Source organism: Acinetobacter calcoaceticus (assembly GCF_051947995.1).
GTDB lineage: Bacteria > Pseudomonadota > Gammaproteobacteria > Pseudomonadales > Moraxellaceae > Acinetobacter.
Genome location: NZ_JBLVVH010000004.1, coordinates 1 through 57,671, shown reverse-complemented (window position 1 = coordinate 57,671; position 57,671 = coordinate 1). Strand labels below are relative to the sequence as shown.

Below are 57,671 nucleotides of genomic sequence, written 5' to 3'. Positions count from 1 at the left end.
ATGTGTCCGATGGCCTAGCTCAGGATCTGGGTCATATTCTTAAGGCATCCAATGTCGGTGCAAAATTACAGCTCGACCAACTTCCGTTAGATCCATCACTAAAACAACTCGATCTGCAACAGGCTTGGCATTATGCCCTTGCTGGCGGTGATGATTACGAATTATGCTTTACAATATCACCGCAAAACTTTAAAGAACTGTCGCGACAACAATTAGATGTTCCGATTACAATAATCGGCGAAATTACCCAACAAACTGGATTGTTATTTGAGTATCAGGGCGAACCTTGCCCGTTACATGTTCATGGATACCAACACTTTGCATAAACCTCCCATTCACTTTAACCAGATGTCTTGGTTTGACCGTTTCATCGTGTTTTGCGGTGTCGGTTTCGGTTCTGGTTTAGCACCTAAAGCGCCGGGGACCTTTGGTTCGGCCTTTGCCCTGTTATTTACCCCGCTCTGGGTTTATCTCGGTCTGCCTGCCAGCATCATTGCCGTCATTTTCATGTCTTTGATCGGTATTTATATTTGTGGACATACCGCAAAAGTGATCAACGTTCACGACGATGGACGTATTGTATGGGATGAGTTTGCAGGACAATCCATTACTCTGCTGCCTTTACTTTATTTACAACAAGTGAACTGGGTATGGGTCATTGCCGGTTTCATTTTATTCCGTATATTTGATGTCTGGAAACCTTTCCCGATCAGCTGGGCAGACCAGAAAGTCTCTGGCGGATTCGGGATCATGCTGGATGACCTGATTGCAGGACTCTGGGCAGCACTGTGTATTTTTATTATCCATTTTTACATTTTGACTTAAGCCATTGAATTAGAGTTAGTTATGTCAACAACTGTTATTATTCTTGCAGCAGGAAAAGGAACGCGAATGCGTTCACAATTACCAAAAGTATTACAACCGCTTGCAGGACGTCCATTGCTTGGACACGTGATCCAGACAGCAAAAAAGTTACATGCCGATAATATTATTACGATTTATGGACATGGCGGCGAGCTGGTTAAACAACGCTTTGCAACTGAACAGGTTGAATGGGTTGAGCAAGCAGAACAATTAGGTACCGGCCATGCGGTCCAAATGACCTTACCGGTACTACCACAAGACGGCATTTCGCTGATTTTATCCGGTGATGTTCCGTGTATTCATGCCAATACCCTACAAAAATTATTAGATGCCGCTACACAGACTGGCATTGGCTTGGTAACACTGACCGTAGAAGATGCCACAGGCTATGGCCGCATTGTCCGTCAAGACGGTAAAATTCAGGCCATTGTTGAGCATAAAGATGCCAGCGAGGCACAACGCCAGATTAAAGAATTTAATACCGGTATTTATGCGGTGAGTAATGCAAAACTGCATCAGTGGTTGCCTCAACTTTCCAATGAAAATGCCCAAGGCGAATATTATCTGACCGATATTGTGGCAATGGCCATTGCGGACGGAATGGAAGTTGCCTCAGTTGAACCAGAACTGGCCTTTGAGGTGGATGGTGTCAATAACCGTCTCCAGTTGGCGACTTTGGAACGTCAATTCCAGCAACAGCAAGCCAAAGAACTGATGGAACAGGGCGTGCATTTGATTGACCCGAATCGTTTTGATTTACGTGGGAATCTCAAGTGCGGTCAGGATGTGCAGATTGATATCAATGTCATTATTGAAGGTGACTGTGAACTGGGTGATAACGTCCAGCTCGGTGCAGGCTGTATCTTAAAAAACACCCGTATCGCTGCCGGAACCAAAGTACAGGCCTATAGTATTTTTGAAAATGCGGTTGTTGGCGAAAATACCCAGATTGGGCCTTTCGCACGCTTACGTCCAGGCGCTAATCTTGCCAATGACGTTCATATCGGCAACTTTGTTGAAGTCAAGAATTCAAATATCGGTCTGGGTTCTAAAGCCAATCATTTCACTTATCTGGGTGATGCTGACATTGGTGCAGGCTGTAATATTGGGGCAGGCACCATTACCTGCAACTATGACGGAGCCAACAAACACCGTACCATTATTGAAGATCATGTCTTTATTGGCACCAATAACTCACTGGTCGCACCGATCAGAATCGGTCAGGGTGCGACTACAGGTGCGGGATCTACCTTAACCCGAGATGTGGCTGAGCGTAGTTTGGCAGTGGAACGATCAAAGCAGTTTGAAAAAGCGGATTATCAACGTCCCCAAAAACTGAAAAAATAAGAGGATAAAATTATGTGTGGTATTGTTGGTGGCGTTGCTGAACGTTGTGTAACCGAGATTCTGATCGAAGGTCTCAAGCGTCTGGAATATCGTGGCTATGACTCTGCAGGTTTAGCCTTATTGAATAAACAGCAAATCTTGCGTGAACGTCGCGTGGGTAAAGTGGCTAATCTGGCTGAAGCTGTAGCAGAACAACATTTAACCGGCAATGTAGGGATTGCACACACCCGCTGGGCAACCCACGGCAAGCCGACTGAAAACAATGCGCATCCTCACGTTTCTGGCAATGTTGCAGTAGTCCATAACGGTATTATCGAAAACTATCAAGAACTTAAAGATGAATTACAAGCTTTGGGTTATGTCTTTACCTCACAAACCGATACCGAAGTTGTGGCGCATCTGGTGAATGATGCACTCAAGCAAACCGATAGTCTGCTAGAAGCAGTACAAAAGATTACCCCTCGCCTGAAAGGTGCTTATGCACTGGGTATTGTGCATACCGCACACCCAGACGAGTTGATCACCGTACGTGAAGGTTCACCACTGGTGATTGGGGTCGGGATCGGCGAGAACTTTATCAGTTCTGACCAGTTGGCCTTATTGCCTGTGACCAATCGCTTCGTTTATTTAGAAGAAGGCGATATTGCACGCTTAACCCGTAACAGTATTGAAGTTTTTGTTAACGGCGAGCTTGTACAGCGTCCAGTCAAGGAATTAGATGCGACCGTTAGCAATGCGTCTAAGGGTGAATATAAGCACTTCATGCTCAAAGAAATTTATGAGCAACCTGAAGCTATCCAGCAAACTATTTCTCAGGCATTGAATGGCAATAGCTTACGCGAAGACTTCCTCAATCATGCCGATGCAGATTTCAGTAAAATCCAGCAAATTCAAATTATTGCCTGTGGTACCAGCTATCATGCCGGCATGATTGCCAAATACTGGTTCGAACAATTAATTGGCGTACCGTGCCAGGTTGAAATCGCAAGCGAATTCCGTTACCGCACCCCTGTGATTGTGGCAAATACCTTGTATATCTGTATTTCTCAATCTGGTGAAACGGCAGATACCTTGGCTGCATTACGTGAAACCCAAAAACGTGCCAAAGCCAATAACATTGACATCAGCACCATGACCATCTGTAACGTTGCGACCTCCTCTATGGTTCGTGAAACAGATCATCATTTACTGACACTGGCGGGCCCTGAAATCGGGGTGGCTTCAACCAAAGCCTTTACCACCCAACTTGCAGCATTGATGTTATTGATCCTGAAAATCGGTCAGGTGAAACAACGCCTGTCTGATACACAGCTCAATGAAATCACCACTGCATTATGGCATTGCCCGAAAGTGATTTTGGATACCTTACAGGGTGATACTGAAATTCTGCGTTTGTCAGCGCTTTTTGTTGAAAAAAATCACTGCCTGTTCTTGGGTCGCGGTACGCATTTCCCAATCGCACTTGAAGGCGCATTGAAGCTAAAAGAAATTTCATATATTCATGCTGAAGGCTATGCTGCAGGTGAATTGAAGCATGGCCCACTGGCTTTGGTGGATAATGAAATGCCGGTGGTCATTTTAGCTCCGCAGGATGACATGCTCGACAAACTCAAATCGAACATGGAAGAAGTACAGGCCCGTGGCGGTGAACTGTTTGTTTTCGCAGATGAAAATAGCGGTATCCATGGCAAAGACCGTCAGCATGTTGTGCATGTTCCAGCTGTCAATGAATGGTTAGCACCAATCATTTACAGCGTCCCTGTACAACTGTTGTCTTACCATGTGGCCGTATTACGTGGAACCGATGTCGATCAACCGCGTAACCTTGCCAAGAGTGTAACGGTAGAATAAAGAGAGAAAGAGAAGAAGGGTTCGCCCTTCTTCCCTGCTTTTACAGTTTATTAATTTATATAAAAACAATAATTTAAAATAATTTTATGCAATATAGCGTGTGGTTTTATGATTCAGTAAAATAATCGAATTAAGAATAACCACGCCCATGATTGAAACCAGAATCAACTTCCAGTCGACGAACAGCAGCGACGTGAGCAAAATTGCCAGATCAATTCCCAACTGTACCTTACCCGCTGGAATATTGAAGCGTTCCTGTAAATATAAAGCCAGTAAATTGATACCGCCTAAACTGGAACGATGTCTAAATAAAATCAGGAAACTCACCCCCATCAAGACATTGGCAAAAATCGCCGCATAAATCGGATGAACATCAGAGAGATGAAAAAATTGCGGAATGAGGGCAGTAAACCCGGCCAGCAAGGCAACAGCGATAAAGGTTTTTACCACCAATGCCATCCCCATTTTCTTATAGGCAAAATAATAGAACGGGATATTGATAAAGAAAAATAAAATACCAAATTTGATGTCGGTAATATAATGCAGTAGCAAAGACAGACCTGCTGTACCGCCCGTCATAATGCCGGCTTGCTGTAATAAGGTCATGGCAAAAGAAAGGATAAATGTTCCCGTCAATAGTGCCAACGCATCTTCAATTTTGGAATGTTGGTCAATAATAGGCACGACTGGACTGACCAGAGATACATTTTGCTCGGTATTCATAAAGATCCAACTCAATCACGGAACAGCAGAAGGGAGAGACGCCTTTCAAAGAAAGGGCGGCATATTTGATCATTTTTATTCTAAATACGCAATTTATTCTTATATTTTTGCCATACATGCAATTTATATTCAAAATAAGCCATTCCGTATAAACAGCCTATTTTCAATCAGCGCGTGTTTCCCGTTTATGGGAAATCCGTTTTTATTTAATCGCGATCCCGTTTTCCTTGAGCTTTTCCAAAACAATCGAGGTATTCAGATTGCTGACGCCAAAGGTTTGCGAAGAGAGAATACCGATCAACTTGACCATTTCATCCAGATTTTTCACTGCAACTTTCAGGGCAAAGTCATAACTTCCGGTCAGTTTATGAATATCTTTCACTGCCGGTTCATTCAGAAGAAACTCCACAAAGCGATCGTGGGTCGCATCATGATAATTCTGTAATTTCACTTCAATAATGCCCATGATTGGCGCAGGATCAGCGCTCAATGCAATTTGCGCATAATAGCCAGTAATGATTTTTTTCTGTTCCAGCTGAACACGACGGCGTGAACATTGCGAGGTCGACAACCCCACCAGTTCAGCCAGTTCCTGATTGGCCAAACGCCCATTCATTTGTAAATGATGAATAATTTTCTGATCAAAATCATCGAGTTCGACTGTCATAAAATGCTCAATTCTGCCTTAAGTGATGATTTAGCGGATGCTGATCCATCATTTTCCAGAAGTTTAACGCCTTTCGCTCAGGCAGCTCAAGCTGATGCCAAAATAGTACCCGACTGAATACGCTGCACGCCTTGCGCCAACATGCTCTGCCATGCACTCTGCAATGAACCATTCAAATCTATGGCTTTACAGGCATCCTCAATCACATAGGTTGTAAAACCCATCTGTACGGCATCCAATGCGGTCCATGCCACACAAAAATCAGTGGCAATTCCCACAATATAGACTGTATCGATTTGGTGTTCTTTTAAATAGCCGTTGAGACCAGTCGGTGTTTTACGATCTGCCTCCATAAAAGCAGAATAACTGTCAATCTCGGGGTGAAAACCTTTACGGATAATCAACTGCGCCGTTGGAATATCCAGCGCCGGATGAAATTCGGCATCCGCTGTGCCCTGCACACAATGCTTGGGCCACAATACTTGTGTGCCATAAGGCAATTCAATGGTTTCAAAAGGCGCTTTATTTTCGTGATTGTCAGCAAAAGAAATATGTTGTTCTGGATGCCAGTCTTGTGTCAGCACCACCATTTCAAACTGTCGCGCCAGCTGATTAATGACAGGAATAATCTGATCGGCATCCGTGACTGCCAAGTTTCCACCTGGGGTAAACCCGTTTTGTACATCAACAACAATGAGTGCGCTCTGTTTCACATGTGTATGCATATTGTGATTCATTCTGGATTGCTGGCTCCTTTCTAACATACGCTGCTCCTTATCGTCTGGCTACTTTCAACTGAATTTTTCTTAACATGAAAATTATTCAGGTAAAAGTTGAATTAAAGTTTTCGGCTGTTTGACTAAAGCATATTGTTCTTATGCCGCTGATCAGTCATAATTTGCATAATTGTCATTCAATCGAATTCATTATTGGACGACGAATCAAAATACTGCAACCATCCACTATTTCGTTTCAACTAATTCAATCTCGGATGGGAAAATAGGATAGTTTTTTAAAATGACTCAGCTAGCACAGAATATTCAAGGCTCAATTGTCGCACTCGTCACCCCTATGTTTGAAGATGGTCGCGTAGATTGGAAGAGCCTTGAGAAGCTCGTTGAGTGGCACATCCAACAAGGTACACATAGTATTGTTGCTGTTGGCACAACGGGCGAAGCCTCAACATTAAGCATGGAAGAACACACACAAGTCATCAAAGAAGTGATTCGTGTAGCCAATAAACGCATCCCGATTATTGCGGGTACCGGTGCAAACTCCACACGCGAAGCGATTGAGCTGACCAAAGCAGCGAAAGAACTCGGTGCAGATGCCGCCTTGCTGGTAACGCCATATTATAATAAACCCACCCAAGAAGGCTTATATCAACACTATAAAGCAATTGCTGAAGCAGTTGATATTCCACAAATTCTTTATAATGTTCCAGGTCGTACTGGCGTAGATATGCAAAACGAGACTGTGATTCGTCTTGCTGATATTAAAAACATTGTTGGGATTAAAGATGCAACCGGCGATGTACCTCGCGGTCAAGCCCTCATCGAAGGTTTAAAGGGTAAAATCGCAGTCTACTCAGGTGATGATGAAACGGCTTGGGAACTGATCTTGCGTGGTGCGAAAGGTAATATTTCGGTGACGGCCAATGTTGCACCAAAACAAATGAGCGAGGTTTGTGAAGCTGCATTAGCGGGCGATCAAGCCAAAGCACAAAGTCTGAATCAGCAAATTGCAAATCTACACAATATTTTGTTTTGCGAATCAAACCCAATTCCTGTGAAATGGGCGTTGCATGAGATGGGATATATCAGTACGGGTTTACGCCTGCCACTTACCGCTCTAGCAGAACAATATCGTGAACCTCTCCGCACAGATTTGAAAACTGCGGGAATTATTTAATACGAGCAATTTATGATGCAATTACGTCTTGGTGTTGTCCTAGTCATTTCAGCTTTAAGTTTGGCTGGTTGTGGTCGTTTTGCCCTCAATAATCATTCTTTAGATTATAAAAAAGCGCAAGCGCTTGAACCACTCAAGTTCCCTGAGAATGCAACGGTAAGACCATTTACGCCATTGTATCCGGCACCAACGGTTGACCCGCTTGCGATTGAACATGCACCGACATTTGAAAACAAGACCGGCAACCGTTATGCACTTCCTCGCCCAGAGTCAGTGCAAACTGCACCTAGCAATACAACTGAAGCAACAGCAACCAGCCTGGGTCGCCCACAACTGGTGATGGATGGGAATAAAAATCCATTGCTGAAAGTGGATGGACCGACTGCAACGGCTTGGCAATATACCTTTGCAACGGTGAGCAGCCTCAACTACAAAGTCATCTCTCAGGCAGATCATGGCTATGAAGCCACCATTAAAGTCGGTGAGCAAAACTATCTACTCAAGCTTACGGCTGTTGGCTCAAGCAATACCATTGCATTGTTCAAACTTGATACAACCTTTGCAGACCCTGCGGTTGCAACGGAAGTATTAGCCCAGATTTACCAAAACTGGCCAGCCTAGTCGTTTACTAGGCATTTTTTTCAAAAGGTTCCCTCATGTTAAAACAAACCTTGCTCTATACTGGTAAAGCTAAATCTGTATATGAAACAGATAACGCTGATCACCTGATTTTAGTCTTCCGTGATGATGCCTCGGCATTCAATGGCGAAAAAATCGAGCAACTCGATCGTAAGGGCAAGGTCAACAACCGTTTTAACGCCTTCATCATGGATAAACTGGCTGAAGCAGGTATTGAAACGCATTTTGAAAAATTGCTTTCTCCAACTGAAGTATTGGTTAAAAAACTTCAGATGATCCCTGTTGAATGCGTTATTCGTAACTATGCTGCTGGTTCACTTTGCCGTCGTTTAGGCGTTGAAGAAGGTAAGGAATTAACACCACCAACATTTGAGTTATTCTTCAAGGATGACGCGCTTGGCGATCCAATGGTGAATGAATCTCAAGCGATTGCTTTAGGTTGGGCGACTGCTGAACAGCTGGAAAAAATGAAAGAACTCACTTACCAGGTCAATGATGTACTTAAAGCATTATTCGATGCAGGTAATATGATTCTGGTCGATTTCAAACTTGAATTCGGCGTGTTCCACGACCGCATCGTATTGGGTGATGAATTCTCTCCAGACGGTTGCCGTTTATGGGATAAAGATACCAAGAAAAAACTGGATAAAGACCGTTTCCGCCAAGGTTTAGGTGGTGTGGTTGAAGCATATGAAGAAGTTGCGGCACGTTTAGGCATTAAGCTAGATGACATCTAAGCCTGGCTAAGCAATTCCTTCTAAAAAAACCAGTCCATTCGGGCTGGTTTTTTTATTGCCTATTCAAAAATGAGTAACTTCATTTTAAAAATCAATACTATATAAATCATTAACTTAAAATTCATAGCCATTGCTTTGCGAGTTTTTTTCTAACCTTATGTTTTTATATTGTTTTTGAATTTTTTTTGATCCTCCTACCATGTTCACAAATGTTTACAGAACTTGGGGCAGAACACAAAAATGAATTCTCCTATTTTAAGAAATTTTCCTTTAAGTCTGAGTGCGAGCCTGATTTTGCTTGCACTATATAGCACGGTGCACGCAGCCGAGAACCCTCCGAATGATCCAGAACAGGTCAAAACCCTCGCCACCGTTGTCGTCACAGGAACCCGTGCTAACAATCGCTCGCAAACGCAATCCTTACAGCCGATTGATGTAATTAGTGCCAAAGAACTGACTGAACGTACTGGTTCCAATGAACTGGGCACGGCACTGTCTCGAATTATTCCCTCCATTAATTTTCCACGTCCAACCGTGGTGGATGGAACAGAACTGGTCCGTCCTGCCCAGCTAAAAGGACTGGCACCTGATCAGGTGCTGGTTTTGGTGAATGGTAAACGGCGCCATACAGGCGCTTTTATTAACCTTGGCGGTACCATTGGCCGTGGTTCAGCCCCAACCGATTTAAATGCGATTCCGATCTCCGCGATTAGCCGTGTCGAAGTCTTACGTGAAGGTGCATCAGCTCGCTATGGTTCCGATGCGATTGCTGGGGTGATTAATATTATTTTGAAATCCAATCCCAAACATGGCGAAGCGGGGATTAAATACGGCATTTATAACAAAGGCGATGGTGAACAAAAGCAATCCTTTGTTTCTGGTGGCACCAAACTGAATAATTATGGTTATGCAATCTTTTCAGGGGAATGGCAAGACAATCAGGCCACCAATCGTGCTGGCCCTGACCTGCGTGATCCCAAATCAACCACCTATGGGCAGCGTACTTTCCGTTTTGGGGATCCTGATTCTGACGAGGTCAAGGCAGCCGTCAATCTGGGTTATGATCTCAGCGATCATACTGAACTGTATTCCTTTGCAACCTATAGCCACCGTAATGCAGAGACCGCTGGATTCTATCGCTTAAGCAATGCTTCCAATAATATTCCTGCCCTTTATCCAAACGGCTATCTACCGATTATTCAGGGCCAACTCGATGACTTTGCTGCGGTTGCAGGGATCAAAGGCGATTGGTCAGATTGGCATTATGATGCCTCGGTGAATTATGGTTCGAACCGTTATGATGTGGATACCAAAACCATCAATGTCGATCTTTATAAAGACACTGCTGCCACGCCTTTTGGCTTCCAAAATGGTACGCTGAAAAATGCTCAGACGGTCGTGAATGTTGATCTCTCCCGTGAGTTTAATCTGGCCGCACTCGCCAGCCCGCTGAATGTTGCCTTTGGTACGCAATATCTAAATCAGAAATATCAGATCCAAGCCGGTGATCCAGCTTCCTATTATAAAAGCGGTTCTTCTGGACTAGCAGGCTTTCGTGCTGCCGATGCAGGTGAATGGTCTCGCGACAGTTATGCAGCTTATCTGGACCTGGAGGCCAACTTAACCGAGAAACTGTCCGCCTCTACAGCCTATCGCCATGAATATTACAATGATTTTGGTCATACCGATAATGCGTCATTGTCTTTGCGTTATGCCATTCATCCTGCGCTTGCACTACGCGGTAGCGCCTCTACAGGTTTCCGCGCGCCAAGTCTGGCTCAACAATATTTTGCTCAGACCTCCTCACAACTGGTCAATGGTCAACTGGTCGAAGCAGGGACCTTCCCTACAAGCGCAAATGTTGCTCAACTACTTGGTGCGGAACAACTTAAGCCAGAGAAATCTAAAAACTATAGCGTGGGTTTAGTCTTGACGCCTACAGATCAACTATATGTGACCCTGGATGCTTATCAAATCGACATTGATAATCGGATTAGCCTGTCCTCCAATATCAATGCCAGCAGTGCGACCGTTCGCCAATACCTGAATTCTAAAGGGATCACCGACACCAACTTCAACACAATTCGTTATTTCAACAATGCCAGCGATACCCGCACGCGTGGTGTTGACTTAGTTGCGACCTATAAATGGACTGATTTGCCTTATGGTGAACTGAATACCTCACTGGCCTACAACTATAATAAAAATAAAGTGACCCATGTGGATGGCAATCCAGCCATCTTAGATGCGTTGGGCATTAACCTTACGCGTCTGGATCGTCGAGAGCAATACGGTTTATTGGCTGGCAGTACTCCTGAACATAAATTCAGTTTGGCCAATGACTATACGCTTGGCAACTTCACGGTGAATACCAATCTCACCCGCTATGGCAGTTTTAAAACCTTTAGTAATTCTGGCGAAGCCAAAGATCAAAAGTTCTCGGCAAAATGGCTACTGGATTTAGCGTTGTCTTACCGATATCAAAACTGGAACTTCACTGTCGGTGGCGACAATATTACCGATGTTTATCCTGATCGAGATGTCTACGATATCAATCAACCTACAGGGGGCAGCTTGCCTTATAGCCAGTTCTCGCCTTTTGGCTTTAATGGCGCGTTCTATTACGGCAAGATCAATTATCGTTGGTAATGAGCAAAAACCGGGCCTTCTGCCCGGTTCTTTATAACCCTAATTGGTTGAATCCTGATAAATCAGTTTGCCCTCTTTATAGGTTGCCAACACTTTAATGTTTTTAATCTCACGGCTTGGGATCGTCAGCGGATTCTGGTCCAGAATCACCAGATCTGCCAGTTTACCCTGGGCTAATGTTCCTTTCTGCTGCTCTTCAAAATATTGGTAGGCAGCCCAGTCTGTCATGGACTTTAATGCCAGATAAGGGCTAATGCGCTCATCTGCACCCAAGACATAATTACTCCGTGTGACTCGGTTTACCGTGGCATCGAGCATCATCATACTGCTCGGGGGTACCACAGGTGCATCATGATGTTCGGTAAAGATCAGATGCTTTTTTAAAGCCGTTGCGGTTGGCGAAATATGGGCAGCTCGAGTTTCGCCTAGCGTTTGCAGACGATGCCAGTCTCCCCAGTAAAAAGTATGTAGCGAGAAGAAGGAAGGAATAATATCTAAGGCCTTAAGCTGATCCAGTTGATCATCACGGATGGTTTGTGAATGAATCAATACGCTACGACGATCTGCTGGTCCTTGTTTTGCTGTGGCATCTTTCACTGCCCCAATAAACTGATCAATCGCAGCATCACCATTGGCATGTGCAAGCACCTGCCAACCTTGCTTAAAGGCTAAATTGATATAGTCCTTGACCTGCTGATCATTACTTATGGCAGGATAGCCCTTATATGTCTTATCTTTGCCTTCCGGTGGCACAACATAGGGTTGTGTCAGCCAAGCCGTTTTGCCTTGGGGTGAGCCATCTAGACTGATTTTCACCCCGCCAACACGGAAATGCTGATCATAGTGATGGCTGCTGCCCTGTTTGAGCATGTAGTCTTTACTGGTGGTGATATCTGGATAAGACACCACATCTATTGGCAGCCGATTCTGCTTGGCTAGAGCGTGCCACATTTCCGTGGTGCCCTGATCTGCCCGCCCTTCCTGCACGGTGGTAAAACCATTTTTCACATAGGCATCTATGCCTTTTTCTGCAATCTGGAACATTACCGCGGGAGGTACATCTTTAAAAATTGAGCCAATGGCGCTAAATAAAGCGGATTCTTCTAACACGCCATTTGGAACATTTGAATGGGCTTCACGGCGAATCACGCCACCCGCAGGATTCGGCGTATTCTGATCAATCTTCAGCAATTCAAGTGCTTTATGATTTACAGAGGCCAAATGTCCGGATTGATGCAAAATCATCACCGGTTGCTCGGTTGAGACGCGATCGAGATCGGCTGCGGTAGGATGCCTTTTTTCATTGAGTTGCGCATCATCATAGCCATTACCCAAAATCCAGCCGCCCATGGTTTTGATCACAGCTGGATTCCGGACTTTCCAGCTATTCAGCACATTCACCAGTGAATTGATATCCGAGACCTGTCCATCAGGTTGCGGATATAGATTGGCAACCATCTGGTGGAAACCGACCATATTCACATGGCTATGCGCATCAATAAAGCTGGGCAATAAAGTTTTATTTTTGAGATCAATGGTTTGAACTGTTTTATCCGCCAAGCGTTCAGCCTGCTGTTTTGGTCCAATAAAACGGATTTTTCCATCTTTTACGAACAACGCTTCTGCATATTCAGGCGTATTGCCCGACATGGTCAGAATCGGCCCACCATAAAACAGTTTTTCGCTGGAACTGACGGGGATGGATGACGTTGCACAGCCTGATAGAACAATTGAAAAAGAAGTGACCCATGCACATTGACGTAGATGGTTCCGGTTCATATTTTTAAACCCATATTTTTATTATGCCTTTTCTGATTAAAACTGATTCTGTGCCGAATAGAAAGTATTCACTGATTATTTTTGTAATGTTTATTCAATTTTTTAAGCGCTACAGCACAGAATCTGATCTCATCCCAAAGACTAAAATAATTTCGCCAGTTTGTTCGATAGCTTAATCGCGGCATCATCAATATAACGGCTATACAACTGCGCCAAAACGATACTGATCAACATCGTAAACAGGCTCGCCAGCAATCCTGCATTGAAATAAGAGAACGCCAGCTGCACATGCAAAAGATTAAAGAATGGAATCCCCAAGGCATACAGGATCGCCAAATGAATCAGATAAATTGAAAAAGACACTTTCCCCAGAAACACCAAAGCACGTCGATCAAAACACTGGGCCAGCCATTTGCCTTTTAATACGGCATACACAACCAGAAAGCCACCAAGAAAATTCAGATAATCGTAAGTTTGTTCGCCCAGAAATGACCTAAACAACTGATAGCTCAAGCTACTATTATGTGCCCCGCAAAAATACAGTCCTGACAAGAACAACAGTATAGATATAGCGGTGCTTAATTCTGCCGCATACAGAAATAGCCCCATTCCCAGGATAAAGCTGAGTATGCCAAGCAATACAGTTTGCGAAATCATGGAAGCGGCTGCAACACTGAGGAGCAAAAAGAGACCAGATACAATCGGCTGTTTGCCATATAGAAAACTGGCCAGATAAATCACCAGTGAGCCAAGCAATTCAATTTGCATGGTCCACAACACCCAGTTGTAGCTTGAATCTCCAAATAGAAATGCACCGATACTGCCCTCATAAAGTGCCGTGGTCAGCTGGGGATGTGGATTGGCTAAGGCAGCCCCCCATTCTGAAACATGCGACACATCCACAGGCACAAAACAGACCAGATAAGCCACAATACAAGAGACAAATGCCGGAATGGCCAAACGCGGATAACGCTTGATCAGTGACTGTTTCAGCTGAATGGCGGTATTCTGTTTTTTAAAACTGGACAAGGCCAAGACAAAGCCGCTTAAGACAAAGAAGACAAAGACCGCGCCGGTGCCTGAATAAAAGAAGGCCAAGGGAGAATGATGTAATTGTGCAAAAACAGGATATCCGGGAACCTTGCTCCAGCCAAAATTATGCATTTGGGGAAAGAAGGTTAAAGACAAATGTGACAACACAACGGCGAGACATGCCAAGCCCCGGATACTTTCCGCTGCATTAATTTTGTTTGTGGTCATGCTGAAGTTTGATCATCCTTGATAAGCGGGGATGATGCGACCTTTTATCCAGAGTGTCTAGGGGCCGCTTACAAAAATATCATGCTCGATACCAAGTGATGACATGAGTCTGACTTGCTGGTAGAGCCTACCATCTTTTGAGATTAGCGATTTAAATAATCTCTTAAATAATGCGCCGTATAAGATTCGGTATGTTCTAATAACTGGCTCACAGGACCTGCAAACATCAGCTCTCCGCCCTGTTCACCCGCCAATGGACCAATATCAATAATCCAGTCTGCCTGTGTCATGATTTCCAGATTATGCTCAATCACGATAACCGTGTTGCCCTGATCAACGATGCGATTTAGCAGCTGGATCAGTTTAATCGTATCAGACGGATGCAAACCTGTACTCGGCTCGTCCAGTACAAAAATATTATCGGTCTGATTAAGCTCACGGCTGAGTTTCAGGCGTTGCCGCTCGCCACCGGAAAAGCTATTCAGGCGTTGCCCGATAGCAATATAGTCCAGTCCTAAATCCATCAAGGTCCTGAATTGTTGCTTTAATTTGGCTTCTTCAAAAAATTCATACGCCTCTGCCACCGTCATTTTTAAAGCATCGGCAATGTTCTTGTCTTTATAAAGATAGTTGAGGACTTGCGCTGCATAGCCTGAGCCATGGCAGACCTCACAGACCATTTCGACATCATCCAGAAAGGCCAGCTCAATTTTCTCAATCCCTGTACCTTTACACTGCGGACAGGCCCCTTCACTGTTAAAACTAAACAGTTTCGCGCTGACCTTATTCTGTTTCGCATATAACTGGCGAATGCTGTCCAGCAGGTCCAGATAAGTCAGTAAATTTGACCGGATCGTTGCAGTTATGGCGGATTGATCAATGATTTTGACTTCTGGATATTGTTGCGGTAACACTTTGCTCATCAGTGTACTTTTACCTGAGCCCGCAACGCCCGTTACCACGGTCAGACAATGCTTGGGAATATCAACACGAATATTCTTCAGGTTAAAGAGCCGCGCATTTTTTATGGTCATTTTTTCCGGACTGCTGCGTGGGACCTGTTTATAGTGATTGGGTCGCTGGAAAAACTGTCCGGTTAAACCCGAGGAGCTTTCCAGATCGGCAAAACCGCCCTGATAAATCACTTTACCCCCGTTTTTTCCGGAAAAAGGTCCCATATCAATCACCTGATCCGCAATCCGGATCAGGTCTGGGTCATGTTCCACCAGCAGCACACTATTGCCCTTGTCCCTGATTTTTTGAATGATCTGGATGATATTTTCCAGGTCTTTGGGATGCAGGCCAATACTGGGTTCATCAAAAATATAGAGCAGATCGACCAGACTATTGCCTAGATGCTTGACCATTTTGATCCGTTGCGACTCGCCACCCGATAAAGTATTACTGACCCGATCCAGCGTTAGATAACTCAGTCCCACCAGACTTAGATAATGCAGTTTATTACGAATTTCATGTAATACCGTCTCCAGCTTTTCATTCTCGATCGAATCTATAAAATTCAGCAATTTAGCCACCGATAAGGCGGTACAATCGGAAATATTTTTACCCTGTATCTTACAGCTCAGCGAAGTTTGATTCAGACGTTGTCCCTGACAGAGACTGCATTTTTTGACAATAATGACCTTGTCCAGAATATGGCGATAACGGTTGCGCTCTTGGGCTTCGCCTTTTAGAAAATTGCGCTCAAACCGTGGGATCAGACCTTCATATAAGGCGGTTTTTCTCCAGTCTTGGCGAGGATGGCGTGGTTTATGCTGCGCTGCATGTAAGAAAAGCTCCCACTCTTCGGCATCATAATCTTTAAGCTTTTTATCCAGATCAAAATAGCCCGAGTCGGCATAACGGGTCCAGCGCCAGGCATGGGGCTGATAGGTCGGAAAGTCGATGGGGCCTTCATTCAGAGATTTGTCCAGATCCAGAATTTTATAGATATCAATGGTCTGTTCCAGACCAATCCCCTCACATTGCGGGCACATGCCATTGGGATGATTGAACGAAAAAACATGCGAATAGCCCACAAAAGGCTCCCCCATGCGTGAAAACAATAATCTTAAATTGGCATATATATCGGTAATGGTCGCAATGGTTGAGCGGATATTCCCAGTTAAGGGCTTCTGGTTGATGATCACGGGAACATTCAGGTTTTCAATTTTATCAACATCCGCCACCCCAAAATGCTGCAAGCGATTGCGCACAAAACTGTCCTGTGTTTCATTAATTTGACGTTGCGCTTCGGCGCCAATGGTTTCAAAAACCAGTGAAGATTTACCTGAACCTGAAACACCCGTGAACACAACGATTTTGTTTTTGGGAATTTTCAATGAAATATTTTTAAGATTATTTTGCCGCGCGCCGTAAATATTGATTGTTCTGCTACTCATCTGCCGTCTCGCTATGCTCTTTAAAACCACGATAAGCCAAAAAGAATGTGAGAGATGTAGCTGTTTTTATGAATAAATGAAATTGATGTAATGCGGCACTGGATCGCCAAAGCTGTGACCATCCAGCGCTATAAAACTAGAGATAATTTATTATTGCTGATCTTGCTGCTGCCAACGGCGCTGTTGTAAACGCTCGCCTTCAACTTCACGCTTATTCAGGGCACGCTCATACAGCTTGGTACCGCGTAGCTCAGGTGGCAAATATTCCTGTAATACAAAATGTTCAGGATAATTATGCGGGTAGAGATAATCGACGCCATAGCCCTGCTGTTTCATCAACTTGGTCGGTGCATTGCGCAGATGTAAAGGCACAGGCAAGTTCGCCGTTTTTTCTGCCAGCTCCAAGGCACGGTTAATCGCCAGATAAGTACTATTACTTTTCGGACTGGTCGCCAGATAAACAGCGCATTGGCCCAAAATAATCCGTGCTTCCGGCATGCCCACCGCCTGTACTGAACGGAAACATTCTCCCGCCAGCAACAAGGCATTTGGATTAGAGTTACCAATATCTTCCGATGCAGCAATCAACATACGACGTGCGATAAAGACCGGATCCTCACCGCCTTTCAGCATACGGGCCATCCAGTACAATGTTGCATCCGGATCACTCCCGCGAATAGATTTGATAAATGCCGACACCAGATCGTAATGCTGCTCACCGGATTTGTCATAGCGGGCAATATTTTGCTGCGCCACTTTGACCACAATCGCATTGGTGACCATATTTTCCACGTCAGGCTCAAAAGTACTGGCGATCAGGTCAATCAGATTCAGTGCCTTGCGCGCATCACCCGCTGCGAATTGAATCAATGCATCATATTCTTCGATATGAATAAAACGTTCTTTTAAAAACTTATCCGTTTGAATCGCTTTATTCAGCAAGGTTTGAATGGCATCTGCATCCAGACTGTTCAGGGTATAGACCTGACAGCGTGACAGCAACGCACTGTTCACTTCGAAGGAAGGATTTTCCGTGGTCGCGCCAATCAAGGTGATTTTGCCTTTCTCAACAGCATTGAGTAAGGCATCTTGCTGCGACTTGTTGAAGCGATGTATTTCGTCAATAAATACCACAGGCGTCAACAGATCTCCGCTTTCGGCAATCACTTCCCGAAGCTCTTTCACGCCCGTATTCAGCGCAGACAGACTCACAAAAGGACGGTCCACCGCTTGCGCCAGTAATAATGCGATCGTGGTTTTTCCTACCCCAGGCGGTCCCCAGAAGATAATCGAAGGCAAATGCCCCTGATCAATCATTTGACGTAAAGGTGCGTTGTCGCCCAGTAAATGATCCTGCCCGATAATTTCTGACAAATCACGAGGACGTAAACGTTCAGGTAAAGGAATATGCGTATCTGACATCATCAATGGCTTTATGCTGTTTTATCCTAGTCTATTGTGTCTGACACAAATCTACAATTTGAATCTGCACTCACTGCGTCATTCTATTGCGCACTGTTGTGCTGAAGCAGTTGCTGGATCACGTGGTAGCTGGCTTTAATCCGTTCTTCATTCGGGAAATTGGTATTGGCCAACATCACGATGCCGATCTTTTGTTGCGGGATAAAGGCGGCATAAGCACCAAAACCGTTAGTCGCGCCGGTTTTATTGAAGAAGGTCGCTGCTGGAGCAATTTTTGGCTGCGCGATGGGAGTCACTGCATGGCTTTCTAAGGCCATTTTGCTGGAATTACCCTGTAACAGGGTTTCCAATTTCGCCGGATACGCATATTGCTCCCAACCCAGACCCTGTGTCATCGCGCCGACTTTAAAGTAGCCGACATGGGTATTTTCAATGGCTTTCCGCAGTGGCTGCTGCAACTGTTGCGGATTGATCTGCGCATCCAGAAATTTCAGCATGTCCGCGCTGCTACTTTTCACGCCATAGGCTTCAGCATCAAACATTCCAGGCGATACCCGCATGGCCTGATCTACTTTATAGCCCCATGCATAGTTCGGCATCTGCTGCTCAGGCACCTGAATGAAACTTTGTTTCAGACCTAACTGAGGAAAAAGTGTTTTTTCTAACAATTCGGTATAAGGCTTTTTCATTGCCAATGCAGTGACATAGCCCATCAAGCCAATACTTGGGTTGGAATATTGACGCGCAGCGCCGATGGTTGTCTTCGGCTGCCATACCTGAAAATACTTGATCATCTCCTGTTGCTGAACCACTTCATCCGGGAATTGCAACGGAAAACCGCCCGCGGTGTAGGTGCCCAGATTCAATAGAGTGGCACGATTCACTGCACTATTTTTCAATTCAGGGAAATATTTGGCTGGATGATCAGACCAGGAAAGTTTGCCTTGTGCCTGTGCATAGCCTGCCAAGGTTGCATTAAAGGTCTTACTCACCGAGCCAAGTTCAAATAAGGTACTGTTGCGAATCGGCTGTTGGCTCTGTTTGGAAGCCACGCCATAATTCACAAAATAATGTTGTCCATTTAAAGTGATCCCCACCGCCATTCCCGGGATTTTGTACTGCTGTAAAAGCGGTTTGAATTGCTGATCAACGATCACCTGAACCTGCTGCTCGGATAACTGTTGTGCCCAAAGCGGCGCGCTGCCAGATAGAAGTCCTGCAAGCACAAGCAATTGTTTTACAGGAACAGAGAGACGTTTTGAATTTGGCATGGATCATTTCACTTTAAGTTAATAATTAAGAAGCGCTGAGTTTAAGTAACTTGGCTTGCGGACCATCTTCAATGACCCAGATCGAACCATCTTGAGCCTGATGCAAACCACGAATCCGCTGTTTCATCTCCAGTCGCTGAATCTCTTGCACTGGTTGAGCTTTCAGGTCCACCACCACAATCGCTTTGGAAGATAAGCCACCGATAAGTGCCTTATGTTGCCATAAGGGGAACTGCTGACCTGAATAAATGATCAGGCTGGACGGTGAAATCACGGGTGTCCAGTCAATTGCCGGTGCTTTAAACTCGGGACGGGTACTGTGGTCAGGAATTGGCAAACCAGAATAATGATCGCCATTGGAGACTTTTGGATATCCATAGTTGGCCCCTTTCAGGATCAGATTCAGCTCATCACCACCTTTAGGCCCCATTTCGACCACCCAGAGTTGTCCTTTCTCATCAAAGGCCATGCCGAGTGGATTCCGATGACCCAGTGACCAGATTTCTGCCGTGACGCCACCTTGCTGCTGAAATGGATTACCAGCCACAGGGGTACCATCATCATTCAGGCGTAGAACTTTACCGAGATTAGTTTTTAGATCCTGAGCAGGATCAAACTTTTGTCGCTCCCCTGAACTGACCCACAACTTTCCATCTGAACCAAACAGCATCCGATGCCCATAATGCCCCTGACCCGCAACCTTCGGCACTTGCTGCCAGATGGTTTCTACATCGGTCAGTTTAGGTTGCTGCGGATTGGATAAATCCAGTTTGGCACGTGAAATCACCGCGCCGTATCCACCTTGTCCCTTGCTGGCATAACTCAAATAGAGCCAGTGATTTTTCTTGAAATCGGGATGCAATACCACATCGCCAAGTCCGCCCTGCCCACCATAACTCACCGAAGGAACGCCTGAAACATCAAGACTGGTTTTGGTTTCAGGATTGAATAATTTTAACTGTCCTTTACGTTCTGTAATCAGCAAACGCTGATCAGGCAAACTGGTGATTGCCCAAGGCTCATTAAATGAAGCCACCGTCTCTGTGCGATATCTCTGCTGTGCGGTATCGGATGAGGTCTGCTGCTCAGTATTTTGATCAGGAGTTTTTGAATTGGTATTGTTGGGGCCACAGGCCAACAAAAATAAAAAGCTGCTACATATCAAAGGTGTTATCAGTAATTTATTCATTGCTTATCTCCCTCGTTATAAGACTCATCTTACGGAGATATACCCACCAAAATACTGTAAAAATGTTGTTTTATGCAAAGCAGATTTTGAACATCGGGTTCAATATGCTTTAGCGTACCCAACGGACGATATAGTCTTCGATCTGCTCTTCATCAATCTCGCTTTCTGAGATACAACGTCCCGCGGCAGATTTCTTGGCCCGTATCACGCTTTGTCGCGAACCGGTATTTAAATAATGCCATGAGGGCAAGTTCTTGCCTTCACTCAAGCGACGATAGGCACAGCTCGGCGGTAACCATGAAATCGTGGTGAGTTGCTCTGGTGTAAGCTGGATACAATCTGGTACTTGCTGCTGACGGTTAGGATAATCCGAACAACGTGCTGTTTTACAGTCCAGTAATTTGCATGACACTTTGGTATAGGCAACTTCGGCAGTCTCTTCATCTTCCAGTTTGACCAGACAGCATAAACCGCAGCCATCACACAATGCTTCCCACTCCGCTTCATTGAGCTGATCAAGCGGATATTGTTTCCAGAAGTTAGGACGCAGTTCGACGGACATACCTGTTGTTTCTATTTCAAACGAGTGTTTGATTATAGCATTGCTGTCCTGTGTCTTGCTTTTCAATCTTATTTCCAGCTTAACATTTCTTTAAGTATTAAACATTTGAACCACAGAAACACCACATTTTGTTCAAAAAACCCACGCTATATTAGATTCATAACGAAAAATTAGGAGGACACGACATGTTCCGTTGGGCCATTATTTTTGCTGTAATCGCACTCATTGCCAGTTTATTAGGTTTTGGTGGGGTTGCGGGTTTATCCAAAGATTTCGCTGTGATCTTACTGGTTGTCGCCGTGATCCTAGCTATCGTTGGTTTCATATCCAGAGGTAAAGTCTAAGGATTTAACCTGACTCAATAAAAAAAGAAGAATCTCCGTATTCTTCTTTTTTTATGCCTAGCTAAGACCCAGACGGCAGCATTTGTGATTTGACCATATCTTCAATTTTGTTTTTTTATGCTTTAATCAATGCATTCTAAAAATACAGATCAGGATTATAGAATGAGCTTTACGATCAACACACGTGAAATTGAATACACCGCTCCAGATGGCCAACGCTTGATTGGTTATTTCGCCACACCTGTCACTGATCAACCAGTTGCTGGGGTGATTGTTGCGCCTGAATGGTGGGGCCGTAATGAATATACCGAACAACGCGCGCGTGAGCTGGCAGCGCATGGTTTTGCTGCACTAGCGATTGATATGTATGGCGATAAAAAAGTTACCACGGCTGTACCGCAAGCGTCAGCATGGATGAACCAGACCTTTGAACAGCCAGAGACGATTGTGGAGCGTGCGCAAGCAGGACTACAGACGTTAGCCACCCAACCGGAAGTCAATGCTGAAAAACTAGCGGCCATCGGTTTCTGTTATGGCGGAAAAGTCGTGCTGGATCTGGCTCGCTCAGGTGCAGAAATCGAAGCAGTTGCAACCTTCCATGCAGTCTTAAGCCCGAAAGCACCGGCTGAAAAAGGCAAGGTCAAGGCTGAGATTCTGGTTCTACACGGTGAGCTAGATAGTATGGTCACTTTGGATGATGTAGCCAATTTCCGTCAGGAAATGCATGATGCTGAAGTCGATCACGAAGTGATTATTTTTGAAGATGCCAAGCATGGTTTCAGTAACCCGCTTGCGGATGAACGCGCCAAAGCCAACAATGTTGACTTGGGTTATAACGCAGAAGCAGAGCTCCAAGGGCTTGAAGCAATGTATGAGCTGTTGGATAAACATTTGAAGTAATCGGTCAATGATTTTTCAAAACGTCAATCCCAGTCAACATCATTCGGATATTTAAGCTCGTGCAAAGACGGCATGGGTGCTGACTATTGGACTGCATTACGGAGTCGTACCGAGTTCTCATTGAATTTCAGGACATGTCTTCGATGACTTACTTTTCATAGGTGAGGAGTATACTCCGCAAGGTAGACAAAAATCCTCTATTGAGCTGATGGTACCCCCTGATACCACAGCTCAACGGACTACATCCATCCTACCTATCCAAAAACAAATAACGACTGAGCTTTAATAAACGTTTGAAATACTTTGCGATCTATACCCTGTTTATGTTTCAACAGAATTTTAACATCTCAGAAAGACCTATTTCCGCTATACTACAGCCCTGCTTTTTACTGACCTGATTCATGCCTGATTTCTCATTTTCTGATGCCCTGCTTCACTGGTACGACCAACACGGCCGCCATGATCTACCTTGGCAAGTCGCCGATGATCCGTACAAGGTCTGGGTCTCAGAAATCATGCTGCAACAGACTCAGGTCAAAACCGTACTGCAATATTTCGATCGTTTTATTGAGCGCTTTCCAACGGTCAAAGATCTGGGTCAGGCCAGTTGGGATGATGTCGCCCCCTATTGGGCAGGACTCGGTTACTACGCCCGGGCACGCAATCTGCATAAAGCTGCAGGCATTGTCAGCCAGCAAGGTAAATTTCCAGAAACACTCGAACAATGGATAGAATTACCCGGCATTGGCCGTTCAACCGCTGGGGCACTGATGTCACTCGGTTTACGCCAGTACGGCGTGATTATGGATGGTAATGTTAAACGGGTTCTAGCGCGCTTCCTTGCCATTGAAGATGATCTATCCAAACCGCAACACGAACGGGCCCTCTGGCAGATTGCAGAAGAACTTTGTCCAAAAGAACGCAACCATGATTACACCCAAGCGATTATGGACTTGGGGGCAACGGTATGTACACCGAAAAAACCACTGTGTTTATATTGCCCGATGCAGCAACATTGCCAGGCCTATCAACAAGGCTTAGAACAGGAACTACCGTTTAAAAAAGCCAAGAAACCTGTTCCGGTCAGAACAGCGAATATATTAGTGATTCAGTCAGGTGATGAATGGCTGTGGCAACAACGAGAAGCCCATGGACTCTGGGGCGGATTGTACTGCCTGCCGATCATTGAGCAAGCAACCGAATTACAACAGATTGAACAGCACTTTAAACTGCAAGCTCAAGTATCATCTTTGCAAATTAGCCATAGCTTCACTCACTTTACCTGGCTACTGAATGAACAGCTGTTCCACGTGGAACACGATCAAAAAGAACAGCTCAGTATTGAACTCAATGGCATTTGGCTGAGTCCGGAAGCTGCCATTGCCAAAGGTATTCCTACGGCGATGAAAAAACTGATCACGGCAAAGCAACAAGCCTAGGCTTCCTCATTGCTGTATATCAAAATATAAGGAGTTTTTGTGCGCCATCCAATTTCTTATACGCTGCTTGGTGTGTTCATTATTTTACTTTCAGCTTGTGCCACAGCGCCGAAAAAACCAGCACCTTTACCCAATGCACAGGTCAATAAACTGAAAAGCATGCGCTTGGATAGCCGCTTGCCAGTTCCAGTGAAAGGCGTTAGCCGCAATGAATTACGAGATACTTGGGGCGCTGCACGCAGTCAAGGACGTAGCCATGAAGGCATTGATATCATGGCAGAGCGCGGTACGAAAGTGTATAGTGCGACCGAGGGCTTAGTTGCTGATTTACGTAATAATAATTTAGGTGGAAAGGTGATCTGGATCATTGGTCCAGCAGGTTCGTGGCATTATTATGCCCATCTTAACGGACATAAGCGTGGTCTCAATGTCGGGGATTATGTACGCAAAGGCGACCTGATCGGTTATGTGGGCAATACGGGCAATGCGCGTTATACCGCTCCACATTTACATTACGGAATTTATTTAAATGGCAAAGGGCGTGGGGCAGTCAATCCATACCCATATTTACGTTAGGAAACTACAATGTCTGAAGCATTGATTGAACGGCTGGTTGTATTTGCAGAGTCGGGTAACCAGCAAAAAATCATCCTGAATGGCACCAGCTATCAAGGCTGGATCATGGAAATTACTGAAGATGCCTTGCTCATCAGTACCGGTTTTGCCGATAAATCCGGCAAAGACTTTTGGCTTAAATTTGCTGATTTAAGCAGCGCAGAACTGTATTATTGGGATACACGCCCAAATGAATGGGTGGCATTCAAACTTTAATCATCCTGTGCACATAACAATAAGGAGCATCCAATATGTCAACTCAACGCTGTGGCTGGTGCTCCGATGATCCGCTGTATATGGCCTACCATGATCAGGAATGGGGTAAGCCACAACATGAAGAAGCACACCTGTTTGAAATGCTCTGCCTGGAAGGTCAGCAAGCTGGCCTATCCTGGATCACTGTGCTAAAAAAACGTGAACATTACCGCACTCATTTCTTCGACCATCCCCTTACAGAAATTGCAGCACTGACCGATGAGCAACTGCAGCTCAAGCTCAGTGATAGCGGTTTAATCCGTCATATCGGCAAGCTGAAAGCGATTCGCGACAATGCCATTGCCTGGCTTAAGCTTAAAGATCAAGTCAGCGATGTTCCGGCCTGGCTGTGGAGCTTTGTCGATCAGCAAACTGAACATAATGATGTCATCAATTATCGCGAAGCACCTGCACAAACTGAAACCAGCCAGAAACTCTCCAAAACCCTCAAAAAGCATGGTTTTAAATTTGTCGGCCCGACCACCTGCTATGCCTTTATGCAGGCCGTTGGTATGGTCAATGACCATGAAAATCATTGCCATTTTAAATAATCATAAAGCATAAATTTTCCTTCAACAGGAGTTCCCCAAATGAGCAATAACCAGATTCGTGCTTATGCCGCCATGCAGGCGGGCGAGCAGTTAGTTCCTTATCAATTTGATGCAGGCGAGTTACAGGCGCATCAGGTTGAAGTCAAAGTCGAATATTGTGGCCTGTGTCATTCCGATCTTTCCGTGATTGATAATGAATGGCACTCATCGGTCTATCCGGTTGTGGCTGGTCATGAAATTATTGGGACTATTGTTGCACTCGGTTCAGAAGCCAAGGGTTTACAGATCGGTCAACGTGTCGGGATTGGCTGGACAGCTGAAACCTGCCAGGCCTGTGATCCCTGTATTGGCGGCAATCAGGTGCTCTGTACCGGTGAAAAGATTTCAACCATCGTCGGACATGCCGGCGGCTTTGCCGATAAAGTCCGCGCTGGCTGGCAATGGGTGATTCCGCTACCAGAAGATTTAGATCCCGAAAGTGCCGGACCACTGCTCTGTGGCGGGATTACCGTATTTGATCCGTTATTGAAACATAAAATTCAAGCCACCCATCATGTCGGGGTGATTGGGATTGGTGGCTTAGGTCATATGGCGATTAAGTTACTCAAGGCCTGGGGCTGTGAAATTACGGCTTTTAGCTCGAGTCCGGACAAGACCGAAGAGCTCAAAGCCATGGGCGCAGATCATGTGGTGAATAGTCGTGATGCCCAGGCGATCAAGGCACAACGCGGCAAGTTCGATCTGTTGCTCAGTACCGTGAATGTAACGCTGAATTGGCAAGCCTACCTGAGTACGCTTGCAGCGAATGGCAGTCTCCATTTCTTAGGGGTCACTTTAGAACCGATCCCTGTGTCGGTTGGAACCTTGATGAATGGCGCTAAATCAGTCACTTCTTCGCCGACAGGTTCCCCTTTGGCACTGCGCCAGCTGTTACAGTTTGCCGCACGCAAGAATATTGCCCCACAGATTGAACTCTACCCGATGTCGCAGTTGAATGAGGCAATTGAGCGACTGCATTCAGGTCAGGCACGTTATCGTATCGTTCTAAAAGCAGACTTCAACTAGTTCAGACTTTTACGCGTCCAGTCCGCCAATTGCTGTATCGCTTGGCGGATTTCTCCGGTTAAGGCATGGCCTGCATTTAAACGCAGAAAATGCTGATAGCGTCGGTCTTCACCAAACACTTCTCCCGGCACGATATTAATGCCCTGCGCCTGCGCCAGATAATACAGTTGCAGACCGGTAATGCTCGCCGGAAGTTGCAGCCATAAGGCATAACCGCCCTGTGACTGGCTCAAGGCGATCGGAATTCCCTGAAACGCCTCTAGAATAAATGCCCGATACTGTTGCACCTGTTGCATGAGTTTAGGTCTCAGTTGATCGAGATGCTCTCGATAACCCCTGCTATAAATAAAATCAGCCAGCCCCAACTGTAAAGGAGTATTTACCCCGATATTATTGGCCAATAAACGTGGTCTTAAATATTGTAATTGTTGTCCTAAACAGAACCAGCCGACACGATAAGCCGCTGATAAAGATTTAGAAACTGAGCCACACCAGATCACATAGCCATCCTGATCCCAATAACGGATGGGTAAAGGTCGCTCCTTCTGGAAACTGCATTCCCCATAAATATCGTCTTCCAGAATAAAACACTCATACTGCTGAGCCAGCTTGGCGATGTGCTGCTTCTGCTGATTGCTCAGGCAATAGCCCAAGGGATTCTGAAAATTGGCGGTCATCAAACACAGTTTGGCACTGCCCTGTTGCATAAAATGCTCTAAACGTTCCAGATCAATACCACGATGATCGGCTGGAATTTCAATAATCTTGCGTTTCAAACTGGCCAGCATTTGCAACTGCCCATTAAAGGTGGGGGTTGGAATCAGAATGCTATCGCCTTGCTTGGTGATCTGCTGAATCAACAGCGACAACGCGGGCATACAACCATTGCTAATAAAAATATCGTCCGTAGCAACATAAATACCATCCTCACGCCAATGATCCGATAACGCCTGTCGCAGTTGCTGGTGTCCCTGTTTATTGCAATACAGAAAATCTTCTGGCTGACAGTGTTTCAGCGCACGTTGCAGGGAACGGCGCAAGCCATCCACTGGAATCAGATGTGGAGATAGCTGAATGGCTCCCAACGGGGTTAAATGGTTCTGAATCGAAGCAGTTTGAATCTGGTTTTGCAGATCTAAATTTGAAACCTGCCGACTCATCGACTCGAAAACGGGACTATCTGGCACGGGACTTTGATATTGTCTCGAACTGACAAAATAACCCGATTTTGCTTTGACGTAGATCAATCCTTTGGCTTCCAGCAACTCATAGCATTGTTGCGCCGTACTCAGGCTAATACTGTGCTGACGTGCAAATTCCCTTAAAGAACTCAGCTTCTGTTGTGGCTGTAATTCATGTTGATAGATCTTATGCGCCAGCTGTTCTGCCAGACGTTGATATTGGAAGGTCATCTCTGTACTGCTTTTTTATAAATTTCTGTATCTGTATTGGTTTATACAACACCGTTAAGCTATAAAAATCAACTGCCACAGGATAAACCAATGAAAAATAATATCTTATTTATATTCGGCATAATTTTACTAACCGGCTGTGAACTCAGTGACCAAGCCACCTACCCACAACAACAGGTGTGTAAATCACTCTCGGAAGGTTACCTACGCATGCAGAATCAACCGACTTATGAATTATGGAAAATGGAAAAAGGCGCAGCCACCGCACAGAGTCGCATCATCAAGATGACCTATAAAAAACCCAATGAAAATGGAGTTATGCTAGCCAGTAACTTATTGCCAACGCTTGAACTGGAATGCAAGCTACAACAGCAACATATTGTGGTGTCTGTCCTGCCTAAAACCGGTCCGTCCATTCCGGTCCTGAATGTGCAGCTTCAAAATGATGCTATTGGCAAACCGAGAAGCCCTGACTTAATTGCTCAGTCAAAAACTCAATAAATAAACGGATACGTTTTGGCAAGTGTTCTTGCTGATAATACACCGCATGGATGCGTTGATAAGAGTGTTCGATCTGGTCTTCAAACAAAGGCACTAATAAGCCCTTCTCTAGGTCTTGCCATACCATGAATTCAGACAAACAGGTAATCCCATGTCCCCGGATCGCCAGCTGACGTACCGTCTCCCCGTTCGATGCCTTGATTGTGGGTTGCGCAGTAAAATAATGATCCTTGGTTTTTAATGGCCAAGTGTTCAAATGCAAGGGTTTGGTAAAACCGATCAAATCATGCTGGGCTAATGTATTTAGGGTTGGCGGTTCTGATAGGGTGGCTAAATAATGGGGGCTAGCGACAATATAAAGACGACTTTTGCACACCAGTTTGGCGTGTAGGCTGGAGTCATGCAGTTCACCAAAGCGGAAAGCCACATCGGCTTTGTGCTGTAACAAGTCAATCACCTGATCATTATTGCTCAGCTCAATGTCGATATTGGGATAGCGCTGGCGAAACAAATGCATCAGAGGTGCAATTACATGCAAAATAAAAGGTGTGGCCGAATCAATCCGGATAAGCCCGGAAGTATCTTGATCGGATTTTTGCAACGCCTCTTCTGCTGCATTTAAGTCACTTAAGATTTTACGGGCATGATTCAGAAATTGTTGCCCTTCTTGTGTTAGTTTTAATTTGCGCGTGGTCCGTTCTAACAAGGTCACTTCAAGCTTTGATTCCAAACGGCTGAGCGAACGACTGAGACCCGATGCTGTCTGGCCGAGTTTTTCTGCGGCAGCAATAAAGGAACCGGTATCGACAATGGTCATAAAAGCGAGTAATTCTTCAATGGTTGATTTCATTGAACCCTTCAATTATTGATATTTAGTCAACTATATTTTGCAAATTCATCTATTTTTTAGCAACAATAATTATTGCAAAATTCTACCCATCAACAGAATACGCTCAATTGAGCATGACAAGATTAGGTGAATAATATGCGTATCCCTCAATTTGGTTTAGGTACTTTCCGTCTTAAAGACCAAGCAGTGATTGACTCGGTTAAAACGGCCCTTGATGTGGGTTACCGTGCCATTGATACCGCACAGATTTATGAGAATGAAGCGGCTGTAGGCCAAGCCATTGCTGAAAGTGGCGTTGCCCGTCAGGATTTGTTTTTAACCACAAAAATCTGGGTTGATAACTTTGCCGAAGACAAATTTATTCCCAGCTTAAAAGACAGCTTACAAAAACTTGGTACCGATGCCGTTGATCTGACCCTGATCCACTGGCCGGCTCCGGCACTGGGTGTGTCGATTCCGAGCGTGATGCAACTACTTCTGGAAGCGAAACAACAAGGTTTGACCAAACAGATCGGGATCTCAAACTTTAATATTGCCTTGACCCAGCAAGCGATTGACAGCATTGGTGTAGAACACATTGCTACCAACCAGATCGAGCTCAGCCCGTATTTACAGAACCGTAATCTGGTGAACTACTTACGTGAACAAGACATTGACGTGACCTCATACATGACCCTAGCTTATGGCAAAGTGCTGAATGATCCAACTTTGGCTGAAATTGCCGCACAGCATCAGGCAACCACGGCACAAGTCGCATTGGCGTGGGCATTACAAAATGGTTTTGCCGTGATTCCATCATCAACAAAACGTGAAAACCTGATCAGCAACTTAAAAGCGCAAGACTTAACCTTAAGTGCAGAGGAAATGCAGCTGATTGCTCAACTAGAACGTAATGGTCGAGAAGTGAGTCCTGAACCATTTGCGCCTGAATGGGACAAATAACATGAGCAGCCGCATCAACCTGCCGTTGCTGGCACTGGCCATTGGCGCATTTGCCATTGGGACAACCGAGTTCTCTCCCATGGGACTGTTGCCCAATATTGCCAATGATCTGGGCGTGTCAATTCCAAGTGCAGGTATGCTGATCACGGGTTATGCACTGGGCGTGATGCTCGGTGCGCCGATCATGACCTTATGGTTTGGTGGTTTTGCCCGTCGTAATGCATTGATTGTACTGATGGCAATTTTTACCCTTGGCAACCTGATCGCAGCCTTTGCGCCGAACTACATGAGTTTGATGGGGGCCCGTCTGCTGACCAGCCTCAACCATGGTGCCTTCTTCGGGATTGGATCGGTGGTGGCAGCCAGTGTGGTGCCAGCCAATAAACAGGCCAGTGCGGTAGCGACCATGTTTATGGGACTGACCATTGCCAATATTGGCGGTGTACCCCTCGCCACCTGGGTCGGACAAAATATTGGCTGGCGTATGTCGTTCCTGGCGATTTCTATACTCGGTATCATTACCATGCTATCGCTCTGGAAAGCCCTGCCTGCAGGCTCCGTCGGTCAAAAACCGAATGTGAAAATGGAGCTAAAAGTGCTGACCCGCCTGCCTGTGGTGCTGGCGCTGTTGACCACTGTGTTTGGTGCTTCGGCCATGTTTACCTTGTATACCTATATCGCGCCGAGTCTGGTTGAATTTAGCCATGCTTCACCGACCTTTATCACCATGATGCTGGTCTTGATCGGGATTGGTTTCTCTATCGGTAACCATTTCGGCGGTAAGTTTGCAGATATGTCGATCGACAAAACCCTGATTGGTTTTCTGGTCTTGCTGATCAGCTTGATGGTGATTTTCCCATTCCTGGCGCAATCACAACTGGGGGCAGCCATTGGTCTGGTGATCTGGGGTGCGGCAGCATTTGCGATTGTACCGCCTTTGCAAATGCGTGTGATGTCGGTTGCACGTGAAGCATCCGGTCTGGCGTCTTCAGTCAATATCGGCGCCTTTAATCTGGGCAATGCCATTGGTGCAGCGGCAGGCGGCGCAGTATTAAGTCTCGGCTTAAACTACACAGCGGTCTCCATGATCGGTGCGGTACTGGCAGGTATTGGTTTAATTCTGGTGTTTATCCAGATCAAGTTGGCCAATAAACCGACGGCTCATCTCAAACAATGCCCGCAAGCATAAGCCATATAAAAAAGCCTGATTGAATCAGGCTTTTTTATTACTTCAATAACTCTGGCAACTTCGGTTGCGCATAGATCGGATTGAGCACTTCTTTTTTCATTTTCATCAGCATTTGATAAGGTTGCTGCTGTACAAACATATTCACAAAGCTGAGTGGAATAGAACCCGCCGGATCGGCGTAGCCACTGGTGGTCACTTTGACTTTGTTGCTGGCCAGTTTCTGGAAAGTCCAGTCACCCGCATATTTGCTTAAACGCACCACATCGGGCTGTTCAGGATAATCATCCTGAATGGCATTGTTTTTAATGCTGATGCTACCATCACTGTTCTTGGTCATTTTACCTTTAATGACTACATCACGGTCTTTTAAGGGGAAAGGAAAATCCAGCACCATGTACAAGGTAAACTCGCCTTTTTTGTCATCCCGAGACAGCATTTTTGTTTTACCGACATAGGGTACCCATTGTGGTGTCCGCTCGATATCCAGCACTACGGCAACGGCACGCTCTAGCGGTACGTCAAAAGTCGTTTCTGCTTTATATTGAATAATCGGGTTATTTTCGGTCTGATAGGTCCAGACCTTGATATTATTGCGATGTAAGCTCAGCTTGGCCTTATCAGCTGCTGCATTGACGGTAAAGCTGCTGATACTGAGCAGTGTAGCAAGGACGATATGTTTTTTATTCATGTCATGCTCAATTGTTTTAATGATAGCGAGAGCTTGTTTCACCCCTGTCGGATAGAAAGCTCAACAAGCTCTTTTATAGTACCAAAAAGGAACGTTTTATACTTCAATCTCGTTAAAGCCCAAAACATCTTTCATATCGTATTTACGCGCCTCACGGCCGACCACCCAGGCTGCTGCACGAACCGCCCCTGAGGCAAAGTTCATACGGTTGGTGGCCTTGTGCGTGACTTCAACACGTTCACCTTCACCAATAAACATCACGGTATGTTCACCGACGATATCACCGCCACGAATGGTTTCAAAACCAATGGTCTGGCGGTCACGCGGGCCGGTATAGCCTTCACGTCCATATACCGCCACCTCTTTCAGGTTACGGCCTAAAGTATCGGCAATCGCCTCACCCATCATGAATGCAGTACCTGAGGGTGCATCCACTTTATGGCGATGATGCGCTTCAATGATTTCGATATCCACCGTATCACCAAATACTTTGGCTGCAAGTTCCAGTAATTTAATCGAAACATTGACCCCCACTGAATAATTGGCAGCGTACACGACTGGGGTATGGGTTGCAGTTTCTTCAAGAAATGTCTTTTGTTCATCTGACATCCCCGTAGTCCCGATTACCATGGCCACACCGGCTTCACGGCACAGCTTCAAATGCTGTTCAGTGGCACTCGGTGCAGTGAAATCAATCACGACATCACAGTCTTTCAATACTTCACTCAAACTTCCCACGATCTTGACGCCGATGTTGCCAATCCCTGCAAGTTCCCCTGCATCTGCACCCACCAGACTGCTTTCTGGACGTTCAACTGCGGCTGCAAGCTGGTAGCCTGCCTGTTGTACCGCTTGAATCAAAATGCGTCCCATGCGTCCGCCTGCACCCAAAATCCCAATGCGTGGAGAAGTTGACATAATTTTTCCCAGTCTTTTATTTAAACAATTCAGCTACTATAGCAAAACTCTGTGCTTGCGCTAAAAATTTCCCATAAAAAACCTGCCGCAGCAGGTTTTTTTTATGAATGCCAATTAGTCAAACAGGCGATCAAAGAATGATTTTTTCTTTGGCGATGACGCATGACCATCCCCATCAAAAGAGGCTTGTAGCTCTTTCAGCAATTCACGTTGGCGACTGTTCAGGTTCACCGGCGTTTCTACCACAATACGGCAGAGTAAATCACCGACCATGCTGCTACGTACCGGACGAACGCCCTTGCCACGTAAGCGGAACAGTTTACCCGTTTGCGTGCCTTCAGGAATTTTCAAGCTGACACGGCCTTCTAAGGTCGGGATTTCAATTTCTTTACCTAAAGCCGCATCTGCAATGCTGACTGGCACGTCCATATAAAGGTCAGCACCATCACGTTGGAAAATTTCGTGTTCACGTACCACGACTTCAACGTACAAATCACCGGCCTGACCATCACGGATCGCTTCACCTTTGCCGGTTAAGCGTACGCGGTCGCCATTGTCCACGCCTGCAGGGATGGTCACTTCAAGTGTTTGCTGACGGTCTGCAACGCCTGAACCATGACAGCTCTTACATGGATTCTTGATGATTTTACCTTGACCACGACAGGTACTACAGGTTTGCTGCACTGAGAAGAAACCTTGTTGCATACGCACTTGGCCTGCACCATGACAGGTACGACAGGTTTCGACATCATTCGGATTTTGAGAACCCTTGCCATCACAGGTTTCACATGGCGCTGGCGCAGTAAAGGTAATGGTCTTTTTCACGCCTTTGACCGCTTCTTCGAGCGTCAATTCCATCACATAGCGTAGGTCTGAACCACGGCGTTGGCGTTGTTGCTGACGACCACCGCCACCGAATGCACCACCGAAAATATCACCAAACTGGCTGAAAATGTCTTCTGCGCTAAAACCGCCGAAGCCGCCACCCGCTCCACCGAAGCCACCTTCAAAGGCACTGTGCCCAGCACGGTCATACATGCTGCGCTTTTCGCCGTCAGACAGCACTTCATAGGCTTCAGACGCTTCTTTGAACTTTTCTTCAGCTTCTGCGTTGTCAGGGTTACGGTCTGGATGATACTTCATCGCCAACTTACGATAGGCTTTCTTGATCTCATCATCACTTGCGGTTTTCGAAACGCCTAAAACCTCATAATAATCACGTTTAGCCATGGTTGGCGATGCTCCTCACGGAATTTATTCAAATCTAAAAAAACAAATAGGCTCTGCTAACTTTTTATTTCTAAAGTCAACAGAGCCTTAATAGGGGCTGTACGATAAATTTACAAGGTCTAATTCAATAAAAAAGCAGTAAAATTAAAAAACTGCTTTATTTTTAAAGTACTTGGCAATGCCTTTTAGCCATGCATTTAACAAAAACAACCAGGCAATTGAACTGAAGACCACACCCGCAACTGTCATTGCAGTCACCCAGAGTGCGCTGTCCCATGCAAAAAAGAATAATGGAATAAACCATAAGGCAGCGAAAAAGGCCATCAAGATAAATAACAGCACATTACGCATAATCCAGAGTGCATGCGCATGTATCCATACTTCAGCATTATCCACAATCGCAACTTTTCGTGCTAACAGGTAAGCAAACGCTGCAAACACGATTGTAAATAATGCAAGAAACATGAACACGTAAGAAATCACCACATAGCGGCGATGCTGCTCAATATTGTCTTGCCCCATGCTCTATATCACCTCATTCACAGCATTGTGCAAAATTTGTCATGCAATGAAATTCAATTATTTTTTGGTCTTAAAATATAGGTGCTACTATATTGAAATTTTCAATATTTCGCACCTTTATTCACAAAATAATTACGATAGTTATGTTGTTTTTTTGACCTTAAACCATGCTGCATACAGTGCAGGCAGGAAAAACAGGGTTAACAGGGTCGCAACAATCAATCCGCCCATAATCGCAACGGCCATCGGACCAAAGAAAATACTGCGAGATAACGGGATCATGGCCAGTACCGCGGCCAGTGCGGTCAGGACAATGGGGCGGAAACGGCGCATGGTGGCATCAATGACCGCATCCCATGGCACATGTCCCGCCTGTATATCCTGCTCGATCTGATCAATCAAAATAAGCGAGTTCCGCATAATCATGCCTGATAATGCGATCGTACCGAGCATCGCCACGAAACCGAAAGGTTTATTAAACAGCAGCAAGAATGCCACCACCCCGATCAACCCCAATGGTGCAGTCAGCAAGACAATGGCCGCGCGTGACATGCTGCGTAGCTGGATCATCAACAAGGTCATCACCACGGCCAGGAATAAAGGCATGCCGGCATTGACCGAATTTTGTCCCTTCGCCGACTCCTCAACCGTTCCCCCTACCTCAAGTAAATAACCGCTTGGCAGGTCTGCACGTAGGGTCTGCATCTTGTCTGCCAGCAGTTGTACCACCGTTGCAGGTTGCAAGTGCGTGCGAATATCCGCGCGAACGGTAATGGTTGGCAAACGGTTACGATGCCAGATTAAACCCTCTTCAAAGCGGGACTCGATTGTGGCAATTTGCGCCAGTGGCACAGTGCTGCCTTTACTGGTCGGTACCGCCAGGCTCGCTAAAGACGCCACTTCAACCCGTTCCGACTGATCGCCACGCAAACGGATTTCAATCAATTCACGTTTTTCACGATATTGATTCATCACCGAGCCCGTGACCGAGGCATTGAGGAAATTGGCCAGATCGACACTGGACACCCCCATTTGACGGGCACGATCCTGATCAATGTCGATCGCAATAATTTTGCTTGGCTCGCCCCAGTCCAGATGCACATTGGTGGTATTCGGGTCTTCACTCAGGACTTTGGCCACTTTTTGTGCTTCGGCCCGAACCGTTGCCAGATCTTCACCTGAGACCCGGTACTGCAATGGATAGCCCACAGGCGGACCATTTTCCAGTAACGACACCCGAGTACGCACTTGAGGTAAGAGCTGCTTGATTTGTGTGTCTAAAGAACGACGAATTTCATCCCGATCATCTAAAGATGAGGCCAGCACCACAAACTGGGCAAAGCTGGCTTGCGGCAGTTGCTGATCCAAAGGCAAGTAGAAACGCGGTGAACCCGTCCCGACATAAGCCACATAGTTATCAATGCCTTTTTGTTTGGACAGGAATTGTTCCACCTTATGTACGGCTTGTTCTGTCGCGGTCAGGGAGGCACCTTCTTCCAGTTTTAAATCCACCAGAATTTCAGCACGATTCGATGGCGGGAAAAACTGTTGCGGCACCAGCTTAAACATCGCCACCGACAGCACGAATATGCCGACAGTCACCGCAATCACGGTTTTTCGATAGGTGATACAGATTTCGACCACACGGCGGAACGACTGATAAAACTTGGATTGGTAAGGATCATGCTGTTGTCCATGCGCTTCCACAATAGGCGCAGGTTGCTTGCGCAAACGTGCCCACCAGCGCACATACCACGCCGCTTGCTGTTGCTGCTTGCTAAAATCTGGCAATAATTTCTCGCCCAGATAAGGCACAAATAGTACGGCAGCAATCCATGACACGATCAGGGCAATGGTCACCACCTGGAAAATCGAACGGGTATATTCGCCGGTTCCGGACTGGGCGGTGGCAATCGGCAGGAAACCAGCTGCCGTAATCAGGGTGCCGGTCAGCATCGGGAAAGCGGTGGTTTGCCAGGCAAAGCCGGCAGCTTTTAACCGGCTATAGCCCTGCTCCATCTTAATTGCCATCATTTCCACCGCGATAATGGCATCATCCACCAGCAGCCCCAGCGCCAGAATCAAGGCACCCAGTGAAATCTTATGCAGTCCCACATCGAACAGGTTCATGCCTGCAAAGGTCATGGCTAAAACCAGTGGAATAGAAAGCGCTACCACCAAGCCCGTACGGAAACCCAGAGAGAAGAAACTCACCAGCAAGACGATAATTACCGCTTCCGCGAGAACTTTTAAGAACTCCTGAATACTGCGTTGTACCGCCACAGGTTGATCAGACACTTTTTGCAGTTTCATGCCCAAAGGTAAGCTTTTTTGCAGACGGTTAAATTCGGTTTCGAGATTTTTACCTAGCGCAATGATGTCACCACCTTTACGCATTGAGACCGCAATCCCGATCCCGTTCTCCCCCATAAAACGCATACGTGGCTGCGCAGGTTCGCTAAAACCGCGATAGACCTCGGCAACATCACCGAGCTGAATGGTTCTGTCACCGACCAGTAACGGCATTTTTTTCAGGTCATCGACACTATGTAAATGTCCACTGACTCGGATTTGGATACGATCCGTGCCCGTTTCAAAGAAACCGGCACCCGCCATATCGTTTTGCTTCTGGATGGCCTCCTGTATCGCGGTGACCGGTACACCTAATTGCACTGCCTTGGTATTGGACAGTTCAATCCAAATTTTCTGGTCTTGTAGACCGACCAGATTAACCTTGCTGACATCTTTGACCCGTTGCAATTGCAGTTGCAAACGGTCGGCATATTCTTTCATTACCGCATAGTCAAAGTCTTTGCCAGTCAGTACATAGATATTGCCGAAAGTATCGCCAAACTCATCATTAAAGAACGGCCCCTGTACCCCATTGGGTAACTGGCTGCGAATATCATTGACTTTCTTGCGCACGTTATACCAGACATCCGGAATGGCGCTGGACGGTAAACTGTCTTTGGCAACAAAGGTCACCATAGACTCACCGGGACGTGAATAGGCCATGATGCGGTCATACTGCCCCGTAGTCATCAACTCTTTTTCAATCCGGTCTGTGACCAGCGTCGAGACTTCTCTGGCTGTCGCGCCAGGCCAGTAGGTCTGTACCACCATCACCTTGAAGGTAAATGGCGGGTCTTCACTTTGCGACAGCTTGGAATAGGACATGATGCCCACGATGCCGAGCAATAGCATAAAATAAAGGATAATGCCCTTATTTTTGAGCGCCCATTCTGAAAGGTTAAATTTCATGTTTAACCTCCGGTTTGAACGCGTATATCACGGTTATCGCGATCGACGGGATGAATCTTTTGCTGCTCGCGCAACAGGTGCACACCACCGACCACCACCCAGTCGGAGGCTTTTAAGCCTGTCAGTACAGGCACACTATCACGTCCATACATACCCAGCGTTACAGGAACTTTGCGTATGGTCTGGTCGGCATTGACCACCCAGACATAGGCTTGCTGATCATTGGCCGTGACACTGGATAACGGTACGCTCAGCACATTCTTGTCCTGTGTCACAAAGAACACCCGCGCACTTTGTCCCAGCTGGATAGCGGACTGCCCTTCCAGCAAAGATACTTTCACGGTAAATGTCCGGGACTGGTCGGCTGCAGGCGAAACCTCACGCACTCTGGCAGCAAAACGTGCTTCAGGTTGCGACCACAAGGTGACCCATGCGGATTGCCCCACTTTAATGCTGCTGACCGCCTGTTCAGGTACACCAAACACCACCTCACGTTCACCATCAATGGCTAACTGGTAAGCGGCCTGTCCTGCGGCAATCACCTGCCCAATCTCGATCTGACGCTGGGTAATCACCCCGTTTTTATTCGAGATCAGCTGGTTATAACCGGTCTGGTTGGAGGATACTTCATAGTTAGAACGCGCCTGCTGCAAGCTTGCCTGAGCGGATTCATACTGATTTTTGACCGCATCAAATTGCGAACGGCTCACTGCATTGACTGGTAATAACTGCTGATAACGCTGATATTCTTCTGCAGCAATTTTTGCAGCGGCCTGTGCACTTTGTAACTGTGCCTTGGCCGCATTCATTTGCAATTGCGCATCTTTGACATCCAGTTTCGCCAGCACCTGTCCAACTTTGACCCGATCTCCGACATCGACATAGCGTTCAGTCACCTGTCCCCCGACACGGAAGGCCAAAGCGGTTTGCTGTCTGGCCTGAACATCCCCGGCATAACTTTTTTGCTCGACATGCTGACCACTCGGCTGGGCCACCATGACATAAGGAATTTCCTCAGTCTTTGCAGTTTCCTTCTGGCAGGCACTGAGCACGATGCTACTGACAACGACTAAGCCCAATATGATACGATTGATCTGATTCATCCAATGGCGCTCTTATTCAAATTGATTTTTAAGGCGTGATATGGGCATTATCATAAATTGTTTATTTTTTAATTAATATACCCGCAAGTACATTAATTAAAAAATAAACTGATCCCTCTGATTTTTAAATTGATTAAAAGAGAAAGATAACGTGCAAACACACAGTGGCCGCCCCAAAGATCTAGAAAAAAGAGCCAGAATATTACAGGCCGCAAAATCTATTTTTTTAAAAATGGGTTACCACGCCACCAACATGAACCAGATTGCCAAGGAAGCAGGTGTCACCAAACTCACGGTGTATAACCATTTTCAGGATAAAAACAACCTGTTCATGTGTGCAATTGAAGAAAGCTGTGAAGAATCGATTCGGGCCAAGCAGTTCCAACTGACGGCAGATTCTGATTTTAAACAGGCATTGCGTCTGATGTGCCAGCGCGCTTTAAGTATTATTTATCTTCCAGAAGCGCTGAAACTGGACTGTTTGCTGTTTGAACTGGCCGCAGAACAAAGTCCCCTGACCCGGCAGTTTTTTGATGCCTCGCATACCCGCATGAGCCATGTCTGGTGCGATTTCTTTGCCCAGGCCATTGCCTTCAAGTTCATTCAGGCCGATGAGCCGCTCAAGCAAACCGAACTGATCATCTCGCTCATGCTCGGAATCCGCCATCAGCAGGTATTGCTGGGTTTGGCTCCGGTTCCCACCGCCACAGAAACCGATCAGGTGATTGAACAGGCCATCGAGATTTTTTTACTGAAATATCAGACTAAAGTTTAGAGAATTTTCACATTTTTTTTACGTTCTGCTCTTGGATTGTCGCTCAATCGCGCTATAGTCGAACGAGAACATCAGGAGAAACAAAATGATCCAGCAAATCACTGCCCCATTACGTGAAGATGTCCGCTTACTCGGCAATTTACTCGGTGAGACCTTAAAGCAACATGCTGGGCAAGATTTGTTTAATCAGATTGAACAAATTCGTGCATTGGCCAAAGGCGCCCGTGACGGCCAGATCGAAGCAGAAAAACAGCTCGAACAATTGTTTCTCGGTTTAAAAGATGAAGAGATTCTGCCGCTGACCCGGGCTTTCTCGCATTTTCTCAACTTTGCCAATATTGCAGAACAATACCATGTGGTGCGCAGCCGCCGTCAGGCCGAGTTTGATGAACAGGCACCCAGCCCGAATCCGCTGCCGCATCTGTTTGAAAAATTCAACAACCAGCAAATCAATGCCCAACAACTGTTTCAGCAAATCTGTGATTTAAAAATTGAACTGGTGCTGACGGCTCATCCAACCGAAGTCAGCCGTCGTACCTTAATTCAAAAATATGACGATATTACCGATTGCCTTTCCCAATTAGATCAGCAAAAGCTGACCCCGAAAGAACGCCAGCAAACCATTGCCACCCTCAAGCAATTGATCAGTTCAGCCTGGCAGACCGATGAAATCCGCCAACATCGTCCAACCCCAGTCGATGAAGCCAAATGGGGCTTTGCCACGATTGAGCAATCACTCTGGAATGCGGTCCCTAAATTTGTCCGTGAACTGAATGAACTGACCCAGCAGCATTGTGAACAAAGTCTGCCGCTCAATGTTGCACCGATCCGCTTTGCTTCATGGATGGGCGGAGACCGGGATGGCAACCCGAATGTGACCCATCAAGTCACGCAAGAAGTCCTGTGGTTATCGCGTTGGCAAGCAGCTGATCTGTACCTGCGTGATATCGAAAATCTGCGTTGGGAATTGTCGATTCAAAGCTGTTCCGCTGAAATGACTCAGGCATTGGGCTATGCGCATCCGGAACCCTATCGTGAATATTTACGCGAAACCCGTGAACGTTTAAAAGCCACCCGCTCATGGCTGGCCCATCGCCTGCAAGGCACAGATGCCGATGACAGCAACATCATCAGAACCAAAGATGAATTGTTGGCGCCGCTACTGCTGTGCTACCGCTCACTGATGGATTGTAATCTGGCTGAGATCGCCAACGGACAATTACTCGACTTTATTTATCGGGTCAACTGTTTCGGTATTGAGCTGCTCAAACTGGATATCCGTCAGGAATCAGGTCGCCATCGCCAAGCCATTTCCGCGATTACCGAATATCTGGGGCTGGGTAATTTTGAATCCTGGACCGAGCAGGCCCGCCAGAACTTCCTGATTCAGGAACTGCAAAGTAAGCGTCCCTTACTGCCAAAGTTTTTTAATGAGCCTGAAGGCAGCCTGATTCAGCATTCCGATGTACTGGAAGTGTTTGCCACCATGCGTACCTTGGCCGAACAGCCACCTGAGAGTCTGGGTGCCTATATTATCTCCATGGCGGAATATCCAAGTGATGTTCTCGCAGTATTGTTACTGCAAAAAGAAGCAGGTATCCAGCAACCGCTACGTGTAGTGCCTTTATTTGAGACCTTGAAGGATCTCGACGGCGCCGCCAAAACCATGAATACCCTGTTCAATATGCATTGGTATAAACAGCATATTCAAGGCAAACATGAAGTGATGATTGGCTACTCGGACTCCGCCAAGGATGCAGGCTTTATGTCGGCCAACTGGGCACAATATCGTGCTCAGGAAGAACTGACCGCGATTGCCCAGCAGCATGGGGTGCAATTGACCTTATTCCATGGTCGTGGCGGTTCAATTAGCCGTGGCGGTGCACCGACACAGCAAGCACTGTTCTCGCAACCACCGGGTTCAATTTCAGGTGCAATCCGTGTCACCGAGCAAGGTGAGATGATTCGCTTTAAATTCGGTCTGGAAGGGATCGCCCTGCAAAATCTGGAAATCTATACTGCAGCGACTCTGGAAGCAACCTTGTTACCGCCACCTGAACCGAAACAGCAATGGCGTAACCTGATGAACCAGATGACCGAGTTATCAGTACAGGTTTATCGTCAAACCGTGCGTGAAAATCCAAATTTTGTCAGCTATCTACGTACTGTTACCCCTGAGCTGGAATTACAGATGCTGCCGCTGGGTTCTCGCCCAGCCAAACGTAAAGTCAGTGGCGGGATTGAGTCGCTGCGTGCCATTCCTTGGGTCTTTGCATGGACCCAGATTCGCCTGATGCTGCCAGCATGGCTGGGCACAGGCACGGCCATCAATCAGGTGCATGGACAACACAAAAACACGCTGGATGAGATGCTGGAACAATGGCCTTATTTCCAGACGCTGATTGATATGCTGGAAATGGTACTGTCCAAATCCGATGCCAATATCGCGCTGTATTATGAATCGCATCTGACTCAGGATCAGGACTTAAAAGTGCTTGGTGTCGAGTTGCGCCAACGTCTGCAAAATGCAGTCGATACCCTGCTGAGCCTGAAAGGTGAATCTAAACTGCTGAGCAATAATGAGGTACTGGATCAATCGATGCAGGTACGTAAACCGTATTTATTACCTTTGCATTTATTACAGGCCGAGTTGATGAAACGACGTCGCCTGTATCTGGCAGAGCATCAAACCGAACATAGTCCAGTGGATCATGCCTTGATGGTCAGCATTGCGGGTATTGCAGCGGGCTTACGTAACACGGGCTAAGTGCCATTTTTCAGATGGTCATCAGCAGAAATCGTTTCTGTTGATGACCAGTTTGGCAAAATATGCCATTGCGATAAAAAAAATTGAAAAAGTTTTTAAAATTATTTTAAAAATAAAAGAGTTAATTTTTTAAATTGTCCAGACAAAATAAATAATAATTCCACTAGCTTATTTTGAAACAAATTTTACCAAAAGGTAAAAATACCAAACCTTAATGCCTGTTCTTGCAATCCTCTCAAGGACTTATAGGTGAAAGCTCGTTTTAAGACAGGGTATCATACGCGCTGATATCACATAATGAGTCTAATTTATGTCCAGTTGGTTTCCAAAATGGCAGCCGTATCAGGGGACGGTCGATCATCGCCCTGTTGCGACCAATGAATATTTACCGCCCTTACAAAGCGCGGTGCTGGGGGTTCAACACGCATTTGCCATGTTCGGCTCAACCGTACTTGCACCTTTACTGATGGGTTTTAGCCCGAACCTTGCCATTTTAATGTCAGGGATCTGTACCATCCTGTTTTTCTTTATGACAGGTGGACGAGTTCCGAGTTATTTAGGCTCAAGTTTTGCGTTTATTGGCGTGGTGGCAGCAGCAACGGGTCATATTACCGGTTCAGGTGCGAATCCCAACCTGTCCGTCGCACTGGGCGGGATTGTGGTCTGCGGTATCGTGTATGCCCTGATCGGCTTTGCGGTGATGCTGACAGGAACCCGCTGGATCGAAAAACTGATGCCACCGGTGGTCACCGGTGCAATCGTGATGATCATTGGTCTTAATCTTGCACCTGTAACCATTAAAGGGGTTGCGGGTCAGCCTTTTGAAATGTGGATGGCATTAACTACGGTCCTCAGCATGGGCATCATTGCGGTCTTTACCAAAGGCCTGTTACAACGTTTATTGCTCTTGATTGGCCTTTTAATTGCCTATGCCATTTATGCCATTGCCAGTAATGGTCTGGGTTATGGCAAGCCGATTGATTTCTCGCAAATCTCAGCGGCGCCATGGTTTGGTGTCCCAAGCTTCTCGCATCCAACTTTTGATTTGAATGCCATTCTGATCATTGCCCCTGTGGCCCTGATTCTCGTGGCAGAAAACCTGGGTCATATCAAGGCTGTTGGCGCAATGACAGGTGAAAACCTCACGCCACAACTGGGTAAAGCCTTTGTTGCAGATGGTGTCGCAACCACCTTATCCGGCGGTGTGGGTGCACCCGGTATGACCACTTATGGTGAAAATATCGGAGTGATGGCGGTTACCCGCGTTTACTCAACACTGGTGTTTGTGATTGCAGGTCTCTTTGCCATTATCCTCGGTCTTTCACCTAAGTTTGGTGCCGTCATTAGTACCATTCCCAATGCAGTACTCACTGGTGCATCTATTGTGGTGTTTGGTCTGATCACCATTGCCGGTGCAAAAATCTGGATCGAAAATAAAGTCGACTTCTCGAACAATAAAAACCTGATCGTGGCTTCAGTGACTATTATTTTAGGGGCGGGTAACTTTGAATTGTTATTTGGTAGCTTCAATCTCGGTGGTATCGGGACGGCAACTTTTGCAGCAATTTTCCTAAACCTGCTGTTCGGTTTAAAAGATAAAAACTAAAAATCTTCAAGGCAGTGCAAGCTGCCTTTTTTTCGTCTTGAACAGCTCCCCTATCTTTATCTTGCTTACTTTTAGTATGATGGTTGTTTATATTTCAATACGTTCCGCTCATGCGTTTCGATTTCTTTGATTTACAACTGCTTCTGCATATTGTTTCGACAGGTAGCCTGACCAAGGGCGCCGAGCTTTCTGCCATTTCCCTGCAAGCCGCCAGCGAACGAATTAAAAAACTCGAACACTATTTTGCAACACCGTTATTTATTCGACAGGCCTCAGGTGTTGAGCTGACCACTGCGGGCCATGCTCTGGCTGAACATGCCCGACGGCTGATGCAGCAAAAAGATCTGCTTGAACAGGACATGCAACGCTTTCGGCCCACGGCACCTGAATCATTAACTTTATGGTGTAATTCGTCTGCACAGAGTGAATATTTACCACCGCTGTTACCGCACTATCTGATGCTACATCCCGAGATCAATCTGGACCTACATGAAGCAGAAAGTTCTGAAATCGTTGAAGCCTTGACTCAAGGTGTGGCACGTCTAGGACTGGTCTCCAGCTTCTTTGATACGCGTCATTTACAAACACGGGAGTTTGCCAGTGATCCATTGGTGCTGATCTGTCCCACTCATCATGCCTTGACCCGGCAAACACAGCTGAATCTGGTCGATGCCTTAGCTTATGGTTTTATTGGCCTGATGCCCCATCACTCTTTGCAGCAATCGATTGAAACGCAAGCCAAGCTCTTGGGCTTCAATATCCAGTATCGGCTACGCTTACCCAACTTTTCTGCCATTGCCGAGGTTGTCGCCAAAGGGGTCGGTATTGCGATAATGCCCGCGCGTGCGGCACAGCGTTTACAGCCAGATTATGATTTTTATGCAGTACAATTACATGGCGCCTGGGCCAACCGTAAACTGCTGTTAGCGGCACAGGATTTCGCTCAACTCCCGCATGCTTATCAACAGTTTGCTGAGTTTTTAATGCAACATCGCCCATGTTGCTGAATGCCCTTAATGCGCAATCATATATAGGCCTAAGGCCATTAAGCCCATAAAAAATAAACGGCGAAAACGTTGCTCGTTAAGTTGATAACGGATTTTTTTACCCAGCCCCATTCCAAATAAAGCAGCAACTAAAGCTACCGCAGACAGTCGATAATCCAGCGTGACTCCAGCCATCGGATTGTGATGCAGGAAAAAAGCCAAACAGAAGGTGGAAACGGTAAAGGTCAAACCTAAAGCCTGTACCAGTTCATCCCGTTTCAAATGTAGGGACTGTAAATACGGCACCACCGGAATAATCACCACCCCTGTGGCAACGGTCACTGCACCGCCGATATAACCGACAATAGGCGACAACCAGCGCTCATGCTGAGCCAGATGAGGTAGTCTTTTCACACAGAGGCCATACAGTCCATATAACGCCAACATACAGCCCAATAAAATCTCACTGCTGTGCCCATGACTCTCGCTTAAAGTCGGTAAAAAGCTCCAGATCGAACCGGCGATAATTCCAGCCAGCAGGGTCCAAAAACGGCGAATAAAGGCCCAGACCCGACCTTCGGCAAACAGTTGCCAGATATTGGTGACCATCGACGGCACAATCAATAAAGACGCAGCCTGAAACGGACTCATGGCAATGGTCAGCAGTCCCATGGAGACCGCGGGAAGGCCCAGTCCGATCATGCCTTTAATCATGCCGGCAAAGGCAAAGACCCCGATAATGATGGCTAGAAAAGTCACGCTTTAACTCCGATTTTGCATCGAAGCTATGCTACGGAAAAACCGTGACTTGCCCTATTCTTATTTTTGGGAGAGGGCCTCAATCAAAAGTTGAGGCCATTTTATATTTTTCTTCCAGTACGTTACTGAGAATGCTTTCAATCATCCAGACCCGATACAGGCTATTGAAGACATAGCTATGTCCATCAATCCGTAACTCCAATACCGGGAAATCAGGCTGATGCTTCTGCTGGCACCATTCATCATTTTGCTTTAACTGTGCTTCGATATCCTGTTCAGTGAGCTGCGCAATGTCCAGACGTCTCTGCATCCGTTGAAAATGGGCTTTAAAGGACAGGTCTTTGCCCTGTGTCCAGACCGCTTCCAGAATTTCATGCATACAATCCACTTGCTGCTCTTCAGGCACACTGTAAAACAGTCGTGCCATTTCATAGGTGGCTTCTCTGGTCGGACGACAAAATGGTGTAAATGCGACCTGGGTTCGCTTGGAAACACGAGTTGCCAGCCCCCAGTCAAACCAGTCACGACCGTGATAACTCAGCGGATACACCTTCAGCTGGATATTATAATAATTGGCCAGTTCTTCCTGAATATACGCCAATAATAACCAGCTCATCGGGTCTTCAAGCGCGATATACAGATCCAGTTCCGGATGCAAGGCTTGGACTTCGGCCAATGCCTCGGCATCATTAATGAGATGCTCACGCCACTCGATATGATTGATCAGGAAAATTGGATTCCCAGTCAGGAGTTTCTGCTGTTTTAAACGGCGTGTCAGACGTAACAAGTCATCAACCGCCTGATATTTTCGTTCACCAAATTCAAAATAACTGGCGATCACAGGCACGTCTTTGAAAATACGTTCAGGATAATCTTGGGGTTTCTGATGCTGGGAGGCCATTGCATATAAGGTACGTAATTTACCGTATTGCTGCTGCCACAACATGTGGAAGACATCTTCGAGCAAATGTAAAAAGTTTTGTTCTCTGAGCGGGGTATTTCTTAGAATTGTTTCTGCTTGTTGTAATGCTTCTGCACTCGGTATTTCTGGGGTTTCATCAAAACCAAAACGATGCTGCTTGGCCAGGATTTTGGCATCATTTAAGCAATAGCTTTGCCAGTCTTGCTTGGACATGCCATTCGGAGGCTCGGCGTCTTGCCTCGAAATAATGACTTTTAGCGGTTTGAGCTCATCACTGAGGATCTCATTGAGCTGATCCAGCTCTTGCACTGCCAGATAGCTATAAACATCGTCTAGACGCAGGTAAATACTTAAACCCTGTTCCGTAGGTAATTCCGCCTGACGAGAAGGTTTCTGATAGAACCAACTCGATCGTATGGGATCAAACCAACGACGTAACAAAGACATGTCGATAGCCTCTAATGGTCATAAAATGCAAAATGGATAAAGTTACTCAAACCTGAGCCAGAACAGGTGAGCCAATAAGTATGTTCAGTATCTTATAAAATGAGACAAAAGTCCCCCTTAATTGAAAGAGGGACTCAAAGGGATTACAAAACTCGTACTGCGCCTTTAGCTGCACTGGTCGAATGCATTGCGTAAATCTTCAATGATTTAGATACTTTACGTTTACGCTCTTCCGCAGGATGCCAGCCTTTGGCGTCCTGAACCGTACGGCGATGCGCCATGGTGGCATCATCAATATCCAAGTGAATGGTACGGTTTGGAATATCAATCTGAATGGTATCACCATCTTCAACCAGACCAATTGCTCCGCCTTCTGCAGCTTCTGGAGACACGTGACCAATCGACAGGCCTGAAGAACCACCTGAGAAACGTCCATCGGTAATCAAGGCACAGTCTTTACCTAAACCTTTGGATTTCAGGTAACTGGTTGGATACAACATTTCCTGCATACCCGGTCCGCCACGTGGGCCTTCATAACGAATCACTACGATATCGCCCGCCACAATTTTGTGATCCAGAATGGCTTCAACTGCTGCATCCTGACTTTCAAACACGCGTGCTGTACCGGTGAATTTCAGGATGGATTCATCCACACCTGCGGTTTTTACGATACAGCCATCTAATGCGATGTTGCCGTAAAGCACCGCCAGACCGCCATCTTTAGAGAAAGCATGTTCAGCATTACGAATCACGCCTTTTTCACGGTCACCATCTAAGGTTGAGTAGTAACGATTTTGCGAGAACGCCACCTGCGTTGGAATCCCACCCGGTGATGAACGATAGAATTCGTAAACGTCAGCATCTTCGGTACGGATAATATCCCACTTGTCCAAAGCATGTTTTAACGTTGGTTCATGCACGGTTGGGCATGACGTATTCAGCAAGTTGGCACGATCCAGCTCACCCAAGATCGCCATAATTCCACCCGCACGGTGTACATCTTCCATATGCACGTCTTGTTTTGCCGGTGCAACTTTTGACAATACCGGAACCTGACGAGACAAACGGTCAATATCATCCATGGTGAAATCAACTTCGGCTTCGTGCGCCGCTGCAAGCAAATGCAATACGGTATTGGTTGAACCGCCCATTGCAATATCCAGTGTCATGGCATTTTCAAACGCCGCCTTGGTTGCAATTGAACGTGGCAAAATGCTGTCATCATTCTGTTCGTAATAACGTTTCGCCAGTTCAACCACCAAACGACCCGCTTTTAAGAATAGTTTCTCACGATTGGCATGGGTTGCCACGATTGAACCATTCCCCGGTAAAGAGAGACCCAATGCTTCGGTTAAGCAGTTCATCGAGTTCGCGGTGAACATGCCTGAACATGAACCACAGGTTGGACATGCCGAACGTTCAAAAGCCTGTACTTCTTCATCGGTATAGCTTTCATCGGCTGCAACCACCATGGCATCAACCAGATCAATGGCTTTTTCATCACCACGGAACTTCACCTTACCCGCTTCCATTGGTCCGCCAGACACGAACACTACCGGAATATTCAGGCGCATTGCTGCCATCAGCATTCCCGGGGTGATCTTGTCACAGTTTGAAATACAGACCATGGCATCGGCACAATGGGCATTGACCATGTATTCCACCGAGTCGGCGATCAAATCACGTGATGGCAGTGAATACAGCATGCCGTCATGGCCCATGGCAATCCCGTCATCAACGGCAATGGTATTAAATTCTTTTGCCACACCACCAGACGCTTCAATTTCTCTCGCAACAAGTTGACCTAAATCTTTGAGATGCACGTGACCCGGAACAAACTGGGTAAATGAGTTGACCACCGCAATAATAGGCTTGCCAAAATCTTCATCTTTCATACCGGTCGCACGCCATAAACCACGCGCGCCCGCCATATTTCTTCCATGTGTTGATGTTTTTGAACGATAATCAGGCATTTTGTATTCCCAACAAGTTTGTGCTCGAGACGAATAGGACATTCTCTCTGGCGAAATGATACTGAGCTTTCTGCATCATACTACAAGTTATCGTTTAACAGATGACCAATAGGCCTATCTTTTTTTGTACAAAAGCAATTCAAGCCGTCTGATTAGGGACTCATCACTTTTTCGCTTATAATTTGCAGCAAGTTTTAGTTGGATTGTCTTTGTGAAAATCATTTTTGCTGGTACGCCTGAATTTGCGGCAACCGCATTGGCGGCATTATTAAAAACATCACACCAGATCATTGCGGTTTATACCCAACCTGACCGTAAAGCCGGCCGTGGGCAAAAATTAACGCCTTCCCCTGTGAAACAATTGGCACTTGAGCACGGTTTACCGGTGTATCAGCCTCTGAATTTTAAAGCATCGACAGAGGAAGGTCTGGCAGCCCGACAACAACTGGCAGACCTGGGTGCCGATGTGATGGTGGTTGCAGCCTATGGCCTGATCTTGCCACAAGCGGTGTTAGATACGCCGAAATATGGCTGTTTAAATATCCACGGTTCATTACTGCCACGCTGGCGGGGGGCCGCACCAATCCAACGTGCCATTGCCACAGGTGATGCAGAAACAGGCATCACCATCATGCAAATGGCGGCGGGTCTGGATACGGGCGACATGATGTATAAAACTTACTGTCCAATCACAGCAGAAGATACCTCTGCCAGCTTGCACGATAAACTGGCCGATCAAGGTGCCGAAGCGATTTGTACCGTGCTTGAATCAGAGCAAAGTTTGCAGGATTTTATTGAAAAGCGAGAAGTACAAGATGAAGCCCTGACCGTCTATGCCCATAAACTGGTCAAAGCAGAAGCACGTATTGACTGGAGCCAGAATGCGGTACAAATCGACCGTAATATCCGTGCCTTCAATCCGTGGCCAGTGGCATTTATTCAACTGGATGAAAGCAATGCCTTACGTGTGTGGGGTTCAATGCTTTCTCAGCATCAAAAAGCAGATGCTCAAAGCGGCGAAATCCTGGCGATCGATAAACAAGGCGTACATGTGGCGTGTGGCGACAATACCGCGGTGTGCCTGACCAGTCTGCAATGGCCAGGTGCTAAAGCCCTCAATCCTGTACAAATTGCCCAAACCCAAAAATTACATATTGGACAAATTCTCCCATGAGCCAGTCATCTACAAAAAATTTGAATCTGCGTGCACAAGTGGTCAAAACACTTTTGGCCGTTCAAAATGGGCAATCTTTGTCTTCTGTTCTGAATCAACATATCAATATCGTTTCTGAACGTGACCGTGGTTTATATCACGAACTGACTTTAGGCTGTTTACGTCAATGGTTTTCTTTAAAAGCCATTACCCTACCCTTGCTGACAAAACCATTAGACAATGAAGCGCTAGAAAGTTGTTTATATCTTGGTTTATATCAAATTTTATGTACGCGTATTCCTGTGCATGCTGCGATTTCAGAAACGGTAAATGCGGCTAAGCAACTCGGTTTTGAGCCAATGAGTGGTTTGGTGAATGCGATCCTGCGTCGTGTTTCACGTGAAACAGCTGAATTTGAAACCGCGTTGAATCATACGCATGGCTTACCAAGCTGGTTATTCAAGCGACTTAAAAAAGATTGGCCTGAGCAAGCAGAGTCTCTATGCCAAGCCTTAAAACAAGTCGCACCACTGACCCTACGCGTCAATGAACGCCAAGTCAGTCGTAACGAATATCTAGATATTTTAGATGAAGAACAGATTGATGCCCGTCCTTGCACGTTTTCAGATGTGGGTATTGTTCTGGAGCAAACGGGCAATATTACCCATTTACCCGGTTTCGAAGCAGGCGGTTTTTCTGTTCAGGACGAACATGCACAATTGTGCGCGACGCTGTTACCCAACTTAGATAACAAAGTTGTTGTCGATGCCTGTGCTGCACCCGGCGGCAAAACCGCCCACATTCTTGAGCGCTTTAATCCTCAAAGACTGATTGCGCTGGATCATGATGCCAAACGTTTATTACGTGTGTCTGAAAATCTGGAACGTCTTGACCTCGGCCAGAACAATGTTGAGATTGTGACCGCTGATGCGACGACTTGGCAGGCCCCAGAACCCGTCGATTGTATCGTGCTGGATGCGCCTTGTTCTGCAACAGGTGTGATTCGCCGTCACCCCGATATTCGTCTGTTAAGACAATCAACCGATATCGCGCAAACGGTGGCCTTACAGCACCAGATTTTGCAGCAGATGTGGCAACAACTCAAAGTGGGCGGCACCTTACTGTATATCACCTGCTCGATTCTCAAAGCTGAAAATGAGCAACAAATGGCGGCTTTCTTTGCTGAACATGCCGATGCTGAAGAAATCAAAATTGATGCGGACTGGGGCATTGAACAGACCCATGGTCGTCAGTTGCTCCCTTCGGCGCAATCCGGCGATGGTTTCTATTATTGCCGAATTAAAAAACTAGCTTAATCAAAAATAAAAAAAGCAGGCTTGAGGCCTGCTTTTTTTTGAATCTGTTTTTTAAAGCGTATGATGATCTTTCACTTCTTCCAGAACATCATCAAGTTCTTCCGGGTTTTTCATCAGATGCAGAATCGATAAAGCCAATCCGCCCCATAAAAATACCATTGAAATAATCATCATCACGATTGCTGAAGTATTCATATTGGCGCTCCTAGCGATCTTTGATTCTACTGAGTACAAGTGCAACGACAGCACAGAAAATCACGCTGCCCCATCCAAATACGCCTTGTAAGCTCATGCTATAACTATCGTAACCGTTTTTCACCAGATTAAACACGGTCATGCTTAAGGTGGTTAACAAGATCAACGATGTAATGACGGTTAAGGTGAAATCCCAGCCTTTGCCCAATTGAATCGTCGAGATACGGTTCACATGGTCACGCAGTTCACGCAAGGCAGAACGTTTAAACCAGGCAATACTGATAATCGAAATCAACGCACCGCCAATAATACCGATGTTATTGATGAAGTGATCGACGATATCCACCAGTTTGATCGCATTCACGCTTGAGAATAGGATTACTGAAACCAGTGCACTACCACCACCGATGATGGTTACAGCTTTGGTACGGCCCCATTTCAACTTATCCTGCATGGCTGCAATCGGCACTTCCAGAATACTCACCATTGAAGAAATACCTGCAACGAAGAGTGATGAGAAGAACAATAAGCCAAATAAGTCAGCACCAGCGCCTAGACTCGAAATGATTTTCGGGAAGGCAATAAAGGCCAAACCAATACCACCACTCACCACATCGTGTACTTCTTTACCTGCCGCATGCGCCATAAAGCCCAACGCCGCAAAGATACCGATACCCGCCAGAATTTCAGTTGATGCATTGGCAAAACCCACGATCAGACCTGAACCGGTTAAGTTGGTTTTTGGCTTGAGATAAGAAGCATAGGTCACCATGATCCCGAAACCCACAGATAGTGAGAAGAAGGTATGTCCATAAGCCGCTAACCATACTTTATAATCCATCATGGCTGACCAGTTCGGGGTAAAGAATGCATTCAAGCCTTGTACCGCACCCGGTAAACGTAATGACTGGATCACCAGAATGGTAAATAGAACGAAGAGTAATGGCATGAAAATCTTATTGGATAATTCAACGCCTTTTTTAACGCCACCATACAGAATGATTAAAGTCAGTGCCCAGATGCCAACAATTGGCCAGAACAGATGACTTACAAATTGCAGATCGAAGCCTGTTGCTTTCGAGGTCTGCAAATACGTATTGAAGAAGAAGCTTTCTGGGTCACTGCCCCATGCCTGTCCAATCGAGAAGTACACATAACTCCCCGCCCAGGTCAACACGCTGGCATAATACAAACCGATAATGATACAGACACAGACTTGCCACCAGCCCAATGTCTCACCACCTTTGAATAAGGCACGATAAGCCTTGGGTGGAGAGTTACGCGCACGGTGACCGGTTGCATAGTCTAAAAATAAAAGAGGTAAACCAGCGGTAATCAACGCCAGTAAATAAGGGATAAGGAACGCTCCGCCGCCATTTTCATAAGCAACATACGGGAACCGCCAGATATTACCTAAACCTACAGCCGAACCAACGGCTGCAATAATAAAACCAGATCGTGATGTCCAGTTTTCACGAGAATCTGCCATATAACACCTAAAATTGTCCTGCTGACCTTCCATGCTGCTTTCAGTTTTTTATTATCCAACAGACATGAAAATGCCATAAAAAATCTTGTTTTGTTTGGATGAACTTTCAACCTTGTGAGCTTCTTATTTTCAAGACCAAACAAACAAAAAACCAAACCATCTTCCTTAAAGATTGGGCATTGTTTTTCTGCTTTTAATAGCCGAACAATACCTGTTTTTATTTCTTTTTACTGTAAATTCTGCAAGAAAATATCAACTTTTCAGAACAATTGATTATTTTTCAACTGCCTGTAAATTTGACCTTGCAGTCAATCTATAAAAATCAAGTACATAAAACAGGCAAGCCAAATCCTCACCACACTTTTCCTCCCCTATTGTTTAATTGCCAAAAGTCTTTGTTCCTGCATATCGCGGATGGCGGAATGGATCCCTTCACGGCCTAAACCTGAATCTTTGACTCCACCATAGGGCATATTGTCAACGCGGAAAGTCGGGACATCATTAATGATGACACCACCCACCTGTAAGTGGTCCCATGCATACAGCATGTTATTCAGATTTTGCGTATAGACGCCTGCCTGCAAACCGAAACGGCTTTGATTAATGGTGGCAATGCCCTGCTCAAATTGCTTAAATTTTTCTAAAATGGCCACGGGACCAAACGCTTCATCCTTATAGATTTCCAGCTTGGCATCGACATTTTCCAATAACACCGGTTCAAACAAGACACCTTGTAAACTGCCACCGAGCAGCACTTTTGCGCCTTTTTTCTCAGCCTTATCAATCCATTTTTTTAGCCTTAATGCTTCTGCTTCCTTAATCATTGGACCAACCAATGTGGTACTTAAAGCAGGATCGTCGGCTTTAATTTTTTTCAGTTTGGCCATCAGTTTCTTTTTCAGCTCGGCATAAAGATCGGCATGTACTAAAATCCGTTGCACACTGATACAGACCTGCCCTGCATGCCCATAAGCGGCACTGATCAAGCGATCAATCAAGGCATCATCAAGGGTTGTATCTGCATCAATCAGGACTGCGGCATTGCCACCGAGTTCCAGTGTGACTTTCTTGCGGCCTGCCCGCGCCTTCATATCCCAACCGACCTGATCCGAACCGGTAAAGCTGAGGAGTTTAAAGCGGTCATCGGTCACTAAAATATCCGCTGCCTCACGATTACAGGGCAATATTGACCAGGCGCCTTTCGGTAAATCCGTTTCAGCCAATACGCCCGCAATCTTTAAGGCGCTGATTGGGGTAAAACTTGCCGGCTTTAATACAAAGGGACAACCCGCAGCAATCGCAGGTGCAATCTTATGCGCCACCAGATTGAGAGGGAAATTGAACGGACTAATTAACGAAACTGCACCAATCGGCACATGTTTGACCATGCCACGAAAATGCGCGGCAGCGGGTGTCACCGCCAAAGGAATTAATTGCCCATCATCAAGCTGTGTCACCGCATCTGCGGCCAGTTGAAAAGTATTAATTAAACGTTCTACTTCAGCACTTGCTGCCCCCCGTGGCTTACCGCCTTCTGCAATCAGAATCTCGGTCAGCTCATCCCGCAGTTCATTAAAACGCTTTACACAATGCAGTAATATTTTTTGTTTTTGAAACGGTTTTAAGGCTGCCATCTCAGCTTCTGCCTTCACCGAAGCCGCTATGGCTTTTTCAAGCACTTTGGCATCTGCCAATGCCACTCGTGCATAAACGGTATTATTATACTTATCATGGACTTCTAGCCATTGTCCTGTTGTGACCGCTTTCCCAGCCACATAAAGCGGATAATCCACCACACTTTGTTTATCCGTCATTATTATTTATTCCTTTATAAAAATTTAAAATTAGACTACTGCATATTTATCCAGATCACTATATGATTCGCCCATTCATAGGTGAATTCACAACAATTCATTACTGTTTTCGATATTAATTAGGATAATGCAATGAAATTATTAAAAATATCAATGCTGGCTTTAGGAACAAGCATTTGTGGCCTGGCGCAAGCCGACGTTATTGGTGTTAAAGGTGATCTTAGTTACTGGAATTACAATGGCGAAGCCAATATGGCAGACCAAAGCAATGCACCAGATCAGGATCTTAAACGTAAAGGTTCCGCTCAAGTATCCCTTGCTGTTGAGCATCCAATTCCCCTGATTCCCAATGCAAAAATCCGTTATGTCAACTTAAATACCGAAACGGATCATAAAGTCGCAGGCCAACCCGTTTACGACCTCAACATCGATCATACCGATTTTATTTTATACTATGAAATTTTAGACACGATTGTAAATGCAGATGTCGGTTTAGGTGCAACTAACTTAAATGGCGATGTCAAAACCCTGAATATCAGCAAAACAGATATTGATAAAACGGTACCGGTGATCTATGGATCGGCGGGGGTAAAACTGCCTTTTACTGGTCTAAGTGCCAAAGCAGAACTCTTATATAGCAATTTTAATGATACTAAAATTACCGATGCGCAAGCAGAATTGCAATACAACTTTATCGACAATCTACTGGTTGATGTTGGTCTAAAAGCAGGCTACCGTATTCTGGATATCAAGTTAGATGATTATGAAAAGAATGATCTTAAATTTAACTTTAAAGGTCCTTATATTGGTCTAGATGTTCATTTCTAAGACCTAAAAAATATAAAAAAACGGAATTTCATGATTCCGTTTTTTATGGGAAATGACTTTTCCTCATTTATGTACGCCAAAACGTACACAGATCGCAGCCATTGGCGAATATGCTGAACTCAACTTTTCGCCTATTATATAAATCATAGAGAGACAGGAAGTCTCATTGAGAATAATAAAACACACAGGACGTGGTCGTTAATAGGATATCAACGACATAAGCGAAATATGAAGAAGCCCCGTCAGGATGATGGGGCTTCTTTTTATCTATCATTTTTGGCTGCGATTTAAAGACTTTTGAGATACGCGACTACATCGTGATGGTCTGCCATTTCTGCAAGCTGTAACGCGGTATATTCGCCTTTATAAGCCACATTCGCCCCCTTGCTCACTAACAGCTTCACGACCGCTAGATGATCATTCTCAGCAGCAGCCTGTAATGCACTATAGCCGTCATCATCGGTCTGGTTTGGGTCAGTACCCTCTGCTAATAACTGCTCGACCTGTTCTACATCACCAAGAGATGCCCAATACACCAACTCAGGCAGATGCAGTTCGTCATCATCTTCAGGCAGTGGAGAGAAATAGTTGAGTTTCATAATTTAATTATCCAATTTTTTGAGATTCTAAAATTAATTTCTCAAGCTTCAACCTTGTAATACGTTGGTTATAACGATAAAAGTCATCTTGAGATTCTGCACCAGAAAGTTTGCTGTCTGATTGGTTAGCTAACCAATCTTGAAACTCCGTTATTTCATTGAATATGCGAATGATGCCACTATATCTGTTCTCGCTATTTTGGTAGTGCTCTAAATCTGGATACCCATCAAAAAAGTGAGTATAAAAAATATTTTGCCCATCAAAGTAAAATCCAGTTCCACAATATTCTTTATGATAATTACTAATTTGAGTCTGCTTTATTAGATACTGAACAACGTTACTTGCTAAAGCCACTCCAAATTTCTGATCACTATTCACTTCCTTCCACCAAAGCTCATTTCATTTACAGAACAATTTAAGATAGATCGAGGCCTGATTATATATCCTATTCATTTTTTTGTTGTTTGAGACAGTCAATCATTTCATCAAGTACTTTCTGCCCCATAGTTCTTCGTACAAGATCATTTAGATCGCCTGCTAGAAAGTCAGACCAAGTCGTATTAGTTGAACCGGAAGACATCGCATATCGTCCACAAGCAGACCAGACCTTTTGATCTGATGTGATAAAAGCGATATAAAGCTCTCCTTCTGGATTATCGAGAACCCATTTACGAATTGTTTTCGGTACTTGATCTTGTTTCTCTATATTTTCTTTAAGGCGATTCAATACTAAGAAACACAAATAGATAGAGGCAATAGCAGATAAAAGTGTATAGACAATCATATCAGCACGAATATTATTTTAATTCAGTATTTAATTGAAATAAAAGTAGCACAATCCTTATCCTTTAAACATTGGGACATTAGGCTGTCAAAATATTTTCCCCGCCAATAAAAAACACCCCCTAACGTTAGTTAGGGGGTGTTTGTATTTAAAAGCTGGCGATGACTTACTCTCACATGGCAAGTGCCACACTACCATC

The 57,671-nt window shown here is 45.7% G+C and carries 52 protein-coding genes (1 of these 52 running past the window's edge); 25 read left to right on the top strand and 27 right to left on the bottom strand.

Annotated features, from left to right (window positions below):
* The 4 genes in view from thiL to glmS are tightly spaced (at most 21 nt apart) and all read left to right on the top strand, a layout consistent with a single transcriptional unit that may run on beyond the window.
* Window positions 1-326, top strand: the final stretch of a protein-coding gene (gene thiL / locus ACNQO6_RS08950; RefSeq protein WP_343580432.1) for a thiamine-phosphate kinase. The gene continues 592 nt to the left of window position 1, outside the view; only the last 326 of its 918 coding nucleotides appear in the window; its start codon lies beyond the left edge, outside the window; the stop codon is at window positions 324-326.
* Window positions 304-825: a phosphatidylglycerophosphatase A family protein gene (locus ACNQO6_RS08945; RefSeq protein WP_343580431.1), complete on the top strand. Its 522-nt coding sequence runs from the start codon at window positions 304-306 to the stop codon at window positions 823-825. Before thiL ends, ACNQO6_RS08945 begins: the two co-directional genes overlap by 23 nt.
* A 21-nt stretch (window positions 826-846) precedes the next feature.
* Entirely contained in the window at window positions 847-2,211 is a 1,365-nt protein-coding gene (gene glmU, locus ACNQO6_RS08940) for a bifunctional UDP-N-acetylglucosamine diphosphorylase/glucosamine-1-phosphate N-acetyltransferase GlmU (protein ID WP_343580429.1), read from the top strand.
* A 12-nt stretch (window positions 2,212-2,223) separates the two neighbouring features.
* A complete protein-coding gene (gene glmS, locus ACNQO6_RS08935; protein WP_440208755.1) occupies window positions 2,224-4,062 on the top strand; it encodes a glutamine--fructose-6-phosphate transaminase (isomerizing) in 1,839 nt (612 codons plus the stop codon).
* Between the two features lie 84 nt (window positions 4,063-4,146).
* Here the strand turns inward: glmS and ACNQO6_RS08930 are convergent, their stop codons facing one another.
* From ACNQO6_RS08930 to pncA, 3 genes are all read right to left on the bottom strand, one after another.
* Window positions 4,147-4,785, bottom strand: coding sequence for a YitT family protein (locus tag ACNQO6_RS08930; protein ID WP_005282267.1), 639 nt, complete (start codon window positions 4,783-4,785; stop codon window positions 4,147-4,149).
* 202 nt (window positions 4,786-4,987) lie between these two features.
* Complete coding sequence (locus tag ACNQO6_RS08925; protein ID WP_005228065.1) at window positions 4,988-5,452, bottom strand: Lrp/AsnC family transcriptional regulator; 465 nt, start codon at window positions 5,450-5,452, stop codon at window positions 4,988-4,990.
* Window positions 5,453-5,538: 86 nt separating this feature from the next.
* Window positions 5,539-6,177 carry a bifunctional nicotinamidase/pyrazinamidase gene (pncA, locus tag ACNQO6_RS08920; protein WP_440208960.1) on the bottom strand — a complete coding sequence of 213 codons (639 nt, stop codon included), beginning with the start codon at window positions 6,175-6,177 and terminating at the stop codon, window positions 5,539-5,541.
* A gap of 292 nt (window positions 6,178-6,469) precedes the next feature.
* On the opposite strand from pncA, the gene dapA reads away from it, so the two are divergent.
* From dapA to ACNQO6_RS08900, 4 genes are all read left to right on the top strand, one after another.
* Complete coding sequence (gene dapA / locus ACNQO6_RS08915; protein ID WP_343580423.1) at window positions 6,470-7,363, top strand: 4-hydroxy-tetrahydrodipicolinate synthase; 894 nt, start codon at window positions 6,470-6,472, stop codon at window positions 7,361-7,363.
* A gap of 15 nt (window positions 7,364-7,378) precedes the next feature.
* On the top strand, window positions 7,379-7,984 hold the full coding sequence (locus tag ACNQO6_RS08910) for a lipoprotein-34 precursor (NlpB) (RefSeq protein ID WP_440208959.1): 606 nt from the start codon (window positions 7,379-7,381) through the stop codon (window positions 7,982-7,984).
* 35 nt (window positions 7,985-8,019) lie between these two features.
* Complete coding sequence (gene purC / locus ACNQO6_RS08905) at window positions 8,020-8,739, top strand: phosphoribosylaminoimidazolesuccinocarboxamide synthase (RefSeq protein WP_005228073.1); 720 nt, start codon at window positions 8,020-8,022, stop codon at window positions 8,737-8,739.
* A gap of 240 nt (window positions 8,740-8,979) precedes the next feature.
* The gene (locus tag ACNQO6_RS08900; RefSeq protein ID WP_440208754.1) at window positions 8,980-11,388 is read left to right on the top strand and encodes a TonB-dependent receptor plug domain-containing protein; all 2,409 of its coding nucleotides are present in this window, start codon (window positions 8,980-8,982) and stop codon (window positions 11,386-11,388) included.
* A gap of 39 nt (window positions 11,389-11,427) precedes the next feature.
* On the opposite strand, the gene ACNQO6_RS08895 is transcribed toward ACNQO6_RS08900, so the two are convergent.
* The 7 genes from ACNQO6_RS08895 to ACNQO6_RS08865 all read right to left on the bottom strand — a co-directional run bounded on the left by ACNQO6_RS08895 (window position 11,428) and on the right by ACNQO6_RS08865 (window position 21,273).
* Window positions 11,428-13,167: an amidohydrolase gene (locus ACNQO6_RS08895; protein ID WP_440208753.1), complete on the bottom strand. Its 1,740-nt coding sequence runs from the start codon at window positions 13,165-13,167 to the stop codon at window positions 11,428-11,430.
* A 141-nt stretch (window positions 13,168-13,308) separates the two neighbouring features.
* Window positions 13,309-14,427, bottom strand: coding sequence for an acyltransferase family protein (locus ACNQO6_RS08890; protein ID WP_440208752.1), 1,119 nt, complete (start codon window positions 14,425-14,427; stop codon window positions 13,309-13,311).
* 143 nt (window positions 14,428-14,570) lie between these two features.
* Window positions 14,571-16,829 (bottom strand): ATP-binding cassette domain-containing protein, encoded by a 2,259-nt coding sequence (locus tag ACNQO6_RS08885; protein ID WP_440208751.1) that lies wholly within the window; start codon window positions 16,827-16,829, stop codon window positions 14,571-14,573.
* Window positions 16,830-16,979: 150 nt separating this feature from the next.
* Window positions 16,980-18,251 carry a replication-associated recombination protein A gene (locus ACNQO6_RS08880; protein ID WP_155757722.1) on the bottom strand — a complete coding sequence of 424 codons (1,272 nt, stop codon included), beginning with the start codon at window positions 18,249-18,251 and terminating at the stop codon, window positions 16,980-16,982.
* A gap of 83 nt (window positions 18,252-18,334) precedes the next feature.
* A complete protein-coding gene (gene ampC / locus ACNQO6_RS08875) occupies window positions 18,335-19,522 on the bottom strand; it encodes a class C beta-lactamase (protein WP_440208750.1) in 1,188 nt (395 codons plus the stop codon).
* Window positions 19,523-19,547: 25 nt separating this feature from the next.
* On the bottom strand, window positions 19,548-20,711 hold the full coding sequence (locus ACNQO6_RS08870) for a PQQ-dependent sugar dehydrogenase (RefSeq protein ID WP_440208749.1): 1,164 nt from the start codon (window positions 20,709-20,711) through the stop codon (window positions 19,548-19,550).
* 109 nt (window positions 20,712-20,820) lie between these two features.
* Window positions 20,821-21,273 carry a YcgN family cysteine cluster protein gene (locus tag ACNQO6_RS08865; protein ID WP_343580365.1) on the bottom strand — a complete coding sequence of 151 codons (453 nt, stop codon included), beginning with the start codon at window positions 21,271-21,273 and terminating at the stop codon, window positions 20,821-20,823.
* A 185-nt stretch (window positions 21,274-21,458) separates the two neighbouring features.
* Between ACNQO6_RS08865 and ACNQO6_RS08860 the strand changes: the two genes are divergently transcribed.
* The 7 genes from ACNQO6_RS08860 (at window position 21,459) to ahr (ending at window position 26,442) form a co-directional block, all read left to right on the top strand.
* Window positions 21,459-21,617 carry a DUF1328 domain-containing protein gene (locus ACNQO6_RS08860; RefSeq protein ID WP_004776391.1) on the top strand — a complete coding sequence of 53 codons (159 nt, stop codon included), beginning with the start codon at window positions 21,459-21,461 and terminating at the stop codon, window positions 21,615-21,617.
* Window positions 21,618-21,779: 162 nt separating this feature from the next.
* Window positions 21,780-22,517, top strand: coding sequence for a dienelactone hydrolase family protein (locus ACNQO6_RS08855; protein WP_440208748.1), 738 nt, complete (start codon window positions 21,780-21,782; stop codon window positions 22,515-22,517).
* A gap of 401 nt (window positions 22,518-22,918) precedes the next feature.
* Entirely contained in the window at window positions 22,919-23,956 is a 1,038-nt protein-coding gene (mutY, locus tag ACNQO6_RS08850; protein ID WP_440208747.1) for an A/G-specific adenine glycosylase, read from the top strand.
* Between the two features lie 39 nt (window positions 23,957-23,995).
* The gene (locus tag ACNQO6_RS08845) at window positions 23,996-24,532 is read left to right on the top strand and encodes a M23 family metallopeptidase (RefSeq protein ID WP_440208746.1); all 537 of its coding nucleotides are present in this window, start codon (window positions 23,996-23,998) and stop codon (window positions 24,530-24,532) included.
* Between the two features lie 9 nt (window positions 24,533-24,541).
* A complete protein-coding gene (locus ACNQO6_RS08840) occupies window positions 24,542-24,787 on the top strand; it encodes a hypothetical protein (protein ID WP_343580359.1) in 246 nt (81 codons plus the stop codon).
* Window positions 24,788-24,822: 35 nt separating this feature from the next.
* The gene (locus ACNQO6_RS08835; protein ID WP_440208745.1) at window positions 24,823-25,377 is read left to right on the top strand and encodes a DNA-3-methyladenine glycosylase I; all 555 of its coding nucleotides are present in this window, start codon (window positions 24,823-24,825) and stop codon (window positions 25,375-25,377) included.
* Window positions 25,378-25,416: 39 nt separating this feature from the next.
* Window positions 25,417-26,442 (top strand): NADPH-dependent aldehyde reductase Ahr, encoded by a 1,026-nt coding sequence (gene ahr, locus ACNQO6_RS08830; RefSeq protein ID WP_343580357.1) that lies wholly within the window; start codon window positions 25,417-25,419, stop codon window positions 26,440-26,442.
* Here the strand turns inward: ahr and ACNQO6_RS08825 are convergent.
* Window positions 26,439-27,854 carry a PLP-dependent aminotransferase family protein gene (locus ACNQO6_RS08825; RefSeq protein ID WP_440208744.1) on the bottom strand — a complete coding sequence of 472 codons (1,416 nt, stop codon included), beginning with the start codon at window positions 27,852-27,854 and terminating at the stop codon, window positions 26,439-26,441. The genes ahr and ACNQO6_RS08825 overlap by 4 nt on opposite strands.
* A gap of 90 nt (window positions 27,855-27,944) precedes the next feature.
* On the opposite strand from ACNQO6_RS08825, the gene ACNQO6_RS08820 reads away from it, so the two are divergent.
* Window positions 27,945-28,355: a hypothetical protein gene (locus ACNQO6_RS08820; protein WP_440208743.1), complete on the top strand. Its 411-nt coding sequence runs from the start codon at window positions 27,945-27,947 to the stop codon at window positions 28,353-28,355.
* Here the strand turns inward: ACNQO6_RS08820 and ACNQO6_RS08815 are convergent.
* Complete coding sequence (locus tag ACNQO6_RS08815) at window positions 28,303-29,205, bottom strand: LysR family transcriptional regulator (RefSeq protein WP_005228106.1); 903 nt, start codon at window positions 29,203-29,205, stop codon at window positions 28,303-28,305. The genes ACNQO6_RS08820 and ACNQO6_RS08815 overlap by 53 nt on opposite strands.
* A gap of 135 nt (window positions 29,206-29,340) precedes the next feature.
* On the opposite strand from ACNQO6_RS08815, the gene dkgB reads away from it, so the two are divergent.
* On the top strand, window positions 29,341-30,147 hold the full coding sequence (dkgB, locus tag ACNQO6_RS08810; RefSeq protein WP_440208742.1) for a 2,5-didehydrogluconate reductase DkgB: 807 nt from the start codon (window positions 29,341-29,343) through the stop codon (window positions 30,145-30,147).
* 1 nt (window position 30,148) lies between these two features.
* Window positions 30,149-31,336 carry an MFS transporter gene (locus tag ACNQO6_RS08805; RefSeq protein WP_436869612.1) on the top strand — a complete coding sequence of 396 codons (1,188 nt, stop codon included), beginning with the start codon at window positions 30,149-30,151 and terminating at the stop codon, window positions 31,334-31,336.
* 37 nt (window positions 31,337-31,373) lie between these two features.
* Here ACNQO6_RS08805 and ACNQO6_RS08800 read toward each other — a convergent pair whose 3' ends face one another.
* The 6 genes from ACNQO6_RS08800 to ACNQO6_RS08775 all read right to left on the bottom strand — a co-directional run bounded on the left by ACNQO6_RS08800 (window position 31,374) and on the right by ACNQO6_RS08775 (window position 39,058).
* Window positions 31,374-32,024 (bottom strand): START domain-containing protein, encoded by a 651-nt coding sequence (locus ACNQO6_RS08800; protein WP_343580348.1) that lies wholly within the window; start codon window positions 32,022-32,024, stop codon window positions 31,374-31,376.
* A 96-nt stretch (window positions 32,025-32,120) separates the two neighbouring features.
* Complete coding sequence (dapB, locus tag ACNQO6_RS08795; protein WP_440208741.1) at window positions 32,121-32,942, bottom strand: 4-hydroxy-tetrahydrodipicolinate reductase; 822 nt, start codon at window positions 32,940-32,942, stop codon at window positions 32,121-32,123.
* A 114-nt stretch (window positions 32,943-33,056) separates the two neighbouring features.
* Window positions 33,057-34,172, bottom strand: coding sequence for a molecular chaperone DnaJ (dnaJ, locus tag ACNQO6_RS08790; RefSeq protein WP_343580346.1), 1,116 nt, complete (start codon window positions 34,170-34,172; stop codon window positions 33,057-33,059).
* A 144-nt stretch (window positions 34,173-34,316) separates the two neighbouring features.
* Entirely contained in the window at window positions 34,317-34,694 is a 378-nt protein-coding gene (locus ACNQO6_RS08785; protein ID WP_440208740.1) for a hypothetical protein, read from the bottom strand.
* 141 nt (window positions 34,695-34,835) lie between these two features.
* Complete coding sequence (locus ACNQO6_RS08780) at window positions 34,836-37,955, bottom strand: efflux RND transporter permease subunit (protein ID WP_440208739.1); 3,120 nt, start codon at window positions 37,953-37,955, stop codon at window positions 34,836-34,838.
* 2 nt (window positions 37,956-37,957) lie between these two features.
* Window positions 37,958-39,058, bottom strand: coding sequence for an efflux RND transporter periplasmic adaptor subunit (locus tag ACNQO6_RS08775; RefSeq protein WP_440208738.1), 1,101 nt, complete (start codon window positions 39,056-39,058; stop codon window positions 37,958-37,960).
* Between the two features lie 151 nt (window positions 39,059-39,209).
* Between ACNQO6_RS08775 and ACNQO6_RS08770 the strand changes: the two genes are divergently transcribed.
* The 4 genes from ACNQO6_RS08770 (at window position 39,210) to ACNQO6_RS08755 (ending at window position 45,213) form a co-directional block, all read left to right on the top strand.
* Window positions 39,210-39,833, top strand: coding sequence for a TetR/AcrR family transcriptional regulator (locus ACNQO6_RS08770; protein ID WP_038346419.1), 624 nt, complete (start codon window positions 39,210-39,212; stop codon window positions 39,831-39,833).
* 85 nt (window positions 39,834-39,918) lie between these two features.
* On the top strand, window positions 39,919-42,600 hold the full coding sequence (gene ppc, locus ACNQO6_RS08765) for a phosphoenolpyruvate carboxylase (RefSeq protein ID WP_440208737.1): 2,682 nt from the start codon (window positions 39,919-39,921) through the stop codon (window positions 42,598-42,600).
* 310 nt (window positions 42,601-42,910) lie between these two features.
* On the top strand, window positions 42,911-44,206 hold the full coding sequence (locus tag ACNQO6_RS08760) for a solute carrier family 23 protein (protein ID WP_032873298.1): 1,296 nt from the start codon (window positions 42,911-42,913) through the stop codon (window positions 44,204-44,206).
* Between the two features lie 110 nt (window positions 44,207-44,316).
* Window positions 44,317-45,213, top strand: a complete 897-nt coding sequence (locus ACNQO6_RS08755) for a LysR family transcriptional regulator (RefSeq protein WP_440208736.1) — start codon at window positions 44,317-44,319, stop codon at window positions 45,211-45,213.
* A 6-nt stretch (window positions 45,214-45,219) separates the two neighbouring features.
* On the opposite strand, the gene ACNQO6_RS08750 is transcribed toward ACNQO6_RS08755, so the two are convergent.
* The 3 genes from ACNQO6_RS08750 to ilvD all read right to left on the bottom strand — a co-directional run bounded on the left by ACNQO6_RS08750 (window position 45,220) and on the right by ilvD (window position 49,293).
* Window positions 45,220-45,951 carry a sulfite exporter TauE/SafE family protein gene (locus ACNQO6_RS08750; protein WP_440208735.1) on the bottom strand — a complete coding sequence of 244 codons (732 nt, stop codon included), beginning with the start codon at window positions 45,949-45,951 and terminating at the stop codon, window positions 45,220-45,222.
* 79 nt (window positions 45,952-46,030) lie between these two features.
* Window positions 46,031-47,320, bottom strand: coding sequence for a hypothetical protein (locus tag ACNQO6_RS08745; protein ID WP_440208734.1), 1,290 nt, complete (start codon window positions 47,318-47,320; stop codon window positions 46,031-46,033).
* Window positions 47,321-47,463: 143 nt separating this feature from the next.
* A complete protein-coding gene (gene ilvD, locus ACNQO6_RS08740; RefSeq protein WP_047429814.1) occupies window positions 47,464-49,293 on the bottom strand; it encodes a dihydroxy-acid dehydratase in 1,830 nt (609 codons plus the stop codon).
* Between the two features lie 211 nt (window positions 49,294-49,504).
* Here ilvD and fmt point away from each other — a divergent pair, with 211 nt between their 5' ends.
* Entirely contained in the window at window positions 49,505-50,467 is a 963-nt protein-coding gene (gene fmt / locus ACNQO6_RS08735; RefSeq protein ID WP_009508832.1) for a methionyl-tRNA formyltransferase, read from the top strand.
* On the top strand, window positions 50,464-51,762 hold the full coding sequence (gene rsmB, locus ACNQO6_RS08730; RefSeq protein WP_440208733.1) for a 16S rRNA (cytosine(967)-C(5))-methyltransferase RsmB: 1,299 nt from the start codon (window positions 50,464-50,466) through the stop codon (window positions 51,760-51,762). Before fmt ends, rsmB begins: the two co-directional genes overlap by 4 nt.
* 51 nt (window positions 51,763-51,813) lie before the next feature.
* Here rsmB and ACNQO6_RS08725 read toward each other — a convergent pair whose 3' ends face one another.
* The 3 genes from ACNQO6_RS08725 to ACNQO6_RS08715 form a co-directional block, all read right to left on the bottom strand.
* Window positions 51,814-51,957 (bottom strand): methionine/alanine import family NSS transporter small subunit, encoded by a 144-nt coding sequence (locus ACNQO6_RS08725; protein ID WP_004776428.1) that lies wholly within the window; start codon window positions 51,955-51,957, stop codon window positions 51,814-51,816.
* 10 nt (window positions 51,958-51,967) lie between these two features.
* Complete coding sequence (locus ACNQO6_RS08720; protein WP_005228138.1) at window positions 51,968-53,446, bottom strand: sodium-dependent transporter; 1,479 nt, start codon at window positions 53,444-53,446, stop codon at window positions 51,968-51,970.
* A 371-nt stretch (window positions 53,447-53,817) separates the two neighbouring features.
* Window positions 53,818-55,260, bottom strand: coding sequence for an aldehyde dehydrogenase family protein (locus ACNQO6_RS08715; RefSeq protein WP_440208732.1), 1,443 nt, complete (start codon window positions 55,258-55,260; stop codon window positions 53,818-53,820).
* A 132-nt stretch (window positions 55,261-55,392) separates the two neighbouring features.
* Between ACNQO6_RS08715 and ACNQO6_RS08710 the strand changes: the two genes are divergently transcribed.
* Window positions 55,393-56,088 (top strand): TIGR04219 family outer membrane beta-barrel protein, encoded by a 696-nt coding sequence (locus tag ACNQO6_RS08710; RefSeq protein ID WP_005228142.1) that lies wholly within the window; start codon window positions 55,393-55,395, stop codon window positions 56,086-56,088.
* Between the two features lie 287 nt (window positions 56,089-56,375).
* Here ACNQO6_RS08710 and ACNQO6_RS08705 read toward each other — a convergent pair whose 3' ends face one another.
* From ACNQO6_RS08705 to ACNQO6_RS08695, 3 genes are all read right to left on the bottom strand, one after another.
* Entirely contained in the window at window positions 56,376-56,687 is a 312-nt protein-coding gene (locus ACNQO6_RS08705) for an ankyrin repeat domain-containing protein (protein ID WP_440208731.1), read from the bottom strand.
* A gap of 7 nt (window positions 56,688-56,694) precedes the next feature.
* The gene (locus ACNQO6_RS08700) at window positions 56,695-57,066 is read right to left on the bottom strand and encodes a hypothetical protein (RefSeq protein WP_440208730.1); all 372 of its coding nucleotides are present in this window, start codon (window positions 57,064-57,066) and stop codon (window positions 56,695-56,697) included.
* A gap of 67 nt (window positions 57,067-57,133) precedes the next feature.
* Complete coding sequence (locus ACNQO6_RS08695; protein ID WP_440208729.1) at window positions 57,134-57,472, bottom strand: hypothetical protein; 339 nt, start codon at window positions 57,470-57,472, stop codon at window positions 57,134-57,136.
* Window positions 57,473-57,671: the final 199 nt, after the last annotated feature.

Bases quoted from the DNA above. Each gene is read 5' to 3' on its own strand.
- ACNQO6_RS08800 (WP_343580348.1), bottom strand. From the start codon at position 32,024: ATGAATAAAAAACATATCGTCCTTGCTACACTGCTCAGTATCAGCAGC.
- ACNQO6_RS08840 (WP_343580359.1), top strand. From the start codon at position 24,542: ATGTCTGAAGCATTGATTGAACGGCTGGTTGTATTTGCAGAGTCGGGT.
- mutY (WP_440208747.1), top strand. From the start codon at position 22,919: ATGCCTGATTTCTCATTTTCTGATGCCCTGCTTCACTGGTACGACCAA.
- ACNQO6_RS08755 (WP_440208736.1), top strand. From the start codon at position 44,317: ATGCGTTTCGATTTCTTTGATTTACAACTGCTTCTGCATATTGTTTCG.
- ACNQO6_RS08835 (WP_440208745.1), top strand. From the start codon at position 24,823: ATGTCAACTCAACGCTGTGGCTGGTGCTCCGATGATCCGCTGTATATG.
- ACNQO6_RS08785 (WP_440208740.1), bottom strand. From the start codon at position 34,694: ATGGGGCAAGACAATATTGAGCAGCATCGCCGCTATGTGGTGATTTCT.
- dapB (WP_440208741.1), bottom strand. From the start codon at position 32,942: ATGTCAACTTCTCCACGCATTGGGATTTTGGGTGCAGGCGGACGCATG.
- ACNQO6_RS08695 (WP_440208729.1), bottom strand. From the start codon at position 57,472: ATGATTGTCTATACACTTTTATCTGCTATTGCCTCTATCTATTTGTGT.
- ACNQO6_RS08880 (WP_155757722.1), bottom strand. From the start codon at position 18,251: ATGTCAGATACGCATATTCCTTTACCTGAACGTTTACGTCCTCGTGAT.
- ACNQO6_RS08885 (WP_440208751.1), bottom strand. From the start codon at position 16,829: ATGAGTAGCAGAACAATCAATATTTACGGCGCGCGGCAAAATAATCTT.
- ACNQO6_RS08760 (WP_032873298.1), top strand. From the start codon at position 42,911: ATGTCCAGTTGGTTTCCAAAATGGCAGCCGTATCAGGGGACGGTCGAT.
- ACNQO6_RS08745 (WP_440208734.1), bottom strand. From the start codon at position 47,320: ATGTCTTTGTTACGTCGTTGGTTTGATCCCATACGATCGAGTTGGTTC.
- ACNQO6_RS08890 (WP_440208752.1), bottom strand. From the start codon at position 14,427: ATGACCACAAACAAAATTAATGCAGCGGAAAGTATCCGGGGCTTGGCA.
- ACNQO6_RS08775 (WP_440208738.1), bottom strand. From the start codon at position 39,058: ATGAATCAGATCAATCGTATCATATTGGGCTTAGTCGTTGTCAGTAGC.
- ACNQO6_RS08855 (WP_440208748.1), top strand. From the start codon at position 21,780: ATGAGCTTTACGATCAACACACGTGAAATTGAATACACCGCTCCAGAT.
- ppc (WP_440208737.1), top strand. From the start codon at position 39,919: ATGATCCAGCAAATCACTGCCCCATTACGTGAAGATGTCCGCTTACTC.
- ampC (WP_440208750.1), bottom strand. From the start codon at position 19,522: ATGCCAAATTCAAAACGTCTCTCTGTTCCTGTAAAACAATTGCTTGTG.
- ACNQO6_RS08825 (WP_440208744.1), bottom strand. From the start codon at position 27,854: ATGACCTTCCAATATCAACGTCTGGCAGAACAGCTGGCGCATAAGATC.
- ACNQO6_RS08925 (WP_005228065.1), bottom strand. From the start codon at position 5,452: ATGACAGTCGAACTCGATGATTTTGATCAGAAAATTATTCATCATTTA.
- ACNQO6_RS08720 (WP_005228138.1), bottom strand. From the start codon at position 53,446: ATGGCAGATTCTCGTGAAAACTGGACATCACGATCTGGTTTTATTATT.
- purC (WP_005228073.1), top strand. From the start codon at position 8,020: ATGTTAAAACAAACCTTGCTCTATACTGGTAAAGCTAAATCTGTATAT.
- ACNQO6_RS08805 (WP_436869612.1), top strand. From the start codon at position 30,149: ATGAGCAGCCGCATCAACCTGCCGTTGCTGGCACTGGCCATTGGCGCA.
- ACNQO6_RS08780 (WP_440208739.1), bottom strand. From the start codon at position 37,955: ATGAAATTTAACCTTTCAGAATGGGCGCTCAAAAATAAGGGCATTATC.
- ahr (WP_343580357.1), top strand. From the start codon at position 25,417: ATGAGCAATAACCAGATTCGTGCTTATGCCGCCATGCAGGCGGGCGAG.
- ACNQO6_RS08820 (WP_440208743.1), top strand. From the start codon at position 27,945: ATGAAAAATAATATCTTATTTATATTCGGCATAATTTTACTAACCGGC.
- dnaJ (WP_343580346.1), bottom strand. From the start codon at position 34,172: ATGGCTAAACGTGATTATTATGAGGTTTTAGGCGTTTCGAAAACCGCA.
- ACNQO6_RS08725 (WP_004776428.1), bottom strand. From the start codon at position 51,957: ATGAATACTTCAGCAATCGTGATGATGATTATTTCAATGGTATTTTTA.
- rsmB (WP_440208733.1), top strand. From the start codon at position 50,464: ATGAGCCAGTCATCTACAAAAAATTTGAATCTGCGTGCACAAGTGGTC.
- dapA (WP_343580423.1), top strand. From the start codon at position 6,470: ATGACTCAGCTAGCACAGAATATTCAAGGCTCAATTGTCGCACTCGTC.
- ACNQO6_RS08815 (WP_005228106.1), bottom strand. From the start codon at position 29,205: ATGAAATCAACCATTGAAGAATTACTCGCTTTTATGACCATTGTCGAT.
- glmU (WP_343580429.1), top strand. From the start codon at position 847: ATGTCAACAACTGTTATTATTCTTGCAGCAGGAAAAGGAACGCGAATG.
- glmS (WP_440208755.1), top strand. From the start codon at position 2,224: ATGTGTGGTATTGTTGGTGGCGTTGCTGAACGTTGTGTAACCGAGATT.
- ACNQO6_RS08860 (WP_004776391.1), top strand. From the start codon at position 21,459: ATGTTCCGTTGGGCCATTATTTTTGCTGTAATCGCACTCATTGCCAGT.
- ACNQO6_RS08710 (WP_005228142.1), top strand. From the start codon at position 55,393: ATGAAATTATTAAAAATATCAATGCTGGCTTTAGGAACAAGCATTTGT.
- dkgB (WP_440208742.1), top strand. From the start codon at position 29,341: ATGCGTATCCCTCAATTTGGTTTAGGTACTTTCCGTCTTAAAGACCAA.
- pncA (WP_440208960.1), bottom strand. From the start codon at position 6,177: ATGCATACACATGTGAAACAGAGCGCACTCATTGTTGTTGATGTACAA.
- ACNQO6_RS08895 (WP_440208753.1), bottom strand. From the start codon at position 13,167: ATGAACCGGAACCATCTACGTCAATGTGCATGGGTCACTTCTTTTTCA.
- ACNQO6_RS08910 (WP_440208959.1), top strand. From the start codon at position 7,379: ATGCAATTACGTCTTGGTGTTGTCCTAGTCATTTCAGCTTTAAGTTTG.
- ACNQO6_RS08900 (WP_440208754.1), top strand. From the start codon at position 8,980: ATGAATTCTCCTATTTTAAGAAATTTTCCTTTAAGTCTGAGTGCGAGC.
- ACNQO6_RS08715 (WP_440208732.1), bottom strand. From the start codon at position 55,260: ATGACGGATAAACAAAGTGTGGTGGATTATCCGCTTTATGTGGCTGGG.
- ACNQO6_RS08705 (WP_440208731.1), bottom strand. From the start codon at position 56,687: ATGAAACTCAACTATTTCTCTCCACTGCCTGAAGATGATGACGAACTG.
- ACNQO6_RS08945 (WP_343580431.1), top strand. From the start codon at position 304: ATGGATACCAACACTTTGCATAAACCTCCCATTCACTTTAACCAGATG.
- ACNQO6_RS08930 (WP_005282267.1), bottom strand. From the start codon at position 4,785: ATGAATACCGAGCAAAATGTATCTCTGGTCAGTCCAGTCGTGCCTATT.
- ACNQO6_RS08870 (WP_440208749.1), bottom strand. From the start codon at position 20,711: ATGAATAAATTACTGATAACACCTTTGATATGTAGCAGCTTTTTATTT.
- ACNQO6_RS08865 (WP_343580365.1), bottom strand. From the start codon at position 21,273: ATGTCCGTCGAACTGCGTCCTAACTTCTGGAAACAATATCCGCTTGAT.
- ilvD (WP_047429814.1), bottom strand. From the start codon at position 49,293: ATGCCTGATTATCGTTCAAAAACATCAACACATGGAAGAAATATGGCG.